Genomic DNA, 57,671 nt, shown 5'->3' with positions numbered 1-57,671 from the left:
CCGCACCGGTCGTCCTCCACAAGTTATCCACAGCCTGTGTACCGACCGATTGTGGCCGCCCGCCGGGCGCGGGTCGGACCTGCCCCCTGCCGTGGCCGGGCGCTGAAGCGGGTTCACCGTGCCGAACGATTCACTACCGTGTCCGGTCTTGCCTGGCGGCGACATCCCGGAACTGGAGACGCTGACCGCAATCGGGCACGGTAACAGCGATGTCGCCGCATCATCAACCGTCGACGCGCCTGGCACGTTGTCGGCATCAGCGAAATCGCCCGCTTTCGGGCGCTTGTCGTCGCAGGTGACGGCCCGAGTGCGCCGGTTTGACGGTGATTGCACCCCGACCTAGGGTGGAGGGGCTGCTCTCACGCCCTCTGCTAGGGTGATGGGTGCTTGCTGCCCACGGTCGCGCCCCGTCACACCGGGGTGACAAGCCACTCGGGCAGCGCCGATCGGGGCCACCGCAGCGGCGGCCTGGACCACCACGACCCGGACGATCCATGTGTCCGGGCGTCCGACAACGGAGAGCCTGACGTGAGCAAGCGCACCTACCAGCCGAACAACCGCCGGCGCGCGAAGACCCACGGCTTCCGGCTGCGCATGCGCACCCGGGCCGGCCGCGCCATCCTTTCGACCCGTCGCGCCAAGGGCCGCACCCGCCTGTCGGCCTGAGGCCGACAGTCCGCTCCGGGACGGCAGTCGTGCTGGCGGCCGCGCAACGACTGCGGCGCAGCATCGACTTCGCCGCAGCGGTTCGCGGTGGCCGACGAGCCGGGCGGGGCACGCTCGTCGTGCACCTGACCCTGCCGGTCACACCCGGGGCCGCAGACGTAGCGCCGGAGCCGGCGCGGGGCGGTGCGGAGCAAGACTCCGCACCCGTATCCCGCGCCGGCTTCGTGGTTTCCAAGGCCGTCGGTCCCGCGGTGGTCCGTAACCGGGTCCGTCGCCGGTTGCGGCATCTGACCCGGGAACGGCTCGCCACCCTGCCGGCCGGGAGCACCCTCGTCGTACGCGCGTTGCCGGCCGCCGCCGACGTGACGTACCAACGGCTCGGCGCGGACCTGGACGCGGCGCTCGCCGCCGCCCGGGCCGGCCGGGGACGGCGGCCACGGTGACCTCGAAGCCCACGTCGCCGCGCCCGGCTACCACCGGTGCCCGAGTGCTGACCCTGCCCGTCATCGCGTACCGTCGGTGGATAAGTCCGGCGTTGCCGGCCCGCTGTCGGTTCTACCCGTCGTGCAGTGCGTACGCCCTGGAGGCGATTGCCCGGCACGGCGCGCTGCGGGGAGCCGGTCTGACGGTCCGGCGACTGTCGCGCTGCCACCCATTCCATCCTGGTGGATACGACCCGGTACCGGAGCCGGGCAGCCGCCGACCTGCCGACGTGACTGGAGCCGAGAATTGAGTCTCGACTGGATCTACTACGCGATCTCGTGGATCCTGCTGGCCTGGCATTCGGCCTGGGAGGCCATCGGGATTCCCGACGCCACGGTCCTCGGCACGAACTGGGCCTGGATTCTCGCCATCGTCTTCCTGGTGGTCACCGTCCGGGTGATCCTGTTCCCGGTCTTCGTCAAGCAGATCAAGTCGCAGCGGGCCATGCAGGCGCTCCAGCCGCAGGTGAAGGCGCTGCAGGAGAAGCACAAGGGTGACCGGGAGACGCTCCAGAAAGAGATGATGGAGCTCTATCGGAAGGAAAAGGCCAACCCGTTGATGGGCTGCCTTCCGATGTTCCTCCAGATCCCGGTCTTCCTCGGCCTGTTCCACGTCCTGCGCCGCCTCAACCCGGACCCGGCGAAGAACAACAAGGACATCTACGGCTGGACGGTCGACCAGTTCAACAGCGCCTCGGACGCGACGCTCTTCACCGCGCCGATCGCCAGCAAGTTCGGCTCCACCGCCGCCGAGCTGGCGCAGCTCGGCGCCAACGGCACCGTCGTGAAGATCATGGCCGGTGTCCTGGTGCTGGTGATGATGGGCACCACCTACCTCACCAGCCGCCAGATGATCCTCAAGACCGGCTGGGCAGAGGACCCGCAGCAGCGGATGATCCAGCGCCTGATGCTCTACGGCATCCCGCTGTCGCTGCTCATCTCCGGCGCCATCTTCCCGATCGGTGTGATCATCTACTGGGTCACCAACAACCTCTTCACCCTCGGTCAGCAGCAGTGGGTGCTGCGGAAGTTCCCGCCGCCGGTGACCGCCACCAGCAAGCCGGCCACCAGCGCCGCCGCGCGCAACGGCGCGCAGCCGGCCAAGAACCGTGGCCTGTTCGGTCGCAGCAAGCCGGCCGAGGCGCCGCCCGCACCGGCCGCGCCGAAGGTCGCCGGCCCGAAGCCGGGCGCCAAGCCGGCCAACCCGAAGAAGGGTCGCCCCGCCAAACGGCAGGGCTGAATCGTCCGGGCCGCCGTCGGGAGACCGACGGCGGCCCGTCGCGCGACGTGCTGCCGCCGAGAGGCCGGCGCCGGAGTGCGGAAGCGCCGCGTGCGACGTGGCGAACGGGCGACACCGCCCCTACAGACGTGCCCGTGGGCACCGGCGACGTCCCGCCGGCCGCGGGGAACCAGCGGACCCGAGGTCCGGCCGAGTGAGTACGGAGATGACACCGTGACCGACACCAGCATCCCCCGCGCCGACCAGCCCCTGGACGACGAGGAGCCGACGGCGGCGGCTCCGGTCGACGGCGAGCCGGAGGAGACCGAGGCCGAGAAGGCGCCGAGCAAGACCGCCGGTGAGGGCGACCTCTTCCGACAGAGCGAGATCGCAGCCGACTACGTCGAGGGGCTGCTCGACATCCTCGACTACGACGGCGACATCGACGAGCTGGTGTCGGGCGGTCGTCCGGTGGTGGAGGTCGTCGGCGGTCGGCTGCAGAACCTGGTCGGCCAGCGCGGCGCCACCCTGGAGGCGCTCCAGGAACTGGCCCGGCTCGCCGTCTTCCGGCAGACCGGATCGCCGAGCCGACTGCTGCTCGACGTCGGCGGTTACCGGGCCAACCGGCGCAAGGAGCTCGCCGCGGTGGCCCGTAACGCGGTCGAGAAGGTCAAGGAGCACGGCGAGGCGGTACGCCTGGAGCCGATGTCGGCCTTCGAGCGCAAGTGCGTCCACGACGTGGTGAACGCGATCGACGGTGTGGAGAGCGAGTCCGAGGGCGTCGAGCCCAGCCGTCGCATCGTCGTCCGGCCCGCGGGCTGACGGGTGACCGCAGACGACGCCAGGGGTGTTGCCCCGTCCGGCCCGGGTGGTACGCCGCCCGGGCCGGCGGCTGTTCCGCCCGGGCCGGACCCGTCCACGGCGACGGCCGCAGCCGACGGTCCCGCCCCCTCGATGGCGGTGCTGCCGCCCGAACTGGCCGAGGCGGCCCGGCACCTGTTCGGTGACCGGCTCGACCTCGCCGCCGCCTACGCCGAACTGCTGGCCACCGACGGCGTGGTACGCGGTCTGATCGGCCCTCGCGAGACGCCCAGGATCTGGGACCGTCATCTGCTGAACTGCGCTGTGGTCGGCGAGCTGATCCCGCAGGGTGCGACGGTGGTCGACGTCGGATCCGGGGCCGGGTTGCCCGGTCTGGTGCTCGCCATCGCCCGTCCCGACCTCACGGTGACGCTCGTCGAGCCGCTGGCCCGACGGACCGTCTTCCTCGACGAGGCGGTGGAGTCGCTGGGTCTGACCGCCTCGGTGCGCGTGTTCCGGGGTCGGGCCGAGGAGGCAGTCGCCGAACCGGAGCTGCCGCCCAGTGATGTGGTCACCGCCCGCGCGGTCGCACCACTGGACCGGCTCGCCGGCTGGTGCCTGCCGTTGGCCGCGCCCGGCGGACGTCTGATCGCGCTCAAGGGCGCCTCGGCCGCCGACGAGATCGCCGAGCACGCCGAGGCGGTACACCGGCTCGGCGGCGGGCAGCCGGTGCTGCGCCGCTGCGGCGAGGACGTCATCGCACCACCGACCACTGTGGTCGAAGTCGTGCGCGAACGGGTGATCGCTCCCCAGCGCGCCTCGAAGAAGTCCCGACGTCGTCGCTGACCGCTCGTAAGGAAGGGTCCCTTGCTAACGCCTCGTGCATAGGAAGGGACCCTTCTTCACACGTTGCGGGCGACGACGCGCGTGACACGCCCGGCTTGCCGGTGCCGTTCGGCACCGTCTGGAGGCGTCGATGATCCGCACCGGCGCGGCTGTGGCCGGCGGGTTGCGAACCCGACGTGGACCCGCCACGCCTATGCGCCGTAGGCTGACCGCGCGTCGATAGTGTGGAGCGGGCGGCGATGGGTCTCCCCGAAGGCCGGCCGCTCCCGCCGGGCGGTACCTCTGCGAGGACAGCGCGAGAGGCCCGGGTGACGGGTGCAGACCGACCATCCGAAGCGGGCAGGGATGACAGGTGCATGACGACGGCAGGTACGACGATCCGCGCGTGACCGGGTCAGCGGGCGACCCTGTTTCACGTGAAACCGACTACCCACGCTGGCGCTCGCAGGACCCGGCGGAGTCCATGCGGGACAGGCCGACCTCTGGCGTACCGTGGTCCCCGAGTCCGGAATTCTCGTCCGGTCGGGACGCGTCGGACGGGGCCGGTCGACCCGTGAACGCCACCCCCGACGCCCGTGTGATCCCCATCCGCCGCAACACCTCAGCTGCCGCGCGATTCGAGGCGGCGACATACCAAGCGGTCCCTGGAGTGGTACCTGACCCCCGCCCGGCCCCCGACACGCCTACCCCTTCGGGTGGGCCCTACGAGCCGGCCGACACCGAGGCCGCGTACGTTTCACGTGAAACCCCGACGCGCGAAGAGGATGATCCACCGTTGGCAATGGAGGCGATGCGCGCCGTGCAGATCCTGAACCCCAGTGGCGAGGTGACCATGCCTCGGCCGGACCGGACCCGGGTCATGTGCGTCGCGAACCAGAAGGGCGGCGTAGGAAAGACCACGACGACGGTGAACCTCGCAGTGGCCTTGGCGCTGCACGGCAACCGGGTACTCGTGGTCGATCTCGATCCGCAGGGCAATGCCTCCACGGGGCTGAACGTGCCGCACCACACCGGTGTGCCGGACGTCTACGACTGCCTGATCAACTCCGTCCCGCTGGAGGAGGTGGCCCAGGCGGTCGAGGGCATCCCCAACCTCTGGTGCGTACCGGCGACCATCGACTTGGCCGGTGCGGAGATCGAGCTGGTCTCGGTGGTGGCTCGTGAGTCGCGGCTTGCCCGCGCCATCACCGCCTACCCCGGGCACTTCGACTACGTCTTCATCGACTGCCCGCCCTCGCTCGGCCTGCTGACCGTGAACGCGTTGGTCGCGGCCCAGGAGGTGCTCATCCCGATCCAGTGCGAGTACTACGCGCTCGAAGGGCTGAACCAGCTCATCAACAACATCAACCTGGTACGCCAGCATCTCAACCCGCAGCTCGAGGTCTCCACGATCCTGCTCACCATGTACGACCGGCGGACCCGCCTGGCGGACGCGGTCGAGCAGGACGTGCGGAACCACTTCGGCGACAAGGTGCTCCAGGCGGTGATCCCACGAAACGTACGTGTCTCCGAGGCACCCAGCTACGGCCAGTCGGTGATGACCTACGATCCCGGATCGCGGGGGGCGACGAGTTACTTCGAGGCCGCCCAGGAGATCGCCGAGCGTGGCGTCAAGGAGCCGGTGAGCCGGAATGCGTAGTGCGGAAGAGGCGCTGGGAGGCGTGGCATGAAGAACCGTCCTCGGGGCGGTCTGGGGCGGGGCCTAGGGGCACTCATCCCGACCGGGCCGGCACAGGAGCCGGATGGTGCCGCTGCCGGCGCCGTGACGAACGGGGCCGTCGGTGCGCCCGAGGTGGCCGCGCCGCCCGCACCGGAAGCGCAGCTCCCCGCGGTCAGCCTTGAGCCGGTCCTCAGCCCGGTGCCCGGTGCCCGGTTCGCCGAGATCTCGGTCGACTCGATCGTGCCCAACCCGAAGCAACCTCGGCAGGTCTTCGACGAGGAGGCGCTGGAGGAGCTGAAGACCTCGATCCAGGAGGTGGGCTTCCTTCAGCCGATCGTGGTCCGGCAGCTCGACGACGAGAAGTTCGAACTCGTCATGGGCGAGCGGCGGTGGCGGGCCGCCCAGGCAGTCGGCCGGGAGAGTATCCCGGCGATCGTTCGCGACACCCGCGACGACGCGATGCTGCGGGACGCCCTGCTGGAGAACATCCACCGGGCCAACCTCAACCCGCTTGAAGAGGCCGCCGCCTACCAGCAGCTCCTGGAGGAGTTCGGGGCCACCCACGAGGAGCTTGCCCGCCGTATCGGGCGCAGCCGCCCGCAGATCTCGAACACCATCCGCCTGCTCAATCTCCCGGCCCAGGTACAGCGGCGAGTGGCTGCCGGAGTGCTCTCTGCCGGTCACGCTCGGGCGCTGCTCAGCCTGGAGGACGCGGAGACCCAGGAACAGCTCGCGCTCCGGATCGTGGCCGAGGGACTGTCGGTCCGCGCCACCGAAGAGATCGTGGCGCTGTCGCTCAGCGACGGCCCGAGTACGAAGGAGTCGGCCAAGCGTCGACCGAAGCCGGTCGCCCCGGCCCTGAACGACCTCGCCGATCGACTCTCCGATCGGTTCGACACCCGAGTGAAGGTCGACATCGGTCGGAGCAAAGGCAAGATCACGATCGAGTTCGCGACGGTCGACGATCTGGAGCGGATTGTCGGCATCATCGGAGTCGAGTCCGAGGAAGCACAGGACTGAGCCACCCTCGTCCCACCGACGGCCGCGTCCCGAATGGGCGCGGCCGTTCTCGTCGCGCCCCCAGGACCCCAGCCCGTCTGGGCAACAGTTCCTACGGCCTTCTGGCGACGGTGAGACCGCCTCTCTGGTCCCTGGCGAAGCTTCGACGGATCGGACGGCTACGAGCCCGCTCAGCGGCCGGCAGAAGGGAAGCCGAGGGACTGGCGGGAGGTGGGTCCGTCGCAGGGCGGCCGAAAGGCGCGAAGTCGAGGGCTGGCGAGGGCCCGAGACGAAGACGCCCCGGCGTGAGGGACGACGGCCAAGGAGACAGGTCATGACCGGTAGGAGGGGACGGTTCAGAGGAAGGGGCAGGGCAAAAGGGTCGAGGAGGGCGGCAGCCAGCACGGAAAGAGCAAGAGCGCAGAGACTGAGAAGGAAAGGTACGGGCGACGGAGGTCTGCGCCTCGTCCTGGTTCTCGCGCCGCCGTGGGCGTTGCGGCTGTGGGCGGGAGATCCCCGCCCCTGCGCGGGCCGATCCTTTGGAAGCGGTGGCCGCGCGGCGTGGTCGAGTATCTGCCCGGCCGACTCCACCAGACCGGTCACGTGTGCACGGAAGCCACGAGCCCTGGCGGCGGAGAGACATCGAGCCCTGGACGATCGCCGCCGGATGAGGCCGACGTGCCGGTTGAACGTCGCCGTTCCTTCAACACGGGTGGCGATCGGGCCGGCGAGGTTGAGGCGAGGTCCCGCTTGAGCGGCTCGTTTCACGTGAAACGAGCCGCCGCTGCGATCCGCATCCATCGCATCCGTGCCCGATCCCGCTCGGGCACGGAGCGCACGCGAGGGCGCAGCAGACCTATCCGTCGCCCGGTACCACAGCGCCCCGAGAGGGCCGTCCGTCCGCCCGTCTGAACAGGCATCCAGTGAGCAGGCGCGGCACCGTCGAACCAGCGTTCTTCGGTAGGCGCAGAACGCGCGCGCTCCAATGCCTGCTCGCCGCTGAGTGCGCGAGGTCAGTGCGCGAAGCGGAGAGGTGCGGGAGATGCGGAGGTCGGTGGTGCGCGAAGTCGACCACAGAACGCGAGCCGGAGGGCGAGTCATCCGGTCGGCCGGACTTCGGCGAGGCATCCCGAGATCCGATGAGGGTCGGCGTCGCCCGCCCGGCAGCCGTCCCATCGCGGAGATCCGTAAGAGGCGGGCGTACGACGGACTCGACAGTCACGAGAACCGCTGACGCGACGCCCCGGCAGTGTCGCCCCTGGACGCCGGACTCGACCGCGCCAGCCCCAGGAAGGCACCGTTTCACGTGAAACGAGTGGCGGCGGTAGTGGTCGCGGGTGGTCCAGAAGTTATCCACACCGGTTGTCCACAGGCTCGCGCCGTTTCACGTGAAACGAAGGCCGAAAACCCTTGTCGAACTGGGGATCGCGACGACCGTACGTAGACGTGCAAGCCTGTGGATAACTCTGGGGAAAGCGGGAGAGTGCTGCTGTCCCGCGATCCGAGCCGCAGTGGAATCGAACATGCTTCGGGTAGGGACACTGGTGCCGTACTCGGTTAGGGTCAGCCTCGTGCACGACACCCCTCCCTCAGTCCCGGACTTCACCCAGTGGCCGTCTTTCCCCTTCGAAGGTGACCTGCAAGTCAAGCGACTCGACGAACCGGTCGCGGTGGAGCCGCCCCGCAAGGGCGAGGCGCACCGCGAATGCACTGCATGTCAGGCTCCCGACGAGGCGTACATCTGGGTGGGTGAGCGGTGGCGCGTACGGGCCATGGACCGCCCCACCGGCCTGCCGATGGTCCTCATCCTGGAGTCCCGGTCGCACCTCGATCTCGGCGACCTGCCCAACCTGCTCGCGGCCGAGCTGGGGGTGATGACGGTACGGCTGGAGCGCGCCATCCGCTCGCTCGACGGGGTGGCCCGGGTACACGTCAACCGCTGGGGCGACGGGTCGGCGCACCTGCACCTCTGGTTCCTGGCCCGACCGTACGGGCGACTCCAACTGCGCGGGACGTTCCTCTCCCTCTGGGATTCGATCCTGCCGCCCATCTCCGAGGACAAGTGGCGGGAGAACCTGGCCCTGGTCGCCGCCTGGCTCGCGGAGTTCGGCGGTCGGCCGTTGGCCGAGCCACCTCGGATCCAGTGGCAGGCGCCGTCAAGCCTCGCTGCGCAGGCGGCACCCGCGCAGGAGAGTCAGCCGAGTGAGGGCGGGTCACTGCTGGACGCCATCGGCGAGGCGGCCGAACCGCCGGACGTACCCCTGGTCGACGACCTCGCCGCCCGGCCGAGCGCGCCCGGCACGATGCTCCCCGAGCGGGCCGCCGAGGAAGCGGGCGCCGAGGAAGCGGGCGACGAGGAAGCGGGCGACGAGGAAGCGGGCGACGAGGAAGCGGGCGACGAGGAAGCGGGCGACGAAGCTACGGACGGGCCGGTGTCGGACGTCGAGGAGGCGCACGCCGGGGACGAGGACGCCGCACCGACGGCTGAGGTCGACGGTCTGTCCGTGGACCGCCCCGGGGAGGCCGATGAGACGGCCGGGGCGACGGGCACTGCGGAACCGACCGCACCGGACTCCGGCGGGGGGAGCACGCGCGTCACCCCGCAACAGCGTTCAGCGGGCGCCCACGGGGCGAACGGCTGATCGACAGGCCCGGAGTGGGTGAGGATCCGAACGGAGTCGTCAGGAGGCTCTCAGCGGGCGGCGGCTCGGCCGACCAGGTCGGCGATCACCTGACCGAAGTCCAGCCCGGCGGCCTGCACCGCGAGTGGCAGCAGCGACGTCTCGGTCATGCCTGGGGAGACGTTGACCTCCAGTACGTGCGGCTGCCCGGCCGGGTCGACGATCAGGTCGACGCGGCTGAGGTCCCGTAGACCGAGTGCGGTGTGGGCGGCCAGCGCCACCTCCGCCACCGCGTCGGCCACCGCCGCGTCCAGCCGGGCCGGCGTATGCCAGGTGGTCCGGCCGGCGGTGTAGCGGGCGGCGTAGTCGTAGACCCCGTTGCGGGGCACGATCTCGACCGGCGGCAGGGCCCGGGGGCCGTCGCCCAGGTCGATGACGGAGACGGCCACGTCCATGCCGGGCACGTACCGCTCGACGAGCGCAGTCGAGTCGTACGCGAAACAACCGACCATGGCGGCCGGGAGGGACGCGGCGTCCCGGACCACGGCGGCACCCAGTCCGGAACCACCCTGCGCGGGCTTCACCATCAGCGGCAGCCCGAGCCGGGCGACGATGCGGTCCAGCACGGCCACCGCGCCCAACTCGCTGAACCGGTCGTGTGGCAGCGCCACCCAGTCGGGGGTGGCGATCCCGGCCTCGCGCAGCACCGTCTTCGCCGACGGCTTGTCCCAGGCGAGACGGGAGGCGCGGGAGTCACACCCGACGTACGGCACGCCGCAGAGGTCGAGGACGCCACGCAGCGAGCCGTCCTCGCCGGTGGCGCCGTGCAGGGCGATCACCACGGCGTCCGGCGGGTCGGAGTCCAGCGCGGGCAGCAGGGCCACGTCCGCGTCCCGCAGCTCGGCCTCCATCCCGACGGAGCGCAGCGCGTCGAGCACCCGGCGGCCGGAACGCAAAGACACGTCCCGTTCGTACGACAGGCCACCGGCGAGCACGAGGACGCGGAGGTCGGTGGTGGCGGGACCGGACACGGCGGATTCTCTGGCAGCGGTGGCACCCATGCCGGGCATCATGCCAAGTCGGGACCCGGGGTGTCGGAGCCGGCCCGACCTCGCCGCGCGTCCGGCGCGCCGACCGCCCCGAAAACCCGCCGCATGGCGATGTCCTGCTCCATCACGCTGGCCAGCCGACGGACCCCCTCGCGGATCCGCTCCGGCGACGGGAACGAGAAGTTGAGCCGCATGTGGCCGTTGCCGGTGCCGTCGGCGTAGAAGCCGGTGCCGGGCACATAGGCCACCCGGGCGGCGATCGCCCGGGGCATCATCGCCTTCGAGTCCAGGCCCTCGGGCAGCGTCGCCCAGACGAAGAGACCGCCACCGGGGACGGTCCAGCTCGTCCCGGCCGGCATCAGGTCCGCCAGGGAGGCCAGCATCGCGTCCCGCCGCTCCCGGTAGACCTCCCGGTAGACCTTCAACTGCTCCCGCCACGGCATGGTGCTCAGGTAGGTGCTCACGGCGGCCTGGGCGTACGCGCTGGGGCAGAGGATCTGCGCCTCGCTGGCGATGACCAGCTTGTCGCGCACGGCGTGCGGGGCGAGGATCCAACCGACCCGCAGCCCCGGGGCGAACGTCTTGGAGAAGGTGCTGAGGTAGAAGACCCCGTCCCGGCGGCGAGCGCGCAGCGGTGCCGGCGCCTCGCTCTCGAAACCCAGTTGGCCGTACGGGTCGTCCTCGATCACGAGCAGGCCCGCACGCTCGCAGATGTCCAGGACCCGTTCCCGGCGTTCCTCGCTCAGCGTCACGCCGGCCGGGTTCTGGTAGGTGGGGATGGTGTAGAGGAACTTCACCCGCCGCCCGGCCCGGGCCTGCTCGGCGATGGCGATCTCCAACGCCTCGGGGATCAGGCCGTCGTCGTCCATGGGCACGTGCACGACCTGTGCCTGGGCGGCCTGGAACACTCCGAGTGCGCCGACGTAGGTCGGCCCCTCGGCGAGCACCACGTCACCCGGATCGAGGAAGAGCCGGGCCACCAGGTCGAGCGCCTGCTGGCCGCCGACCGTCACCACCACGTCCTCGGGCGAGGCGCCGCAGGCGGCGTCGATCCCGGAGAGGGCCATCACCTCGCAGATCCGCTCGCGCAGCTCCAGCGTGCCCTGGCCGATGCCGTACTGCAGGCTGGTGGTGCCGTGCTCGGCGGCGAGCCGGCCGAGCATCTCACCGACGGCGTCCAGCGGGAGCGCGGCGATGTACGGGGCACCGCCGGCGAGCGAGACCACCTCCGGGCGGCTGGCGACCGCGAACAGTGCGCGGATCTCCGAGGCGGTCATGCCCCGCACCCGGCGGGCGTACCGGTCGGTGTAGTCGTCGAGTGTCGTGCCGGTCATGACATCACCTCGATGCTGCTCGGACAGCTCCCGTCCGGGGATACCCAGGACACCGGCGACCATGGCGACACGGCGCGCCGAGTGTCGATGGTAGCCGCCGAACACCGCCACGAGCGCCCTCGATTACCGCGCGTCCACATGCCGGACCGGTGTCGACCGTGCCTGGGGTGGGCATTCGCGCGTCCCCTCCCGCGTCGCCGATCGGCGGCGTACGATCGCTCGTCGGGGGCAGGGATGCGGCGGAGCCGTCCGGGCCGGTCCCGAGTCTGAGCCTAGTGTGGGGAAGCGCCAATGTCGCGACGTCTGGTCAGTCTGACCCTGGACACGCTGGAGGACCTGCCCCGTCCGTGCCGGCAGTGCGTCTACTGGGAGCTTGATCCGGTTTCCGCCGATCGCGCCTGCGCCGCTGGTGACCCCGGACTGGAGAAGGAGGCGTGGGTCTCCCAGACCCTGCTGGAGTGGGGTTCCTGCGGCAAGCTGATCTACGTCGACGGCATGCCCGCCGGTTTCGTCATGTACGCCCCGCCCGCCTACGTGCCGCGCTCGATGGCCTTTCCGACGTCGCCGGTGTCGGCCGACGCGGCGCTGCTGACCACCGCCAACGTGGTGCCGGCCTTCGCCGGTGGCGGGTTGGGCCGGATGCTGGTGCAGGGGGTCGCCCGCGACCTGACCAAGCGGGGCATCAAGGCGATCGAGGCGTTCGGTGACGCCAAGTTCGGTGACGCCGCCGATCCCGCCGGGGCGTGCGTCGCACCCGCCGACTTCTTTCTCTCGGTGGGCTTCAAGACCGTCCGGCCGCACCCCCGCTACCCGCGTCTGCGGCTGGAGCTTCGGACGGCGTTGAGCTGGAAGTCGGACGTCGAGTACGCGCTGGAGAAGCTGCTCGGCTCGATGAGCCCGGAGTCGCTGCTGCGTCCGGTCCGGCCCGCCCCGGCCACCCGCTCCACCACGGCGGGCTGACGACCTGCACCGGGCGGTCAGTCGACCACGGTGCCCGCGGCGACCGCCGCCCGCAGTTCGCTCACGTCGATCGAGCCGGTCGGCACGTCCCGCTCGATCGGCAGGTACATCCGTTGCACCGCCGCCACGATCGCCTCGACCAGCCGGTCGCGGAACCGGGGGTCGATCAGCCGTGCCCGGTCGGCCGGTGAGGTGAGGTAGCAGACCTCGACGCGTACCGCCGGCATCCGGGTGATCCGCAGCAGGTCCCACGCCTTGGCGTGGGTACGGCAGTCCCGCAGCCCGGTACGCGCGACGATCTCCCGCTGGACCAGCCCGGCCAGCCGCTCGCCGGTCGCCGACGTCACTCCGTTGTCGGTGCCGTAGTGGTACGTGGCGACGCCTTCGGCCTCCGGGTTGGCGTGCCCGTCGACGTGCAGCGAGATGAACACGTCCGCGCCGAGCGAGTTGGCCAGTTGCGCCCGGTCGATGTCGGGCAGACAGGTCTCCGAGGCCGGTCCCCGGGTGAGCTGCACCCGTACGCCCGACGCGGCGAGTCGCCCTTCGAGCCGACTGGCCAGGTCGTGCACCAGGTCCGCCTCGGTCCAGCGCAGCGGGCCGTCGGGCACCACCACGCCCGGGTCGGTGCCGCCGTGTCCCGGGTCGATGACCACGGTGCGACCGACCAGGGTCGGCCCGGACTGCCGGATAGCGTCGGACTCGCGGAGCCACTGCGGGCGACCGCCGACCACCTTACGGCCGAGCCGGCGTAGCGCGTCCATGGTCTGCGGGCCGCAGGTGCCGTCCGGTGCCAGCCCCACCTCGCGCTGGAACTGGGCCACCGCCCGTGAGGTGCGGATGCCGTAGATGGCGTCGGCGCGGCCGGTGTCGTACCCCATCTCCAGCAGGCGTTCCTGCAACGACCGGACGTCTTCGCCGGTGAGCGGCACCGGGACGGCGTGGTAGAGGGTGCGGGCGCCGAGCCGCCAGCGGGCCGCGTCGAGCGCCCGCCAGGTCTCGGCACCGACCCGGCCGTCGACGCTGAGCCCCCGGGACTGCTGGAACGCCCGTACGGCCCGCTCGGTGGCGGGGTCGAACTCGTCGCTGAACGGACCGGTCGCCTTGGAGAGCAGGTCGAGGCTGGTCAGCACCGCTCGGATCTCGATCACTGCGGGTCCCCGGTCACCGGGACGGATCGGACGCACGTTCGGCCCCCTCTGCACGATCGGTGGCTTACCGGGCCCTGCGTCGGCACGCGTGGCAGTGCGACGGGACCCAGGTGCTCACCGGCGTCCGGCGGCCCCGTAGTTCGAGGTTAGGCGCTGGGCGTTCGGCGCGGGTGCGGGCGGGGAAAAACGCGTCGACCCCGCCCCCGGTGGTCCCGGGACGGGGTCGACGGTCACAGCGCTGAGGTCAGAGCGCCGATTCGATCAGCTTGACCAGCTCGCCCTTGGGCTTGGCGCCGGCGATCGACTGCACCGGCTCGCCGTTCTTGAAGACGGTGAGCGTCGGCACCGACATCACCCGGTAGGCGCGGGCGGTCTCCGGGTTCTCGTCGATGTTGAGCTTGACGATGCTGACCTGGTCGCCCATCTCGCCGGCGATCTCCTCCAGCAGTGGCGACACCTTGCGGCACGGCGCGCACCACTCGGCCCAGAAATCCACCAGGACCGGCTTGTCGGACTTGAGTACGTCTGCGGCGAAACTAGCGTCGGTAACCGACTTGGTTGCTCCCACTGTGTGACCCCTCCTCCGGGATGTCTCTCGTTCAGCCCTTGGGCAGCGTGGCGATGAAGCGTTCCGCGTCGAGTGCGGCGGCGCAACCGGTGCCGGCCGCGGTGATGGCCTGCCGGTACGTGTGGTCGACCAGGTCACCGGCGGCGAAGACGCCCGGGATGCTGGTCCGGGTGCTGGGGGCCTGGACCTTGACGTAACCCTCGTCGTCCATGTCCACCTGGCCCCGGAACAGTTCGCTGCGCGGGTCGTGCCCGATCGCCACGAAGACGCCGGTCACGTCGAGAACCTTGGCCTCGCCGGTGTGCACGTTGCGTACCCGTACCCCGGTGACCTTGCCGTCCGCGCCGAGGACCTCCTCGACCACGGTGTTCCACTCGACTTTGATCTTGTCGTTGCCCAGCGCCCGCTCCGCCATGATCTTGCTGGCCCGGAACGAGTCGCGCCGGTGGATGATGGTCACCGACTCGGCGAAGCGGGTCAGGAAGCTGGCCTCCTCCATCGCCGAGTCACCACCGCCGACCACCACGATGTGCTGGTTGCGGAAGAAGAAGCCGTCGCAGGTGGCACAGGACGAGACGCCGTGGCCCAGGTACTCCTGCTCACCCGGTACGCCGAGCGGTCGCCAGGCGGAACCGGTGGCGAGGATGACGGCCGAGGCGCGGTAGGCGCTCTCACCGACCCAGACGGTGCTCACCGCGCCCGGGTGGCCGGTGTCGGCCAACTCGACCCGGGTGACGTCGTCGGTCAGGAACTCGGCCCCGAACCGCTCGGCCTGCTTGCGCATGTTGTCCATCAGCTCGGGACCGAGGATGCCGTCCGCGAAGCCGGGGAAGTTCTCCACCTCGGTGGTGGTCATCAACGCGCCGCCGGACTGTACGCCCTCGATGACCAGCGGGTTGAGGTTCGCCCGCGCCGCGTAGACCGCAGCGGTGTATCCCGCCGGCCCGGAGCCGATGATGATCAGGTTGCGGACCTCGTCCACTGCCATCTCCCAATCGTGTTGAGCGTCGCCACCGGCGTCGTCCGCCGATGCCGAACCGAGTGCCGACGCGGCGGCATTCTGACCTGCAGAACGTCATCGTACGAAGCGGAGATTCCCGAGCCGGTCATCCGGTGGGTCACGTCACTTGGTCGGCCAAACGTCCGGTGGCCGCGATTCACCCTACCCGCGATCGATAGCGGGTGTCCGAGGCGGATCCGGGGATTCCGCACTCGGGCCCGCTGACCCACGCCCACTGCTCGCCGGAGGCGTCGGTGAAACGCACCACCAGTGCCGGGAGCCCGCCGAAGCGGGCGTAGTCGACGACGTCGAAGACCAGCGGCTGGTCGCCGTGCTCGACACCGATCTCGGCCAGGCAGGCGCTCAACGCCGCCTGGTCGCCGAGCCGGCTGAGTTCACCGGGCACGGCGAGCCGGTTGTCACCCTCCGTGCTGTCCGTGGGACCTCCACCGAACCCGGGGCCCTTCATCACCGTCGGCCCGGCGAGGCTCTCCGGCGTGTAGTCGGACCCGGTGCGCAACGGCGGACTGGCGATCCGGAACGGGGTGGGGGCCGACGCGGCGGCGCGGTCCGGCGACGCGGCCTCGGGCGCCTGCCCGGCCGGGTCCTCCGGATAGGCATGGGGCATGACCGGACTGGTGCCCCGATCGCTCAGGGCCGTCCCCGCCGTCGAGTCTCCGGCCTGCTGCGGCCGGGACAGTTGCAGGGCGCCGAGGCCGACCACCGCCGCGGCGGCCAACGCGACCGGTCCGGCCAGCCGGGCCCAGCGGCGCCGACGCCGACCCGGGTGGCTCGGGGTGGCGCGCTCCTGGCCCGGCCGTGGGCTGCCGCCGGGCCGCCGGGTGCCGCCGAGCGGCTGGGCCGGCACCGGCGAGGGCTTCGTCGCGGCATGGTCGCCATCCGTGGTCGCCGCGTCGTCGGTGTCGAGGTCCTCCTCGGGTACGCCGACCGAGGGCACGGCCGTCGGGAGGTCGGCGTCGCGCAACGCGGCGAGGATCCGGTCGCTGACCGCTGGCGGCATCTCGACCGGCGGCGTGCCCCAGTCGACCAACTCGTCCTGTACCTCGTCCATCGACGGGGCGAGTCGGGCGTGCGCCTGCGCCCACTCCGGGTCCTGCTCCACGAGGCGGGCGACCTCGGCCTGCTGCGGGGTGCCGTCCAGCGCGCCACCGAGGTAATCGGCGAGCAGGTCGAGGTCGACCCCGCTGAACTCCCCGGTACTCACGATTCCTCCTGGATGGCATCCGGGCGATGACTTCCCGACCTCGATCGGACGCCGTGTGGGGCTCCGGGGTTCCCCCGGGTGATCCGCGGCACCTCAGCGGCACCGGCGGGTGCCGGTTCGCTGCCGGTGCGCAGGTGTCCGAGCAGGAGCGCCAACCGGGCGCGACCTCGGGCGCACCGACTCTTCACGGTGCCCTCGGCGACGCCGAGGATCCGCGCGACCTCGGCGACCGGGTAGCCCTGCACGTCCACCAGGACCAGGGCGGCCCGCTGTTCGGTCGGCAGAGTGGCCAGCGCCTCCCGGACCACCATCGCGGTGTCGTGATCGCGTACGGGCGCGGTCGGTTCGGTGCCACCGGTGCCGCCACCGGCCTCGGCGTCGTGTGTACCGTCCGGCAGCGGCACCGTGGGATGGGCCTGCCGACGGCGGATGCGGTCGAGGCAGGCGTTCACCACGATCCGGTGCAACCAGGTGGTGACGGCGGCGTCGCCCCGGAACCGCGCGGCGGCACGGTGGGCCGACAGCATCGCGTCCTGGAGCGCGTCGGCGGCCTCCTCGCGGTCACCGAGGGTACGCAGGGCGACCGCCCAGAGCCGGTCCCGGTGCCGCAGGAACAGCGTGGCGAACGCGTCCCGGTCACCGTCGACGTGCGCGCGGAGCAGGTCGATGTCGCTGACCGCCCCGTCCGGCGGTACGCCGGCAGCGTCCCGGCCGCGTACCTCCATCACCGGGTCCGCTGGGTGTGCCGCTCCGGTGGAGACCAGATCATGACCCCTGGACCGTGATCTCCTGGACGCCGAGCTTGAAGCCACCGTTGTTCGACGGCAACTCGGTGATCCAGAACATGAGGTAGCGGTACTTCTGGTCGGCGTCGAAGCCGTTGAAGGTCATCGTGGTGCCGTCGTGCTCCTCGAAGGGCTGCCCGATCGCGCCGTTCTTGAACGCGTCCACGATCTGGCGGTCACCGGCGCTGTTCGAGGGGGCTTCTACGGTGCCGGTGAGCAGCGACGCGGAGGCCCCGGTGCTGGAGAGGTGGACCTGCACCGACTTGACCGTCCGCTCGGCGCCGAGGTCGACCCAGACCCCCATGCCTTCCTTGAGGTTGCCGAAGTTGCTCCGGTTGTACGTCTCCGTGGACCAGCCCTCGTCCCGGTCACCGTCGAAGACCTTCTCGGCGTCGCGGACCTCACTGCGGTCGCCGCTGTCCGGATCGATGATCCGGGCGGCGCTGATCTGGAGGTTCCGTACGGCGGGGGGCGGGGGCGGATCCTCGCTCACCGGGGCGCTGGACGTGGGCGCGGCGACCGGGTCGGTCTGCGGGCTGTCGTCGTCGCCACCGAGGGCGCTGATTCCGACGAGCAGGCCGACCAGGGCCACCACCAGAACACCGGCGATACCCAGGGCCACCTTCCGCCCGCCTGCGGCTGCCAGCGGCGAGGGCTCGTCACCGGACTCGGCGGCGAAGCGCAGCGGACCGCTGTTGTCGAGGTAGTCGTCGTCGGCGGGTACGTCGAGTCGGGCCAACTCGGCGGCGAGCACGTCGGACGAGGGCGGGGCGATCCCGCCGTCGAGCAGGTCCGTGGTGAGGTCGTCGAGGTAGGCCGGCACTCCGGCCCGGACCTGACGGGGAGCCGCCACCACGCCGTTGGCGTCGCGTACCGCGTCCGGGATGGCCGCCCGACCGTGCCCGGCGGTGGCGCCCCGCAGCGGCGCCTCGGTGTGCGGCCAGTAGCCGGTCAGCGCGTAGTAGAGGACACCGCCGACCGCTCGGACGTCGCTCTCCTGGCTGTCGTCGCCGTCGGTCCGCGCGTCGGCCAGCACCACCCGGCCGTCGTCGCTGATCATCACCGTGCCGGGGTGCACGTTGCCGTGCACCATGCCGGTGGCGTGCACGGAGGCCAGCGCGCTGGCGACCGCACTGCCGACGGCGGTGGCCCGGGCACCGTCCAGCGGCCCGTCCGCGACCAGTTCCCGCAGGGAACGCCCGTCGACCCACTCGCGTACGACGTAGGCCCGGTCGGCCTCGTCGATGGCGTCGTAGACACCGACCAGATTGGGGTGAACGACCCGGCTCGCGGCGACCGCGGCCTGGAGCATCTCGGTGGCGGAGTCGCCGCCCGGGTAGCGCATCACGACCGCGACGGGTCGGCGGAGCACGACGTCGACCCCGCGCCAGACCAACCGGCCCGCGCTGTCGTTGTTGATGTGCTCGACCAGTTCGTACCGCTCGGCGAGGATCTCACCGACCGCCGGAGCACCGAAGGTCATGACCGGCGGAGTGGTCTCGTCCGCGTCCTGACCCTCGCCGACCTGGGTCACCCGTCCTCCCTCGGTGATCGTGTCGATCGATGGACCCGCGCTGCTGGGCATCTGACTTCCCGCTCCGCATTCGTGTGGCACCGGACGGACCGGTCCCGCGATGTGACGCGCGCCGTTCCTGCCGTACCCGTCGAGAGCGACCTTACCTGGGTTGGCCCGCTCCCCGACATGTCATCTTCCCGCCGTCGCCGGCCGGGGAGTTCGCAGTCAGGCGGACTCGTCCCGTTGCGACCGATGTCAGCCACGTTGCCGGTACATGTAGTTGCCAATCTAGAGGTCGTCCACAATCGGCTGCCGCAGGGGCGGTACCGAGAGCGACGGCGGGTACGACGTCAGCGGGTTCCCGTCGAACGGCTGACCATACTCGGCCTTCCGGTTGGTTATCCACAGGCCGATCCGGCAGTTGAGCGGCGACTCGCGGAGTTATCCACAGGTACATCCCCAGCCTGGTGATCCTCGGTCACGCTCAGTGCACCGGTGCCCGACGTCGGTGATCAACGCCCGAGACGGCTGCGGACCATGCCGATCACCTCGGTGATCTCGGAGATCCGCAGGACCGTGGCCAGCCCGAGATAGGTACCGCCGATCACCGCGCCACCCACCACGAGCTGCACGATCGCCTCCAGGCGAGTCGGCGTGTCGCCCCCGGGCAGCAGAGCGACCACCAGCAGACCGACCAGTGCCGAACCGAGCGCGGCGACGGCGACGCGGCCGAGGGTCCGCAGGATCGCACCCAGCCCGATCCGCCCCACTCGGGGCCGCAGCAGCCAGGCGGAGATGATGGCGGCGGCCAGGTAGGAGACCGTATTGCCGATCATCATCCCGGCGCCCGCGAAGCTCGCCGAGAAGGCCAGGAACAGCGCGATCTGCACGCCGATCCGTAGCGCGACCACCGGAATGTTGATCAGCGCCGGGGTGCGGGTGTCCGGCAGTGCGTAGAAGGCGAAGGTGAAGAGCTGGCTGATCGCGAACGGCACCAGCGCCAGCGCGGCGGCGAGCAGCACCAGCGACGTCGCACTGGCGTTGTCCTCGTCGAACGCGCCCCACCGGAACAGCGTGAACGCGATCGGGGTGGCGAGCACGGCGTAGCAGACCGCGATCGGCGCGAGCACGGCCGACACGGTGCGGGTGCCCCGGGACAGGTCGGCGGCGAGGTCGGCGTACCGGCCGTCGGCCGCGGCGGCGCTCATCCGGGGCATCAACGCCGTGATGATCGATACGGCGATGATGCCGTGCGCGGTCATCAACAGCAGAAACACGTTGTTGTAGATCAACGGACCGGCGGAGTTTTCCTTGCCGGCGCGGTTCAACAGGTTGAACAGCACGATCAGGCCGATCTGGCTGACCGCCACGTAGCAGATCATCCATGCGCCGAGTCGGCCCAGCTCGGCCAGCCCGAGCTTGCGGAAGTCGAACCGCAGCTTCCACCTGAAGCCGACCTTGCGCAGCGCCGGCATCAGGCCGGCGACCTGGACGGCGACGCCGAGCAGGGTGCCGCCACCGATCAGCAGGATCCGCCCGGTGGTCATGTCCTCCGGGCCGACGATCTCGGCACCGAAGATCCCGATATAGAGGCCGGCGGTGCCGATCACCACCAGGTTGTTGAGGATCGGCGCCCACATCGGCGCGGCGAAGTGGCCCCTGGTGTTGAGCACGGCACTGATCAGTGCGCTCAGGCCGGAGAAGAAGATCATCGGCAGCATGAGCCGGGCCAGCATGGTGACCAGACCCGAGTAGCCGGGTGCGGACTCGCTGGCACCGTAGAGCCAGGTCAGCGGTGCGGCGAGGGCGACCGCGAGCAGGGCGGCGGCGCCGAGTGCCAGCAGCGCCAGGGTCAACAACCGCTGGGTGTACGCCTGTCCGCCGTCGCTGTCCGCCTTGCGTCGGCGAACCAGCACCGGGATCAGCACGCTGGTCAGGATGCCGCCGAGTAGGAACTCGTAGACCATTCCGGGCAGGATCTGCGCGGTGGTGTAGGCGTCGCCCACCAACGCCCCGCCGAGCGCCGCGCCGATGACCAGGTTGCGCAGGAAGCCCGTACCTCGGCTGACCAGGCTGCCGATCGCCATGACCGCGCTGTTGGTCGCGGCGCTGGCCTCGCCGACCTGCTCCTGGGGTGGCGCGACCGACTCGACGGCCGGCTGGTTCAGCGGGTCGGCGGAGATGAACGTGGCACCGTCGTCCGGCCGGCCGCCGGGCGCGCCGCCCTGCGCGGCGTTCGCGCTGCGGTAGAGCCCGCCGCTCATGCTGTGCCTCCCAGGGGTACGCCGGAGCCGTACCGGCCCGCACGCCACAGACCTTAGTCAACCCCGGCCTGTTACCCGCGCCCGGCGGAGGAGATGCCGATCTGGACCGATAGGCTGCTGGTCCGATGTCCGAAGCCGCCGCATCCCACACCACCGACCGCCGCGAACTCACCGCCGCGCAGCGCAACGCCGTCGCCGAACTCCTCCGAGTCTCCCCGGTCGCCGACGAGTTGGGTCGCCGGTTCGCCGCCGCCGGCCACGAACTGCACCTCGTGGGCGGTTCGGTACGTGACGCACTGCTCGGCCGACTCGGCGACGACCTCGACTTCTGCACCGACGCCCACCCGGACCAGACACTCGCGGTCGTACGCGGCTGGGCCGAGGCGATCTGGGAGACCGGCCGGGAGTTCGGCACCATCGGCTGCCAGCGCGACGGCCTGCGGCTGGAGATCACCACCTTCCGTGCCGAGTCCTACGACCAGGTCACCCGTAATCCGACGGTCCAGTACGGCAGCAGCCTGATCGAGGATCTGCGGCGGCGTGACTTCACCGTCAACGCGATGGCGGTGAGCCTGCCCGAGCACCGGTTCACCGACCCGTACGGCGGGCTGGCCGACCTGGCGGCGAAGGTGGTGCGTACCCCCGGCACGCCCGCCGAGTCCTTCGGCGACGATCCGCTGCGGATGCTGCGGGCCGCCCGTTTCGCCGCGCAGCTCCGTTTCGCGGTCCACCCGGACGTGCACGCGGCGATGAGCCGGATGGCGGCCGACCTGGACCGGATCACCGCCGAGCGGATCCGTGACGAGTTCACCAAGCTGCTCACCGGAGCCGATCCGATCACCGGGCTGCGGCTACTGGTGGACACCGGGCTGGCCGAGCGCTTCCTGCCGGAGCTGACCGGCCTGAAGCTGGAGATCGATGAGCACGCCCAGCACAAGGACGTCTACGAGCACACCCTCACGGTGGTCCGCAACGCGATCTCGTACGAGCAGGACGGGCCGGACTTCGTCCTGCGGATGGCCGCGTTGATGCACGACGTCGGCAAACCGGCCACCAAGTCGGTCGGTACGGACGGGCGGGTCAGCTTCCACCACCACGAGGTGGTGGGTGCCCGGCTGACCAAGGCGCGGATGAAGGCGCTGCGCTACCCGAAGGACGTCACCGCCAAGGTCACCGAGCTGGTCGCGTTGCACCTGCGGTTCTACGGCTACGGTCGGGGCGAGTGGACCGACTCGGCGGTACGGCGGTACGTGACCGACGCCGGTGACCTGCTGCCCCGTCTGCACAAGCTGACCCGGTCCGACTGCACCACCCGTAACCGCCGCAAGGCCGCCCAGCTCGCCGCCGACTACGACGCGCTGGAGGAGCGGATCGCCCGGATCGCGGCCGAGGAGGACCTGGCCCGGGTCCGGCCCGATCTCGACGGCAACGCGATCATGGAGTTGCTCGGCGTACCGCCGGGGCCGATCGTGGGCCGTGCCTGGAAGCACCTCAAGGACCTACGCCTGGAGCGCGGGCCCCTGGATCGCGACACCGCCGAGGCCGAGCTGCTGCGCTGGGCGCGCGAGGAGGGCATCGTCGGCTGACCGCCGACCGCCGTCGTCATGCCATCGCGGACACCGCGCCGACCCGACGTCCATCGTGGCTCGTTCCGTCGGGGCAGGACGCTACGACGAAACGCCGACGTTTCGACCGAAAGGTTGAGACGGGTCGTTGCGGCGGTCGTACATGATGTTGCTACGTCTCTTCAGCTCGCAGATTCACTGCCGAAGCGAGACGATCCACTGTCCGTCCGACCGGCCCACCGGCGCGGTCGACACAACGGGGAGATCATTTAGTGAAACGCCGTGGCGTACTGCGCCGCTCGGCGGCGGCCGGGCTCGCCCTCGCGACCGCCTCCTCCATCATCACCGTCGCCAGCGGCCAAGCCGCGCTGGCGACCACCCCTGACGAGCCCGCGCGGGCCGAGGTGCGCGGCACCGAGCGCTCCGACGTCGTGCCGGGTCGCTACATCGTCGTGCTGAAGGACCAACGGGCCACCTACACCTCGGTCCGGACCATCGCCGCCACGCTCACCCGGGCCAACGGCGGCAACGTCCGGCAGGTCTTCGGTACGGCGCTGAGCGGCTTCTCGGCCTCGATGAGCAAGCAGCAGGCCGAGAAGGTGGCGGCGAATCCGGCCGTCGCCTACGTGGAACCGGTCCGTCGGGTGTCGGCCAGTGGCACCCAGAGCAACCCACCGTCCTGGGGACTCGACCGGCTCGACCAGGCGTCCGCGAAGCTGAACAAGAGCTTCAAGTACCCGAACACGGGCAGCAGTGTCACCGCGTACATCGTGGACACCGGCATCAACACCAAGCACCAGGACTTCGGCGGCCGGGCCGTCATGGGGTACGACTACTTCGCCGAGCCGCCCGTGGACCCCGAGCCGGGTGATCCTACGCCGGAGCCGCCGCAGGAGGACTGCGACGGCCACGGCACGCACGTGGCCGGCACCGTCGGCGGCGCCAAGTACGGCGTTGCCAAGCAGGTCAAGCTCGTCGGCGTACGGGTGCTCGACTGTGAGGGTTGGGGCACCACCGACAGCGTGATCGCCGGCATCAACTGGGTCACCGAGAACGCACAGCAACCGGCCGTGGCCAACGTGAGCCTCGGTGGTGGCGTGTCGTCGGCGATCGACGCGGCCGTGCGAAAGTCCATCGACTCGGGCGTCACCTTCGCGATCGCGGCCGGTAACGAGTCACAGAACGCCTGCGACGTTTCCCCGGCCCGGGTGCCGGACGCCATCACGGTGGGCGCCACCGACCAAATCGACATGCGGGCGTGGTTCTCGAACTACGGCAAGTGCCTCGACGTGTTCGCCCCCGGCGTCAGCATCGTCTCGGCCCGGCACGACAACAACACCGGCAGCGTCGGGATGAGCGGCACCTCGATGGCCGCTCCGCACGTGGCCGGCGCGGCGGCCCTCCTGTTGCACAGCAACCCGACGTGGAAGCCGAAGCAGGTCCGCGACCGGATCGTCACCACCGGCATCGCCGGTGCGGTGTACGACCCGAAGGGTTCGATGGACCGGCTGCTCACCGTCGGCTCGGTCACCCAGGCCCGCAGCGGGTACGGATTGAAGGCCAGCTCCAACGGCAAGTTCGTCACCGCGGCCAGCACCAAGAAGGCGCTGGTCAACAACGGGTCGAGCATGGGCACCGCACAGCGGTACGACGTGGTCAACGCGGGCAGCGGGCTGGTCGCGTTGCGCTCCAAGAGCACTGGCCGGTACGTGGTCGCGCCGAGCAAGGGCACCAAGCCGCTGATCGCCAGCCACAAGACGATCGTCACGGCGGGCAAGTTCACGATCGTGCACCACACCGACGGGACGGTCAGCCTCAAGGCCAAGGCCAACGGCAAGTACGTCACCGCGGCGAAGTCCGGCAAGTCGTCGCTGAAGGCGAGCAAGACCAGCGTCGGCTCCTCGGAGAAGTTCACCTTCGACGCGCCGGCCCCGGTGGTCACCATCAAGGCCAAGGCGAGCAACAGGTACGTGGTCGCGGGCAGCAAGCCGCTGATCGCCACCAGCAAGTCGGTCACCAAGTCGACCAAGTACCAGATGGTCAACCGGGGCAACGGGTTCTTCTACCTCAAGGCCCTGGCCAACAACCGGTACGTGATCGCGGCGAGCAAGGGCAGCAAGCCGCTGATCGCCAACAGCAAGTCGACCGGCACGTACCAGACGTTCGACTTCCTGGACTACAACCCGGACGGCTCGGTCTACCTCGGCGCTCGGGACGGCCAGGCGGTCACCGCAGGCAAGGCCGGCAACAAGCAGTTGATCTCCAGCAAGAACATCAACTGGAACAGGGAGGACCTGGGGCTCGGCAACGGCGAGAAGTTCTTCTTCGCCATAGCCTGACCTCTCGTACCACCCCCGGCGCCCGCCGGAGCACCCCGACCGGGGGGACGCTCCGGCGGGCGCCGGCCGTTCGGCGTGTGTCGACCGGGCCGGGGTTGCCCCTCGATGCAGGATCGAGGGGCATCGCATGCCGTGGAGCACCACTCGATCCCGGATCGAGCGCGATCATGGTTGCGGTGGGCGGCTGGGGGACAATGGCGGGATGCGTTGGACCGTGCTGGATTCGCCGATCGGAGAGTTCTCGGTGGCCACCGAGGGCGACAGCGTGTGCGGAACGCACTTCGCGGCGGTGGCGGGCGGGTCGCGGGAACCCGTCGACGAGGCGTCCGAGCGTGCGGTGGCGGAGCTGCGGGCGTACTTCGCCGGGGAGCTGACCGGGTTCGGTGTGCCGGTGACGGTGCCGCGCGGCTCGGAGTTCGAGCGGGCGGTGTGGCGGGAGATGACCCTCATTCCGTACGGCGAGACGCTGACCTACGGTGAGGTGGCCCGGCGGCTGGGGGATCCCGGTGCCGCCCGCGCGGTCGGGGTGGCCTGCAACCGCAACCCGATCCCGGTCATCGTGCCGTGTCACCGGATCGTCGGGGCCGGCGGCAAGCTGGTCGGCTTCGGCGGCGGCCTGGACCGCAAGATCAAACTGCTGGAGCTGGAGGCCCGCGTAGCCCTGCAACGCGCCTGGTCCTGACGACCGACGCAATCGTGGCGCTGTAGGAAGTCGACACGCCGGGCCGAGAGCACCCACGGTGCCACGTCCGAGTGTCGCCTGGGGACGACGTGAAGGGCCGGGTCCTCATGGACCCGGCCCTTCACGGTGCTGCTGGTGGTCAGCGCGTCAGCGCTCGACCTCACCGGTGATGAAACCCTCGACGGCGGCGTGCGCCTCGTGGTCGGCGTACTGCACCGGCGGGGACTTCATGAAGTACGACGACGCCGACAGGATCGGGCCGCCGATCTTGCGGTCCAGGGCGATCTTCGCGGCCCGGACGGCGTCGATGATGACGCCGGCCGAGTTCGGCGAGTCCCACACCTCGAGCTTGAGCTCCGCGTTGAGCGGGGTGTCGCCGAACGAGCGACCCTCCAGGCGGATGTACGCCCACTTGCGGTCGTCGAGCCACGGCACGTGGTCCGACGGGCCGATGTGCACGTCGCTCTTGGCCATCTCGTGCGGCACCTGGGAGGTCACCGACTGGGTCTTCGAGATCTTCTTCGAGACCAGGCGGTTGCGCTCCAGCATGTTCATGAAGTCCATGTTGCCGCCGAAGTTGAGCTGGTACGTGCGCAGCAGCTCGACGCCCCGGTCCTCGAAGAGCTTCGCGAGGGCCCGGTGCACGATGGTGGCACCGACCTGGCTCTTGATGTCGTCACCGACGATCGGCAGGCCGGCGTCGGTGAACTTCTGCGCCCACTCCGGGTCCGAGGCGATGAAGACCGGCAGGGCGTTGACGAACCCGCAGCCCGCGTCGATGGCGGCCTGGGCGTAGAACTTGTCGGCCTGCTCCGAGCCCACTGGCAGGTAGGAGACGACCACGTCGACCTGCGCGTCGCGCAGCGCCTTGGCCACGTCGACCGGCTCGACGTCCGACTCCTTGATGATCTCGCGGTAGTACTGCCCGAGGCCGTCGAAGGTCGGGCCGCGCTGCACGGTGACGCCGGTCGGCGGCACGTCGCAGAGCTTGATGGTGTTGTTCTCGCTGGCGACGATCGCCTCCGCGAGGTCCATGCCCACCTTCTTGGCGTCGACATCGAACGCCGCGACGAACTGCACGTCAGAGACGTGGTAGTCGCCGAAGGTGACGTGCATGAGACCCGGGACGCGGTCGTTCGGGTCGGCGTTCCGGTAGTACTCGACGCCCTGCACGAGGGACGAGGCGCAGTTACCCACACCGACGATGGCGACGCGGACGGAGCCCATCGCGTGTGCCTCCTTCTTCTTGGTCACGGCCGCTCTGTCCTGGTCTCTCCAGGCGGAGGCGGGCTGTTGTCTTCTCGTCGGCCACCGGCCGTCCCGTCGTGCGGGACCGTCGGGGCACGGCCGGAGCGCTCGTTGGCGATGAGCTCCTCCAGCCACCGGACCTCACGCTCACAGGCCTCCAGGCCGTGGCGTTGCAGCTCCAGGGTGTACGCGTCGAGGCGCTCGGCCGCCCGGCCCAGCATGTCGCGAAGGCCCTCGCGACGTTCCTCGATCGTGCGGCGCCGACCTTCCAGGATTCGGAGTCGGGTCGCCCGGTCGGTTCGGGAGAAGAACGCGAAGTGCACACCGAAACCGGTGTCGCCGTAGGTCTCCGGCCCGGTTTGCGCGATGAGCTGGGCGAAGCGTTCTTTTCCTTCCGCGGTGATGGTGTAGACCACCCGACCTCGTCGGCTGGTCAGCGCGGGAACCTCCTCGGCGGTGGCGGGTGTCTCGGCGGCTTCGGCGATCCAACCCGCCGCCTGCAACCGGCGCAGCGTCGGGTAGAGCGAGCCGTAGCTGATCGCAGCACGGATCGCCCCGAGCTTGGCGGCGAGCTCCTTGCGGAGCTCGTAGCCGTGCATCGGGGCCTCCTGCAACAGGCCGAGGATGGCGAGTTCGAGCACGGCCACCCTTCCTTTACCCTGTGCGTGGAGCGCTAACCGCCGCGATGTATCGGGCCGATACATCGCACCGTAGCGTCTCACACCTCGGTGGGCAAACTCCTCGCTCCGGGGTCCTCGCATCACGGATCGTCACGGTGGTCGCCCCGTCAGACGAGACCGCGTACCCTTTGCCGCATGCGTACGCAGCGCCAGGTCGTCGACTACTCGCTTCGAAAGCGAGCGCTGCTGCGTGAACTCCTCGCCGGTCGCGTCGGCACCTATGACCTGTGCGACGCGTCTCCCTACCTGAAGAACGCGGCCCGCTTCCACGGCGAGTCCACCGACCAGCGTTGTCCGATCTGCCGGAGCGAGAACCTTACGCACGTCCATTACATTTATGGCGACGAGCTCAAGCAGTCTGCCGGCCAGGCCCGTACGGTGGCGGAGCTGTCCGTGCTGGCGATGACGCTGCGTGAGTTCCAGGTCTTCGTGGTGGAGGTGTGTCTCGGCTGTGACTGGAACCATCTCGTCGAGCAGTACCTGCTCGGGCGGGACGGGCTGACCGGTGGCGAGTCGGAGCAGGAGGCGTCGGGTGGGGTGGCTGCCGCCAGTGGAGCAGGCGCCCGGCGAAGGCGAGAGGCGCAACGGTGAATCGAGCTCGATCGGCCGGCCCCGGCCGTACTGCACGCGACCGGGGCGACCGACGGCTTGTAGGTCTGAATAGTCCGATTGATTCGGATGTGGCACCACTGTGGCGGCACCCCCGTGCCCCGCGTTCGGGTGTCCCAACTCACGGCAAACCGGTGGCGGTGCGAGTGCGCCCCACCGCGACGGCAGGGTGTGAGGAATGAATTCGTACGGCGATCCCAGCTCCTCGCGCGGACGGGCCCGGATTCCGGGCCAGGACGACCCGGGGCAGGCGGACGACGCGTACCGCTACCCGGGTGGTGAACCGCACGGAGGCAACTGGTCGAGCGGCCCGGAGTCGTCCGGTCCCTCGGCCCGCGCCTCGGTCGGTGGTCGGGCCTCCGTCGGCGGGTCGGCGAGCGTGCCGCCGCGTGGCGGGCCCCCCGCCGGTGCGGCGCCGGTCGGCTCCGTCGGTCGCGCCGGACCCGGCCGGGCCTCGGTGCCGGTCTCGCCGGCCGCACCGGGCCGCGCCTCGGTTCCCGTCTCCCCCGCCCCCGGTCGGTCCGGCCGGGCGTCGGTGCCGGTGAGCCCGGCGCCGGGTGGGCCTGCCGGACGCGCCTCCGTCGGTGCCGCCTCCGTGGGGGCTGCGTCGGCCGGCCGGGCGAGCGTCGGTGCGGCGGCCGTCGGCGGTGGAGGTGGTCGGGCCGCGGTGGCCCGGGCCAGTGTCGGCGGTCCCGGTGGACCCGGCGGGCCTGGCGGCCCGGGTGGTCCGGCCGGTCCCGGTCGTGGTGGTCGCGACCCGAACGCGGTGTCCCGCGCCCGCAAGCGCAAGCGGATGAACATGCTGATCGCCAGCTTCGCGGTGTTCATCATGCTGGCTGGCATCGGCGTCGTCGGATTCACCTACTACTCGACGAACGTGGTGCTGCCCAAGGAGATCCCCCTGCCGCTCTCCACCGCGGTCTATGCCAAGGACGGCAAGAGCGTCGTGGCCAGGCTCGGCAACGAGAACCGGATCTTCGTCACCATCGACAAGATCCCCGAACACGTACAGCATGCCGTCGCCGCCGCCGAGGACCGCAACTTCTACCGGCACTCCGGCGTCGACTACAAGGGCATCGCCCGGGCCGCCTGGAACAACCTCTCCGGCGGAGACCGGCAAGGTGCCTCGACCATCACCCAGCAGTACGCCCGCAATGCCTACGAGAACCTCCAGGACGACAGCTACGGCCGGAAGGTGAAGGAGGCGATCCTCGCCTCCAAGCTGAACGACAACTTCGGCAAAGAGCAGATCATGGAGAACTACCTCAACGTGATCTACTTCGGTCGAGGTGCGTACGGCATCGAGGCGGCGGCACAGACCTACTTCAAGACCACCACGGAGAAGCTCACCCCGGCGCAGGCGGCGGTGCTCGCCGCGCTGATCAAACAGCCGGTCGCCAGCGCCACCCACCAGGGGTACGACCCGGAGGTCAACGAGGTCGACGCCAAGTCCCGGTGGGAGTACGTCATCAACGGCATGGTCGCGGAGGGTTGGCTGGGCGCGCCCGGTAAGCCCGAGCGGCCGACCGAGTACCCGAAGGTCCAGAAGATCAAGAAGGACAACGGGTTCGGCGTCGCCACCCCGGTCGGCAACGTGATCAACTACGTGCGCAAGGAGATGGAGGAGTGGGGTATCTGCTCCAACTCCGGCGCTCCGGACAAGCCGAACTGCGTCACGGAGCTGCGTGAGGGCGGCTACCGGATCACCACCACCATCGACCCGAAGATGCAGAAGGCCCTGGAAGAGGCGGCCCGGCCGGACCGCAAGGGCTCGGTGCTCTACGGGCAGCCGAAGAACCTGATGGCGGCGGCGGTCTCCATCGACCCGAAGACCGGGCGGGTGCTGGCCTACTACGGCGGCAACAGCGGTGCGGACTTCGACTACGCCGGGATGAACACCAACAGCAACGGTGACATCGTCGGCGGTCATCCGCCGGGCTCGTCGTTCAAGGTCTACACGCTGGCGGCGGCGATCGACGAGGGGATCTCGGTCAAGTCGCGCTGGGACGCGACCCCGTTCAAGCCCGAGGGCTACGCCAACGAGATCGTCAACGCCGGCCGCGACGTCCGGCGGAGCTGCAACAAGTCCTGCACGTTGCAGGAGTCGACCGTGCTGTCGTACAACGTGCCGTTCTTCCACATCGCCGAGCAGGTCGGTGAGGACAAGGTCATCGACATCGCCCGCCGGGCCGGCATCCGGACCATCTGGTCCGTCGACCCGCCGAAGCCGTACGACCTGACCAAGAACAAGCCGGAGGAGCTCGGCAAGAAGACGTTCGACCGGGTGATCGGCTTCGGGCAGTACCCGATCACCGTCTTCGACCACGCGAACGGCCTGGCCACGCTCGCCAACAGCGGCAAGTACAACAAGGCCCACTTCGTCCGGGTGGTGGAGAAGCAGAACAAGGCGACCGGCAAGTGGGACAAGGTCGCCGGTGAGAAGCTGACCAAGGGCGGCGGCACGCAGGTGATCAGGTCGGAGGTCGCCGACGAGGTGACCGCCGTGCTCAAGGAGATCCCGGGCCGCAGCAACGCCGGGCTGAGCAACGGCCGGCAGGCGGCCGGCAAGACCGGTACCTGGGAACACAACAACACCGACAAGAACGCACACGCCTGGATGGTCGGCTACGACAAGAACGTCGCCACCGCCGTCTGGGTCGGCAGCCGTGACCCGAAGAAGCCGACCATCGTCGACAAGAACGGCAACAACGTCGGCGGTAGTGGCTTCCCGGCTGCGGTGTGGAAGAAGTACATGGACGACGCCCTCAAGGGCTTCGACCCCAGCGACCTGCCGAACGTGACCGGCGTCGGCGACGACAAACTGGGCAACGGCGAGGAACCGCCACCGCCGCCACCGCCCACGCCGCCGGCCGGGCAGAACAACTGTGACCCGACCGACCTGCCCTGTCTGTTGGAGCGCGGCATCACCGGTGGTCCGGGCAACGGCGGACCCGGTGGCGGCGGACCCGGTGGCGGCAACAACGGTCCAGGTGGGGGCAACCAGTTCGATCCACCGAACAACGGTGGGGGACCGGGTGGTGGCGGCGGTGGTCTGCTGCCACCGAGAAGCACCCGGGACTGACAACCGGTCCACGTGGTGGGCGGTCCGAACCTCGTTCGGGCCGCCCACGCGGCGCTCATGGCCCCTGGTCGATCGGCGTCCGTCGACGGCTGATCCGTGGGCGGTGCCGTGGTTCGGCTTCTGTGCGGTCAACTGATACGGCAGGATGCACGGTCATGAGCACCCAGTCGACGCCCGGCATCGATGAACCCGGTGTCCCCGACCACCCGTCCCGCTCCGACGGTTTCGTGCGGGGTCTCTCCGGGCTGATCGGCGGCCCGCTCGGTGACCACGCCACCGCACGCGACCGCCAGAGCGGCTCGGAGCGCCGATTCTGGACGGCCGTACGCATCGTTCTGGCGCTCACCTGCCTGACCCTGGCCCTGCACTGGGTGCAGAAGTCGCCCTGCCAGGACGGCGCATGGGTGGACAACAAGCAGTACACCCGCTTCTGCTACACCGACGTGCTGGCGCTCTACTACGCGGAGCGGCTCCACGAGGGTGCCGTGCCCTACCGGGACCACCCGGTCGAGTACCCGGTGCTGACCGGGTACTTCATGGGGGCACTGGGACTGCCCGTGCACGCCGTGGGCGAGGGCAACCCGCAGATCAACCAGGGGCAGTGGTTCTACAACCTGAACGTGCTCGTGCTCGGGGCGCTGGCGGTGGCCACCGTGGCGGTGCTGCTGTCGCTACGCCGACGACGACCCTGGGACGCCGCACTCTTCGCGTTGGCCCCCGCACTGCTGATCACCGCCACCGTCAACTGGGACCTGCTCGCCATCGGACTGGGCGCGTTCGGGCTGCTGGCCTGGGCACGCAGCCGACCCGTCCTGGCCGGGATCCTGCTCGGGCTGGCCGGGGCGGCGAAGATGTGGCCACTGTTCATCCTCGGCCCGATCCTGGTGCTCGCGTTCCGCACCGCCCGGCTCCGCCCGGCGTTCACCGCGATCGGGGCGGCGGTGGTCACCGTGCTGGCGGTGAACCTGCCGGTGGCGATACCGGAAGCCACCAGGGACGGCTGGAAACGCTTCTTCGAACTCAACACCGAGCGCCCGATCGACTGGGGCACGCTGTGGTACATCGGTCGCTACCTGGACGGCAAGGTCGGTGACCCGGCGAGCATGGGTCCCTTCCAGTGGCTCGACGCCAACATCCCCGTGCTCAACAACCTGTCGTACGTGCTCTTCGGACTGGCCTGCCTCGGCATCGGCGCACTCGGGCTGCTGGCGCCGCGTCGACCCCGACTCGGCCAACTCGCCTTCCTGGTGGTCGCCGTCTTCCTGATCTTCAGCAAGGTCTGGTCGCAGCAATTCGTCCTCTGGCTGCTGCCGCTGGTGGTGCTGGCCCGGCCCAAGTGGGGTGCGTTTCTCGCCTGGCAGGCCGCCGAACTCTGCTACTTCGTCGCGTTCTACGGCCAACTGCTCGGGGCCTCCACCGGCCGACCGGTCTTCCCCGAGGGCGTCTTCGTGCTGGCCGCCGGCCTGCGACTGACCACGGTGGTGGTCCTGTGCGTGCTCGTGATCCGGGAGATCCTGCACCCCGAACGGGACGCGGTCCGCAGCACCTACCCGGACGACCCGGACGGCGGTGTGATCGACGGCGCTCCCGACGCGCCCTGGCTGGACCGATGGCGAAGCCGCCGCACCACCACCGATCCCGCCCCGGTCCCTGTCACCACCGGTTGACCGTCACCGGCCCACTCAGAGACGGAAGACGACGACCGAGCCGATTTCCTCACGGGTGATGCCGAGCCCGTCGACCGGCGCGTCGATGCTGATCTCCCAGGGCGTGCCGACGACCTGGTCCCGCAGGATCAGGACGTTCTGCACGCCCAGGGTGCGCAGGTAGTCGACGCTGGTCTGGTCGGGGAAGGCCATCGTGACCCGGCGGACGTCGTCCAACTGTCGTGGGACGAAGCCGCTGCCGCCGTTGACGACCTGCTGGAACCGCGAGGTCGACCAGAGCATCACCGGCTGGTCGTGGCCCTGACTGCTGGGCAGCACCAGCATCGGACCGTCGACTTCACGCATCGCGGCGGGCTGCGACGGCACCACCGGCTGCGGGGTGGTGTTCGTCCCCTCGGCGAGGACCAGGAACAGCGGGACCAGCGTGGCCAACCGCAGCCACGGGCTCGGCCAGGACGGGATCCGCTCGGCGGAGATCTCTCGTACCCGCTCGGCGAAGGCGCTGACCGCACCCGCCGCGAGCAGCCCCAACAGCAGGGTGGTCCAGAGCATCAGCCGTCCCGGCGTACGGATGCCGTTCCAGCCGGGCAGATGCTCGAAGAGCGGTACGTAGGTGTACGTGCCGCCGAAGAACTCGGTGCCCATGGCCAACACCATTGTGACCAGCACGCCGAGGAACAGCAGCAGACGCTGGCGGGCGGTCCAGATCGAGAAGAACAGACCACCGGCGGCCAGCGCGTACAGCACGAAGCCGGGTAGCAGCGTCATCTCCGGGTGCCAGGGCAGGATCGCCCGCGCACCCTCGTGCAACTCGCCCCAGACGCGGGACTCGCCGGGAGCGGTGACGAAACCGGTCAGCGGTGGTGAGAAGACGGCGATGTCGCCGATGGAGCGCTCCGCGTGCGGGTGGAGCTGGGTCACCGTGAAGTACGGGATGGCCAGCAGGATGCCGACCCCGGCGAAGATCAGGCCGCCGATCAGGTCGGCGGTCAGCAGCCGCTGACCGAACGGCCGCTTCACCCGCCAGAAGATGCGCTTGGCGTACCAGACGACGCCTGCCACCACGACAGTGCCGGCGAGGACGTACGCGAACGGTAGGCCGATGCCGAAACCGAGACTCAACTGCCAGGCGGCGACCAGCCAACCGGTGTACACCCAACCGGGGCTACGGCGTTCGGGCCGGTAGCCGTGCCGCAGCGACCAGCCGTGGCCCCGCGCGAGCATGGCCAGTGCGAGCGGGATGCCACCGTTGGAGATCACGTGCAGGTGACCGGCCTGCGCCAGCAACCACGGCGCGTAGGTGTAGCTGACCCCGGCCACCGCCGACCCGATCCGGCTCGCACCGAGCTGTCGCGCCAGCACGTACGCGCCGAACGTGGCGAGCGCGTGGGCCAGCACGAACATGATGTTGTAGCGCAGAAGGGCGTGCTCGGGGCCGGTCCCGATCATGCCTGCCGGGGCGTACCCGAGCAGCGTGTCGGAGAACGCGAAGCTCCACCGCTCCGGGAAGAACGTGTTGGCGTGCCAGAGCTGCGCCGGGTCGGTCTTTAGGATGTGTCCCGACCAGGCCATCTGCCATGCCTGCAGGCTCGGGTCCCAGTAGTCCTGCGGCAGGGTGTGCCGTGGATAGCGCAGCGTCGGCCAGGTCATCAACACGGCCAGTGCCAGCGATCCGAGGGCGGCCAGGGTCCACTCGTGGATGGCGAATCGGCCGAGACGGCGACCGATTCGTCCGTACCAGGTGGGTACCGGCACGGGTGCCGGCCCGAAGGCGGCCCACGGGTCCGCCTTCTCGTCGTCCGGGGCGCCCTTGTCGTCCTTCTCCTCGTCCGAGTCGCCGGTGTCCTTGTCGGTCGCGACCTTGTCGATCCCGTCCTTGCTCGTCGCGTCCTTGCTCGTCGCGTCCTTGCTCGTCGCGTCCTTGCTCGTCGCGTCCTTGCTCGTCGCGTCCATGCTCGCTTCGGACTTGTTGGCCGAGTCCTTGCCGTCGGCGGTGTCCTTGCTGCCGGTCGCGCCCGGATCCGCGCCGAGGGCAGCGTCCTTGTCGGACACGCTCTTGCCGTCGAGGGCCTTCTGGCCGCCGGGCGACACCTTCGCGTCCTCACCGGCGGTGGCATGGTCGGCCGTGCCTTCGTCGGCGGTCACGCCCTTGCTCTCGGCGGCGCTGTCGGAAGGACCAGCCCCGGCGGTCGTGCCTTCGTCGGCGGTCACGCCCGCCCGGGCGGGCGTGACCTCGTCCGCGTCGCTTGTCGCCTTGCTCGCACCGGCGGGGGTCTTCCCGGATTCGCCGCTGTCGGCCCCTGCGTTCGTGGCCGTCGTGTTCGGCGGCATCTCGGTGGATGCGCGGGAGGTCGGCGGCTCGGCCGCAGCGCCGTCCTGCGGGGCCGACTGTGAGCCGCCGGTGGCGGACTGATCCGTGGTCATTCCGCCGACGCCTCCGGGCCGAGTTGACCACGCAGGAAGGCGATGTCGCCGCTCTGGCCGTCGGCACCGCCGGGGGTCTCCACGATGACCGGGGCGTCGGCGGCCCGGACCACGGCCACCAGGAGGTCCGGTTCGATGGTGCCGCCGCGCAGGTTGTCGTGGCGGTCCCGGCCCGAGTCGAACGCGTCCTTGGAGTTGTTGGCGTGCACCAGGTCGACCCGTCCGGTGATCGCCTTCACGCGGTCGACCAGGCCGAGGAGTTCCTCGCCACCCGCGTGCGCATGACAGGTGTCGAGACAGAAGCCCACGTCGTACGCGCCGATGACGTCCCAGAGCCGGGCGAGCGCGTCGAGTCGACGGGCGCAGGCGTTCTCGCCGCCGGCCGTGTTCTCGATCAGCACCGGCAGCCCGAAACCACCGGAGTCGGCTGCGTAGGCCAGGGCCTTGCGCCAGTTCTCGATGCCGCTGGCCGGATCGTCACCCGCGTTGACGTGACCACCGTGCACCACCAGCCCCCTGGCCCCGATCGCCGTGGCGGCCCGGGCGTGGGCGAGCAGCAGCTTCCGGCTCGGGATACGGATGCGGTTGTTGCCGGTGGCGACGTTGACCACGTACGGCGCGTGCACGTAGACCTCCACCTCGGCGGCGCGCAGCCGTTCGGCGTCCGCACGGGGCTGTGGGGCCTTCCAACCCTGGGGGTCGGAGAGGAAGAACTGCACGGCGTCGGCCGTTCGGGCGGTCGCCTCCGCCAGCGGGTCGGTCGGATCGACGTGGGCTCCGATACGCATGCAGGGGAGCCTACGTCCCGGGACCGACGGTCGGGGTGACGCCCACCGGCCCGACGGCGTCACCGCACCCGCCGGAACTCGTTGATACCGATGGATCCGGCGCTTCGGACGTTCCTGATCCCGGTGTCGGCGGACCGGCCGCCTGTCGATGTCCGACCGCACCCGGTCGGGTGTATCGGCACGGCAGGACGTCGACGGCTGTCGACAGAGAAAAATGTCGGTAATTCTGGGATTTGCCCCATGAAGAGCTGACTTCCGGGATATCGTCAAGTAACAACGTGATAAAGCTCCGCGGGGCGTCTTCCGTCCAACCTCATCGGTGTGGTCGTTCCTCCCCAGGTCCCACCCAAGGAATGCGGACGGGGCGCCCCGCGGTCCCGTGACCGGGGGTCCGGGTCGACAGCGACGTCGACGCGGACCCCCGGTTCGCTGTGCCGGTCACCTCGGTGATGGTGATCGTCCGGGCCGGGTATCCTGGTCCGGTTGTCCGCTCCCGGTCGGGTTCCCCCGGTGCGGGGCGGGCCACGACGCACGACCTCCTGCCACGGAAGGACCGTGGCCGCTTAGCCCACAGGAGGTGAGCACGTCTTGCGTCATTACGAGATCATGGTGATCCTCGACCCCAGCCTCGAGGAGCGCACCGTCGCCCCGTCGCTCGACACGTACCTGAACGTGATCAGGACCGCGGGTGGCTCGGTGGAGAAGACCGACGTGTGGGGCCGCCGGCGCCTCGCGTACGAGATCAACAAGAAGGCCGAGGGCATCTACGCCGTCGTCGACCTTCAGGCGTCGCCCGAGGCGGTGGCCGAGCTGGACCGCCAGCTACGTCTCAACGAGTCCGTGCTGCGCACCAAGGTCATCCGGCCGGAGATGCGCTAAGCAATCCACCAAGCCCCACCCGGAACAGCCTCACCCGTGCTGTCGGAGGGTTCTGAGAACCTGTACGCCGGAACGGTTGAGTGCGCGAGGAGTTGGTCATGGCAGGAGACACCACCATCACGGTCATCGGCAACCTGACCGATGACCCCGAGTTGCGGTTCACCCCCTCGGGGGCAGCCGTCGCCAAGTTCCGGGTCGCCTCGACGCCCCGGTACATGGACCGGCAGTCCAACGAGTGGAAGGACGGCGAGCCCTTGTTCCTCGCGTGCACCGTCTGGCGTCAGGCCGCGGAGCACGTGGCGGAGTCGTTGCAGCGCGGTGCCCGCGTGATCGTGTCGGGCCGGCTACGCCAGCGGTCCTACGAGACCCGCGAGGGCGAGAAGCGCACCGTCATCGAGCTGGAGGTCGACGAGATCGGCCCGTCTCTGCGCTACGCCACGGCGAAGGTGCAGAAGATGTCCCGCTCCGGCGGTAGCGGCGGCGGCTTCGGCGGCAGTGGCAGCGGCGGTGGTGGTGGCCAGGGCGGCGGCGGAGGCAACTTCGACGACCCCTGGGCTTCGGCCGCACCAGCCCCCTCCCGTTCGGGTGGCGGCAACTTCGACGAGGAGCCTCCGTTCTAATGGCGCCGAGCGCCCGTGATCGTAAACCAGGAGCAAGAGCAATGGCGAAGGCTGCGGCACTGCGCAAGCCGAAGAAGAAGGTGAACCCGCTCGACAAGGACGGGATCACCTACATCGATTACAAGGACACCGCGCTGCTGCGCAAGTTCATCTCCGACCGCGGCAAGATCCGCGCTCGGCGGGTGACCGGCGTGACCTCGCAGCAGCAGCGGCAGATCGCCCGTGCGGTCAAGAACGCCCGTGAGATGGCGCTCCTGCCGTACACCGCCACGGCCCGCTGAGAGGAGGCGCCGACATGAAGATCATCCTGACTCAGGAGGTGTCCGGGCTCGGCACCCCCGGCGACATCGTCGAGGTCAAGAACGGCTACGGCCGTAACTACCTGCTCCCGCAGGGCTTCGCGATCGCCTGGACCAAGGGCGCGGAGAAGCAGGTCACGCTGATCAAGCGGGCCCGCTCGGCACGGGAGATCCGCGATCTGGGCCACGCCAACGAGGTGAAGGGCCAGCTCGAAGGTCTCAAGGTCAACCTGAAGGCCCGGGCCGGCGACGGTGGCCGACTCTTCGGCTCGGTCACCTCCGCCGAGATCGTCGACGCCGTCAAGGCGGCCGGCGGCCCGGCACTCGACCGGCGTCGGCTGGAGCTTCCCGGCCACATCAAGTCGATCGGGTCGCACCCGGTGCGGGTCAAGCTGCACCCCGAGGTGACCGCTACGTTCAACCTCAACGTCGTGCAGGGCTGAACCCCGCTGACGTAACCGACAGGGCCCGCACCGGCGACCGGTGCGGGCCCTGTCGCATGCGCGTACCCAGCCGACGGGCCAGCGCGCGTCGACCCGTCAGCCGATCGGTTGGCCCGTCACCGCACTGATCATCACGGTGGACAGACCCCCACCCACCACGGCAGCGGCCAGCGCCACCGTGGTCGACCGCCACGTCGTACCCACCCGGCGCAGCAACATCGCCACCGCCAGGCTGCTCATCAACGCCAACCCGAAGCGGGGCAACCCACCCACCATCGCGCCGAACGCCCGCGCCCGCGGCGAATCACAGCCGCCGCCACTGATGTCGGTCACACAACCCGTCGGCGGCGCCCCGTCGAGCGTCAACAGCCACACGAAGATCACCGCCGCCGGCAGCAGATAACAGGCCGCGGTGTACAGCAACGGCAACCACGGACCACCCGGATCCGGATCGAGCAGATCGTCCTCCAGCCGCCGGTTCCAGCTTCCGGAACCGACCGCCTCGATCCGCCGCCGTACCGCCGCCATCCCGACCGGTCGCGGCGGAGCCGCCGCGGGCGACGAGCGCCGCCGCGTCGCGGACCGCGGCCGAGGCGCGGTGTACCCGACCACCGGCGACCGAGGCGCCGCCTCGGGCGCGTCCACCCACCGCGGATCGTCACCGGCCAGACGCGTACCCGGCCAGAAGGGCTCCCGCGCCGGCTCCGGCTCAGCCCGCTCCGACCAGGACCACTGCCCGGCACCCGAGGTCGCCGGAGCAGCCCCGGACCGAGGCACATCCGTCCGATCCCACCGGTCCGGCTCGGAGTAACCGGCCCACCGCTCCGATGGCCGCTCCCCATCCCGTTCCCGTGGTTCCGGAGCCGGCCCGGGCTCCGGCTCCGAGAAGCGATCCCACTGGCCGGTGCTGTCCGGCTCGCGCCACGGATCCGAACCCGCCGCCTGAAGCCACTGACTCGTGCTGTCCGCGTCCCACGGATCCGCCGACGTGGGCTCCACCCGGCGAGCGTCGACCGCCGACCGGTCCCACGCATGCAGGCCGGACGCGTCCCACGGATCCACCGCCGGCTGCTGGTACTCCGGCTCGGCGACCCGCTCCGCACCCCGCTGCCACGGGTCGACCGCAGGCGTCGCAGGCTCCGCCGCACGCCGCCGACGCCGGGTGGGCGGCTCGACGGCCGGTTCGGACCCGCCAGACTCGCCGTCCTCCTCCGCAAGCCCCGACCAGGTCACCTGACGGCGCTGCGACTGGGCGCGACGCGGCCGACTCTGCGGCGTCACACCCGAGACCGGGTCGTCGTCCTCGGCGCGACGACTACCGACGTACCCCTCTTCCTGTGGCCGGTCGAACGTCCACTCGCGGGTGTGATCGGACTCCGGGAGGGCCGCGGCCCGCGACGTGGGCTCACGCCGGCCCGACTCACCGGCACGGCGACCCCGGCCACCCTCCGCCGAGCGCCGACCGCCCGCGTAGCGCGGCCGCTCGACCTCGTCGTCATCGTCCGGAGCGGCGTGCCGCCCGCCACCGTCGACACTGCGGACGCCGGACTCCAGAGCCCACCGCGGCAGGTACGGCTCGGCCGGCTCGTCCTGGCCACGCTCGGCGGCCCGACGCCGACTCGGGGTGCGGTACCGCTCGACCGCGGAGTCGTACCGCTCGTCCGGGTCCCGTTCCACGGGCTCGGCCCACGAAGCGGTCGGCCGCTCACGCGGGCCGTCCTCCCCGCGTACCCAGTCCCGGTAACTCACGGCCGGAGCGTGACCCTTCTCAACCGAAAGCGCAATCCGCTGTCCAGGTGTAGCCGTAGGGCACCGATCCTACGGGACGTTCAGGACAAAGCCCTACCCGGAAATTCCTGTCCACAGGCTGGGGACGATACCTGTCCAGCTCAACGCCGTGAGCCGCACTGTTCCCCAGGAGTTATCCACATGCTGTGCACACGCTGCGCACATGTCAGTCCACCGCCATCCACAGGTTGTCCCGAGGCTCGTCCACCGGCCTGGTTGAGTGGCTGACCTCGGTTTCCGTATCGTTAGCCCCCGACCCGCCGCCAGATGCCCCCGATCGACGGCCGGTCGACCGTCACACCCCGGGCGGTGAGCCCGGAAACGATCCGACGCAGTGGAGGGGGGCCCGGTGTCGGTCACGGATGACATGCGGACAGAGTCGTTTCCCAACGGCGGGCAGCAGTCCGGCCCGCCACCGCGCGACGGCCAGTTCGACAAGACGCCCCCCCAGGACGTCGCGGCCGAGCAGTGTGTCCTGGGCGGCATGCTGCTGTCCAAGGACGCCATCGCCGACGTCGTCGAGATCCTGAAGACCAACGACTTCTACCGGCCGGTGCACGCCACCATCTTCGACATCATCCTGGAGATCTACGGCCGGGGTGAACCCGCCGACGCGATCACCGTCGCGGCGGCGCTCGCCGACTCCGGCGACCTGGCCCGGATCGGCGGCGCACCGTACCTGCACACGCTGATCGCGAGCGTGCCGACCGCGGCGAACGCCGCGTACTACGCGCGCATCGTCAGCGAGCGGGCCGTACTCCGGCGGCTGGTCGAGGCCGGCACCAGGATCGTCCAACTCGGATACGGCACCGGAGGCGGCGGCACTCGCGACGTCGACGACGTCGTCGATCTGGCCCAGCAGGCCGTCTACGACGTGACCGAGCGCCGCGTCAGCGAGGACTTCGCCGTCCTGGCCGACATGCTGCAACCGACGCTGGACGAGATCGAGGCCGTCGGCGCGCAGGGCGGCGTGATGACCGGCGTACCCACCGGATTCACCGATCTGGACCGCCTGCTCAACGGCCTGCACGCCGGCCAATTGATCATTGTGGCAGGCCGCCCGGGTTTGGGTAAATCTACGGCAAGTATGGATTTTGCCCGAAATGCAGCGATTAGGGCCAATCATGCCTCAGCCATCTTCTCGCTGGAAATGAGCAAGGTCGAGATCGTCATGCGGTTGCTCTCGGCCGAAGCACGGGTGCCGTTGCACGTGCTGCGCAGTGGGCAACTCTCCGACGACGACTGGACGAAGCTCGCCCGGTGCATGGGTGAGATCAGTGAGGCGCCACTCTTCGTGGACGACACGCCGAGCATGAACCTGATGGAGATCCGGGCCAAGGCCCGTCGACTCAAGCAGCGGCACGACCTCAAGCTGATCGTGGTCGACTATCTCCAACTGATGACCTCACCGAAACGCACCGAGAGCCGTCAGCAGGAGGTCGCGGACCTGTCCCGAGGCCTGAAGCTGCTGGCCAAGGAGGTCGAGTGTCCGGTCATCGCGGTCAGTCAGCTAAACCGTGGCCCCGAACAACGCACCGACAAGCGCCCCCAGTTGTCCGACCTGCGGGAGAGCGGCTGCCTGACCGCCGAGACGAGGCTCATCCGGGCCGACGACAACTCAGAGGTCACACTCGGTCAGCTCCTGGCCGGCGATGCGAAGGACGTTCCGGTCTGGGCACTCGACGAGAGCCTGCGGTACACGCCACGGACGATGACGCACGTCTTCCCGAGCGGCCATCGCGAGGTGTTTCGGTTGACGCTGACGTCCGGCAAGCAGGTCGACGCCACGGCAAACCATCCCTTCCTTACATTCGCCGGTTGGGTTCCGCTCGGTGAGTTGACCCCGGGGATGCGTCTCGCGACGCCTCGGCACGTACCCCCGCCCTTGGCCGTCCGACCCATGGCCGAGGAAGAGGTGGTGCTTCTGGCGCACCTACTCGGCGACGGTTCATTCGTGCGACGTCAACCCATTCGCTACGCGAGCGTCGACGAGGCGAACCTACAGGCGGTGTCGGAGGCTGCGAAGTACTTCGGTGTCACGGCGGTACGCGACGACCATCCGACGGTGCGAGTCACGACTCTTCGACTTCCCGCTCCGTACCCGCTCGCCCATGGGCGACGTAATCCGATCGCCGAGTGGTTGGACGGGTTCGGACTCTTCGGATGCAGGTCGTACGAGACGTTCGTGCCGCAGCGCCTGTTCGGGTTGCCCAAGGAGCAGGTCACCCTCTTTCTTCGGCACATCTGGGCGACTGACGGGTCAGTGCACGTCAACAAGTCCGGTCAGGATGGGCGGATCTACTTCACGTCGACCAGTCGGCGGATGTTGGAGGACATCTCCCGTCTCCTGCTCAGATACGGCATCACTGCCCGGCTGAAGACGGTGCCGGTGACCCGGCATCGCCCGCAGTACACCCTCGACATTTCCGGGCGGGACGACCAACTGCGGTTCCTGCGCGAGATCGGTGTGCACGGGGCCAGGGCGGCGAAGTGCGACGCCCTGCTCGCCATCCTGGCGGAGACCACCGCCAACACCAACGTCGACACCGTGCCGCGCGAGGTCTGGGATCGGGTACGCGAGATTCTTGTCGAGAATGGCATGAGTCATCGTGACTTCGCCAAGGCCATCGGCACCCCGTTCGGCGGGAGTGCGTTGTGGAAGCGTGCACCGAGTCGTTCCCGACTGGCGAACATCGCTCGGGTCCTCGACGCCGCCGACCTGGACCTGCATGCCACGAACGACGTCTTCTGGGACGAGGTCGTGTCGATCGAGTCGATCGGTGAGCAGGATGTCTTCGACGCGACCGTGCTTGGTACGCACAACTTCATCGCCAACGGCATCGCCGCCCACAATTCGATCGAGCAAGATGCCGACGTTGTCATTCTTCTGCACCGGGACGACTACTACGACAAGGAATCGCCTCGTGCTGGAGAGGCGGATTTCATTGTTGCCAAGCATCGGAATGGGCCGACCGACACGGTGACCGTGGCTGCCCAACTGCACCTGTCGAGATTCGTCGACATGGCCATCGTCTGAGCCGTCCGAGAACCGGCTCAACCCGCCGGAGGCGACCGGGCCGGCCGACGTGGCGGCCCGGTCGCGGGGTGGCTCAGCCGAACATGTCGTCCAGGAAGCTCTTGCGCTTCTTACGCCGGTAGTGGCCGTGGTAGCCGTAGTGCTGCTGGGAGTGGCCGTAGGCGGGTGCCGGTGCCGGGTAGCCGTGCGGCGGGGGCGGCGGAACGGCACCGTAGCCGGGCTGGTGCGGGGCGGGTGCCGGGGGTGGCGGTGGGGGCTGGTAGCCGCCCTGGGGAGCGGCCGGGGGCTGCTGGGCGGCGCTCCAGTTGGCCTCCGCCTCGAACAGCTTCTCCAGCTCGCCACGGTCGAGGAAGATCCCGCGGCACTCGCCGCACTGGTCGATGACGACCCCACTGCGCTCGTACTGGCGCATTTCTCCGCGACACTTGGGACAGGTCAGGCTCATGTCCCGAAGGTACCTGGTCGGTTCACCCGGTTGAGGTCAGCGCCGCCGTGACCTCGCCGTCGGAGACCTCGTGGAAGTCGTCGTAGTAGGCGCCGACCGCGCCGAAGTCGACGGGTTGCAGCGCGCTGACCACCTCGTCGGCCTCGGCGGCCAACATCTCGTGGGCCTGGGGGGCGCTGACGGGTACGGCGACCACCACGCGGCGGGCGCCGAGGTGGCGGGCGACCTGGACGGCGGCGCGGGCGGTCGCGCCGGTGGCCAGACCGTCGTCGACGATCAGGGCGATGCGTCCGGTGAGGTCCAATGGTGGTCGGCCGGCCCGGTAGAGCTGTTCGCGCCGGTCCAGTTCGGCCTGTTCGCGTTCCTGCACTCCGGCGATGTCGTCGGGGTCGAGGCGGCTGGCGATCACCTCGTTGAGGACGCGTTCGCCGCCGGGGCCGAGTGCGCCGAAGGCGACCTCGGGGGCCCAGGGCATGCCGAGTTTGCGGACCACGAGTGCGTCGAGGGGTGCGCCGAGGCGTTCGGCGACGACCTGGGCCACCGGCACGCCACCGCGTACCAGGCCCAGCACGACGAGGTCCGGTTCGCCGATCAGGTCGGTGAGTCGGTCGGCGAGTACCTGGCCTGCCTCGGTGCGGTCGCGGTAGGTGGTCATGTCCTCAGGTCTACGCCCTGTCGGTCGCCCGTGCTCGGCGGTTGCCGGATCCCGGGAAGGTCGAGCGCGGGTGCCCAGAGCAGGAACGCGATCGGGTACAGCAGGTAACCGAATCGGGTGGCGGGCATCAGCAGGATGGCGACGAGCAGGCCGTACCCGCAGATCAGGGCGGCGGTGCGAGCGGTGCGGGGTGGGCGGCGGGCGAGCAGGACGGCGATGGCGGTCCCGGCGGCGACCAGGAGGGCGGCGGCGACCACTCGCCCGGCGGGCAGGGTGTTCGCGATCAGGTAGCCGGGGAACGGTGTGGCGGCGGGGCTGGAGACCAGGCCGTGGCCGAGGGGGAAGCGCAGCACGTTCTCCACCAGCGCGGTGCGGTCGACCAGGAGGGTGGGGAGCAGTGCGGCGGCGGGGAGGCCGAGGGCTCCGGCGGCCACGCGCAGGCCGGCGCGGCGGGTGAGACCCCAGATGATCAGCACTGCGGCGACCGGCCAGGCGAAGAGTTTCAGGGCACCGGCGAGTCCGACCGCGATGCCGGACCAGCCGGGTCGGTCGGTGGCGGCGAGGGCGAGTGCCAGCAGGCAGAGCGCGAGTACGGGCAGGTCGTCGCCGCCGGTGGCGAGCGTGAGCGCGCAGACGGGCAGGACGGTGGCGGCCTGTACGCCGCGCAGCAGGAGGGCCTGGTGCCGGGTGGTCCGGCTGCGGGCGGTGGGTGGTCGCAGGATGCGGATGGCCAGCAGTAGCGCCACGGCGGTGCCGACGGCGAACCAGACCCGGGCGTCGGTCCACCAGGTGTCGACGAGTGCCCGGGGGATGCCGAACAGGGCCATGCCCGGCTGGTAGGGGGTGTAGCCGAGAAGTCGTTCGTCGGAGGGTAGGGCGGCGATGGCGTCGGGTCCGAGATAGGGCGTCCCGGTGTCGACGAGGCGGGCGCCGGAGTCCTCGACGACCAGGACTTCTTCCTGGGCGCGGTCGGTGCGTCCGGCCGTGCGTTGGATGCTCTGCCAGATCAGGGGCAGCAGGGCGGTGCCGGCCCAGGCGAGTGCGGTGACGAGGGCTCGGCCGGGCAGGGTGACCAGTTTCGAGTGTGGTCGGTGGCGGCGCAGGAGGAGTTGTCCGGTGGCGGCGAGTGCGGCGGCGAGGTAGCCGAGTGCGGCGATGGTGCCCCAGGCCCGGTGGGGTACGAGGGTGCTGGTGGCGGCGGTGATCGCGGCGAAGGCGGCTGCGGTGGCGTACAGGCCGAGGTCGAGGGCGAGGCCGTCGGCGGCGGTGTCGAGGCGTTGCCACCTGCTGAGGCGGTGGGTGGTCGAGGTGGCGGCGCTCACGTCGGCCAGTGTGTCAGGCGGGCCGGTGGTGGCCCCGGCCCCCCTGTCGGCGTCCCTTGCCCTTGGGTAGCCGGACGACGGCGCCGGCGTCGTGGAGGGGGGCGGCGAGGCTTCCTGGTCGGCCGCCGGCTCCGCGTTGGAGGGCGGCGAGGAGGGTGCCGGCGGCGAGGGGACGGGCGAAGAGGTGGCCCTGTCCGGCGGTGCAGCCGAGTTCCCAGAGGGCGCGGCGTTGGGCCTCGCGTTCGACTCCCTCGGCGACGACGGCCAGGTTGAGGCTGCGGCCGAGGTCGAGGGTGGAGCGGATGATGGCGGCGGCTTCGGTGGCGGATTCCATGGCGGTCACGAAGCTTCGGTCGATCTTGAGTTCGTGGACGGGGATGCGGGAGAGCAGCGAGAGTGAGGAGTAGCCGGTGCCGAAGTCGTCGAGGGCGAGGCGGATGCCGGCGTCGCGCAGTCGGGTGAGTCCCTGGTCGACGACGTCGAGTTGGCTGAGGGTGAGGGTTTCGGTCAGTTCCAGGACGAGCCGGTCGGGGGGTAGGTCGTGGGCGCGTAGGCGGGCGAGTACGGAGCCGGGGAAGCGGGCGTCGAGCAGGCTGCGGGGGGAGACGTTGACCGCCACCGGGACGTCGAACCCGGCGTCGCGCCAGGTGCCGGCGGCGACCAGGGCCTGGTCGAGGATGGCTTCGGCGAACGCGGGCAGCAGCCCGGAGCGTTCGACGGCTTCCAGGAAGCGCAGTGGGTCGATCATGCCGTGGGTGGGGTGGCGCCAGCGCGCGAGTGCCTCGGCGGCGATGACTTCCCCGGTGCCGAGGTCGACGATGGGCTGGAAGTTGACCGTGAACTCCTGGTCGGCGACGGCGCGGGGTAGTTCGCCGCCGAGGGTGAGTCGGCCGATGTCGGCGGTGTCGCGCGCGGGTGCGTAGGTGGCGATCCGGTTTCCGCTTCGTTTGGCCTGGTACATGGCGACGTCGGCGCGTCGGAGCAGTTCGACCATGCCGCCGGTGGCGGGGGCGACGGCGATGCCGCCGCTGGCTTCGACGCTGATCCGCATGCCGTCGATGTCGAAGGGTTCGTGCAGGGCGGCGAGGAGTGTGTCGGCGCGGTGTGCGGCGACTGCGGGGGCGGGCAGTGCGCGCAGGAGTACGGCGAACTCGTCGCCGCCGAGGCGGGCGACCAGGTCGTCGGCGCGGGCGGCGGCGCGGAGCCGTTCGGCGACCTGCATCAGCATCTGGTCACCGGCGGCGTGGCCGAGGGTGTCGTTGACCTCTTTGAAGTGGTTGAGGTCGATGAGGACGAGGGCGGTGATGCCGTCGGCGTGCCGGTGGTGCAACTGCTCGTTGCCTTCTTCGAGCAGGTGGCGTCGGTTGGCCAGTCCGGTCAGTGCGTCGTGTGCGGCGGCGTGGGCGTGGGCCTGGGCCACCCGGGCGAGTTCGGCGTACGCCTGGGCGTTGCGGACGGCGGTGCAGAGTGCGGAGGCGAAGGTGTGCAGGGTGTACCGCTCCCGTTCGGAGAGCCGTACCGGTCCGCGGAAGCGGAGGCGCAGCATGCCGACGTCGACGGTCTTGTCGTGTCCTTCGAGGCGTACGGGGACGGTGGCGCCGTGTACCTCGGTGGGCTCGCCGATGGGTCCGTCGTACGTGAGGGTCTCGGTGGAGCCGCGTACCACGCGGCCGTCCTCGCGTAGTTCGATCTCGACCTCGTCGGCGGAGAAGAGTTCGGCGGCGCGGGTGACCGCTGTGGTGAGCACGTCGTCGAGTTCGACGACGTTGAGCGCGTCGGTGGTCTGGGCGAGTCGTTGCCAGGCCTGTTGTTCGGTGCGGCTGCGGACGCGGTTGGAGTTGAGCAGGTGGAGGCTGAGGACGAGTGGTGGTACGACCAGCAGCAGCCACGTGTCGATCTTGACGATCAGAATGGTGCCGACGATGACGATGGGGCGGGTCAGTGCTGCGGTGAGGCGGACGTCCCAGTTGTCGAGGAAGAGTCTGCGCAGCGAGGTGCCGGTGGCCATGGCGATGACCGGCAGGGTGACGAGTTCGTCGAGAAGCACCGCGGCGAGGTAGGCGGCGGCCAGGGGGGCGATGGTCGCGGCGATGTCGGAGTCGGTCGGTGGCCAGGTGAACAGTTGCAGGACCAGGCCGGCGGCGGTGGCGACGAGCATGTTCTTGGCGATGCCGAAGACGCGCTTGATCGGTGGGAGCCGGGCCAGTGTGGTGGCGATGGCGACGCCGAAGCCGGTGGCGAGGACGACCACGGAGGTCGGTGCCACGACGAGGCCGATGATGATCGCGGTCTCGGTCCATGCGATGTAGTGGTTGGAGGCGCGAATGCGGACGCGGACCTTCGCGGTGAAGCCGACCGCCACGAGGGAGATCAGGGCGGTCCAGGTGAGGGTGGCGTTGACTGCTCCGTAGCTGGGCAGGTGGGCGACGGAGACCGCGGCGGCCAGTCCGGCCACAACGACGACGAGACCGATTAGCGGCAGTAGCCGCCGATCGGTCCCGGTCTGTCGTTCCTGCAGAGCCAACCATCGTCCCCGTTCGTCACCGAGGGGCTGCGCTCCGCAAGCGTACGTCGGTTGGTCCTGATCCAGAAGATGGGATCAGCCCCATTCGTTCGAGTTCATCTCGACCCCCAGTTTGGTGCTTCCTTCGCGTTGGTAGCCAAACCCTAGGGGCGCTTGCGGGCATATAGCGACTAAAGGTGTCTTATTGCGCAGAATAGGCCAATATGGTGATATTAAGTCACGTTCAGTCCCACCCGCTTAACGGAGGGTCCAATAAGGTGGGCCGATCGCGTTGTCCACCTCGGTGCCCGCCGCCGCAGGATTTCTGCGGAACAAGTGTGACCAGAAGCTTTGCTCGTTTCATCCGCCGTTTCGGTCGAGCTTGCCGCATCACGCGGGGACTGGCAGCACGGGATCCTGGTTAAGCTGCGTACAGTGATCCTTTGAATGCGGGCAGAGGGGTCGGTGCAGATTCAGGTCCTCGGCGGTCTCGTGGTACGCCTCGACTCGGGGGTGTTGCCCCTGGGGACGCCGAAACAGCAGACGGTTCTCGCCATGCTGGCCTGCAATCCCGGGCGGCTGGTGTCGGTGGGTCAGCTCGTCGACGAGCTGTGGCCGGACCACCCACCGCACTCGGCCGTGCCCAATGTCCGTACTTATGCGGCTAATCTGCGACGCAGCTTTGAGTTGCTGGTGCCGGAGCGTGAGGTGCTGGTCCGCACCCGTGACGGCTACCGCCTCGACGTCGACCCCTCCGATGTGGACGTCTTCGTCTTCCAGTCCGAGGTCGCCGAGGCCCGTCGGCTCGTCGTCGCGAACGAACCGGCTGCGGCGGACCTGTTGGTGCGGGCGCTGGCGCGCTGGCAGGGACCGATGCTCACCGGGCTTCCGCTGGGGCCGGGGCTGCTGGCACAGGTGGCCTCGGCGACCGAGGACCGGATGTTGACGGCGGAACTCCTGGCCGAGCTGCGGATCCGTCTGGGTCGGTACGACGAGGCGTTGCCGGTGCTCCGGGAACTGTTGATGGGGCAACCGCTGCGCGAGCGGGCCCACCTGCTGCTCATGCGGGCTCTGTACCTGCGCAACGACCACGCCGGTGCCATCGCCGCCTACGCCGAGGCGAGACGGGTCCTGCGCGAGCAGTTGGACATCGAGCCCGGGACGGAGCTGCGGCAACTCCACCAGCACATCGCCGCGCGGGAGCGGCAACGTCGGCATCCGGCGGGGTCGCGCCCGGCTTCCTCGACCCGGGACCAGGAGGGCCGAGGCGGCGCTACGCAACCGTTCCTGCCCCGCGAGGTGCCGGACTTCGTCGGTCGGACCCCGGCGGTCGAACACCTGGTGGCGGCGACACTGCGCGCCGGCACCTCGCTCTCCGCGGTGCACCTCGTCGACGGCATGCCGGGTAGCGGCAAGACGTCGTTAGCCCTGCACGTCGCCGGTCGACTCGCCGCCCGCTTCCCGGACGCGCAACTCTTCATCGACCTCGCGGGTCACGACCCCGCCGCGAAGGTGGACCCGACCGCTGCGCTGGCGACGCTGCTGCGTCAACTCGGTGTGCCGGGTGGACGGATCCCGCCGGAACTCGGTGACCGGCTGGTCCTGTGGCGTCGTGAGCTGACCGGACGCCGGGTGATCGTGGTGCTGGACAACGCGGCGGACGCCGAGCAGGTCCGCCCGCTGCTGCCCACGGTGCCGGGAAGCGCCGTGATCGTGACGTCGCGGCGGCGGATCACCGGCCTGGACGTCGGGCCACCGGTGTCCCTGCCGGTGATGGACGTCGCGGAGGGGGTGGCGCTGCTCGCCTCCACGGCCGGATCGGCACGGGTGGCGGCGGAACCCGAGGCGGCCGTGGCGGTGGTGGAGCAGTGCGGGCACCTGCCGCTGGCGATCCGGCTCGCCGGTTCGCGGCTGGCGCATCGACCGACCTGGAGGGTTGCGGACCTGGCGGCGCTGTTGGCCGGCAACGCCCGCCGGTTGGACCACCTCGCGTCCGGGGACCGGAGCGTGGCCGGCGCGTTCGCGGCCTCGTACGAACCGTTGGACGACGACGCAAAGCGACTGTTCCGGCTGCTCGGCGTCGCTCCGGGCGCGGTGTTCGGTGCGGCGATCGCCAGTGCGGTGTCCGGGCTGTCCCTGGACCACACCGCCGAGGCGCTGGACGTACTCGTCGACCGTCATCTGATCGAAGAGGTCGAGGCCGGGCGGTACCGGATGCACGACCTCATCCGCCAGTACGCCCACGAGCTGTCGATGCGACACGATTCGCCGGACACCCGGAATGGGGCTCTCGTCGATCTGCTGGACCTCGTTCTGCACCTCGCATTCGGTGTCGCCGACGACCTGGAGTCCGGTTTCGTACGAGGGCAGGTGAGCCTCGGTCGACCTCGCCGCCCCGACTTATTGGCCGACGTCGGAACACCGACCGAGGAATGGATGGAGACAGAGCGGGCGAACCTCGTGTCGCTCGTCGTACGGGCCCGGGAATGGCGACACCACGATCAGGCGTGGCGATTGACCCGACTGTTGTGGCGGTTCCTTTACGTCCGGGGCTATTTCGACGACATCATTTCGACTCATCTGAACGGGCTCGCGGCGGCGGAGCACGTCGAGAACGACGCGGCGATCGCCGCGATGCACAACTACCTCGCCTCCGCCTACGTCCGTACCGGCGACTACGGGGACGCGTTGCAGCACGTCGGCGCGGCGGTCCGCATCTCCGAGCGGCGAGGCGACCTGAAGAACATCGGCCGCTACCGGACCAACCTGGCCGCCATCCACTGGATCCGTGGTGATCTCGAAGAGGCGGTGCGGTGCGGTCTGGACGGACTGCGCAGCCAGAACGGGTACGACCCCGGCGAGGTGCCGACTTTCCTGCCGAGCGTGGGGCTCGCGCTCGGCCTGCTCGGCCGGTACGACGAGGCACTGCGCCTGCATCGCCTGCACCTCTATCTCGGTCGCCAGGTCAACAACCAGTTCCACATCCTCAACGCGTTGGGACACATCGGTGGGGTGAAATGTCGGATGGGGCGGTACACCTCCGCCCTGCGGGCACTGCGGGCCGCGTTGGTGATGCGGGAGCGCACCGGTCACCGCTACGCGGAGCCGGAGGTGCGCAACGACATCGGCAACGCGCTGCGCGGACTGGGCCGGATCGACGAGGCCGTGCGGCAGCACGAACTGGCCCGGGAGTTGGCGGTGGAGTCGGGTGAGCCGCACGTCGAGGCCGCCGCCCTCAACGATCTCGCGTTCACGCTCGCCGACTCCGCCGACGCCGACCGGCTGACCGCCCTGCACCGGTCGGCCCTGCAGTTGGCCACCCGGATCGCCCACCCGTACGAGCAGGGTCGAGCCCTGGCGGGCCTCGCCGAGCACCTGTCCGGCACGGACCCGGCGGAGGCGCGCCGGCACTGGGAACGTGCCCTGGCGATCTTCCGGCGGATGGGGGTACCCGAGCGGTTCGACGTCGAACGCCGTCTGGCGGGCGCGTCCGTCGCGGTGACAGTCACCCGACTGGCCGCCGCGTCGTCCGGTGCCGACCACCGCTGAGCAGCGACAGAACGAGAGAAACCTTCTTATCGATTTCTTATCGACCGGCTCGGTAGCGTCTCCACGTCGCCGACGGGGGGAGATCCGCCACGGACGGATCTCGTCGCGACACCTGCCGCCGGTTCGTCCCAGCTACCGGGGCAAGGGTGCGGAAGGGGCGGCGCGCGAGCGCCACTCCTTCCGCGAAGTACCGCACACCGGGCACGCCGGTGCGGAGGGATAGGCTCGCCGGCGTGACCGAACCCGCCCAGCTCACCCACGTCGACGCGACCGGTGCGGCGCGCATGGTCGACGTCTCCGCCAAACAGGTATCCGGTCGGGTGGCCGTCGCGGCCGGTCGGCTGCGCACCACGTCCGAGGTGATCGAGCTGCTCCGCCGGGACGGGTTGCCCAAGGGCGACGCGCTGGCCGTCGGCCGCCTGGCCGGGATCATGGGCGCCAAGCGCACCCCCGACCTGATCCCGCTCTGCCATCCGATCGCGTTGCACGGCGTCACGGTCGACCTGGAGCCCACCACGGACAGCGTCGAGATCACCGCCACCGCCCGCACGGCCGACCGGACCGGCGTCGAGATGGAGGCACTGACCGCCGTGGCCGTCGCCGGGCTGGCCCTGGTGGACATGGTCAAGGCGGTCGACCCGGCGGCGAGCGTCGAGGCGGTCCGGGTGGTGCGCAAGGAGGGCGGCAAGACCGGCCTCTGGGAGCGTCCGGCGGACCGGCCGTGATCCGCGCCCGGGTGGTGGTGGCGTCCAACCGTGCCGCCGCCGGCGTGTACGCCGACACCAGCGGCCCGCTGCTCGCCGACGGGCTGCGCGAGCTGGGCTGCGAGGTGGACGACCCGGTCGTGGTGCCGGACGGCGAGCCGGTGGGACACGCGATCCGCGCGGCGGTGGCCGCCGGGGTGGACGTGCTGGTCACCAGCGGCGGCACCGGAGTCACGCCGACCGACCGGACTCCCGACGTGACCCGGGCGCTGCTCGACTACGAGATCCCCGGCATCGCCGAGGCGCTGCGCGCCCACAGCCGTGACCGGGTGCCCACCGCCGTGCTGTCCCGGGGCGTGGCCGGGGTGGCCGGGCGCACCCTGGTGGTGAACCTTCCAGGGTCCACCGGTGGCGCCCGGGACGGTCTCGCCGTGCTGGGGCCGATCCTCGCGCACACCGTCGACCAGTTGCGCGGTGGCGACCACTAGGCGAACCGATAGGCTCGGCCGGGTGAGAACGGAAACCGCATCCGCCACCGAGGGCGCCGTCGCGCCGCCGCCGGCCGGCTGGGAGGAGGCGCGCTCCCGGGTGTACGCGGTGGGCCTGGCCGCCGTACTCCCCGCGATCGAGCGCCCGCTCGCCGACGTCGACGGGTACACCCTCGCCGAACCGCTCACCACCCGGACGGACCTGCCGGCGTTCCCCACGTCGAGTGTGGACGGCTGGGCGGTCCGGGGTGCCGGTCCGTGGCGGGTGGTCGGGCGGGTGCTGGCCGGTGGTACGCCGGCCCCGTTGACCGAGGACGGGACCACCGTCGAGATCGCCACCGGTGCGATGGTGCCGTCGGGCACCACCGCCGTGCTGCGGGTGGAGGAGTCGACGCGTACCGCCGACGGGTCGGTCGACGGCGTGCCGCGCGGTACGCCGGAGTGGCGGCGTCCCGGTGAGGAGGCGGCGGCCGGCGAGGAACTGCTTCCGGCCGGTACCCCGGTCGACCCGGCGGTGATCGGACTGGCCGCCTCCTGCGGTCACGACACGCTGCGGGTACGCCGGCAGCCCCGGGCCGCGCTGCTGGTCTTCGGGGACGAACTGCTCACCGCCGGTCCACCCGCCGCCGGGCGGGTCCGGGACGCGTTGGGCCCGACCGTGCCGAGCTGGTTGCGCCGGTACGGCTGTCAGATCCGTCCGGCCGATGTGGTCGGACCGGTGGCCGACACGCTGCCCGACCACGTCGCCGCACTGCGCACCGCGCTGGCCCACGCCGACCTGGTCTGCACCACCGGCGGGACCATGCACGGGCCGGTCGACCACCTGCACCCGGCACTGGCCGAACTCGGCGCGGACTACGTGGTCAACACCGTCGCAGTACGCCCCGGTTTCCCGATGCTGCTGGCCCGGGTGGCCGGCGGCGACGGTCGGGTCCGGTTCGTCGCCGGGCTGCCCGGCAACCCGCAGTCCGCCGTCGTCGCGCTGGTCTCGCTCGTCGCGCCACTGCTGGCGGGTCTCACCGGCCGGGTGGCGCCGGTGCTGCCGCACGTCACGCTGGCCGAGCCGGTGCCGGGACGCGGCGACCACACCCACCTCGCCCTGGTCCGTCTCGACCAGGCCGCCGGGACTGCCCACCCGGTCCGGCACGTCGGGTCCGCGATGCTGCGTGGGCTCTCCGGCTCGGACGGGTTCGCCGTCATCCGGCCGGGCAGTACCGGCGCGGTCGGCGATCGGGTGCCGCTGGTGCCGCTGCCGCTGCTGCCCGGGGAGCGGGCATGGTGATCGTGATCGGGGACGTGACCGAACAACCGCTGGACCTGGCGGCCCACGAGGCCGCCGTCGCCGACCGGCGGGCCGGCGCGGTGGTCTCCTTCGCCGGCGTGGTCCGCGACCACGACCACGGCCGCGCGGTGGTGAGCCTGGAGTACGAGGGTCACCCGAGTGCCGCCACCATCCTGCGGGAGGTGGCGGCCGAGATCGCGGCCGATCCCGACGTCTACGCGGTGGCCGTGTCACACCGGATCGGTCCGCTCGCCATCGGCGACGCGGCACTGGTCGCGGCCGTCAGCACCGCACACCGGGCGGCCGCGTTCGCCGCCTGCGCCAAACTGGTGGACGAGGTGAAGGCCCGGCTGCCGATCTGGAAGCGGCAGGTCTTTGCCGACGGCACCGAGGAGTGGGTCAACTGCCCGTGATCGCAGGTGCCGGGTCACGTCGACCCGGCACCGCCGACGCACCGGTGTCAGCGCCGGTGTTGCAGCAGCGCGGCGGTGCGGGCCATCCGGTCGGTGTAGAAGGCGGGTTCCGCACCCGGCCGCCAGGGCAGCGCGGCGACCAGCACGATCAGGGCCAGCGCCAGCGAGTTCTCCATCAGCGCCCCGAACAGCCCGTTCTCGTAGTGCGAGACCTCGGGGAGCTGGTGTTCGTACGGCCAGATCGGCGAGATCAGGAAGAGCAGGTAGAGCCCGATCGCGGCGATGCCGTGGCGGAGCCCGGTCAACGTCGGGTACCAGATCGGCGGGCGCAGCGTGGAGACCCCAGGTGGGCCGCCGTACGCGCCGGAGGGGGATCGCAGAGCCGGACCTCGACTGGCGTCGTGACGGCGGACCGCCGCGTCGGCCAGCACGATGATCGCCGGGATCACCCAGACGAGGTGGTGCGTCCAGGAGATCGGGCTGATCACGTTGGCGGTCAGGCCGACCAGCGTGAAGGCGGTCAGCTCGTCACCGTCGGCGTGTGACTGCGAGGCCCGGGACAGACCCAGCGCCAGCACCAGCACCGCGAAGGCGAGCCAGAGCAGCGTCGGGGTCTCGATCGAGTCGTACAGCCGCGCCAGCAGACCGGCCAGGGACTGGTTGGGCGTCATGTCGGCGGCACCGACCCGCTCGGTCTGCCACAGCACGTTGCCGAAGTAGGCCCGGGACTCGGCGCCCACGACGCCGAAGCTGCCGATGGTCACGGCGACGGTGGTGCCGATCGCGGTCGTGGCAGCCCGCCACTGGCGGGTGATCATCAGGTAGAAGATGAACAACGCCGGGGTGAGTTTCACGGCCGTGGCCAGGCCGATGCCCACACCGGCCCAGGCACCACCGTAAACGAACCGCAGCAGCGGGCCGTCGCTCTCCGCCTGGTGCGTGCCGCGCCGCGACCGCCAGCGCAGCGCCACCAGATCGGCCATGATCAGGGCGAACAGCAGGAGGTTGACCTGCCCGTAGCCGAGGGTCTCCCGGGTCGGCTCGATGGCGATGGCGAGCGGCGTGGCGATGGCCACCGTGTACCACAGTGGCCAGCCCAGCCGGTCCACGATCGGCCGCAGCAGGGCGGCCAGCACCACCGCCAGCACCGCGATGCTGACCAGTGCGTTCACCAGCCCCGCCACGGTCACCGGCAGGTGCGCCATGGGCAGCATCGCCAGCCCGGCGAAGGGTGGGTAGGTGAAACCCAGGGTGGTGTCGGGCGCGACGAACTCGTACAGCTCGTGACCGCTCGCCCACCAGACCACCGCGCCGTGGTAGATCTTCATGTCGAAGAAGTTGTACGGACGCCCGAAAGCGCCGATGGCAAGCCATGCGGCATAGGCGACGGCGGCGACGATGCCGGCCCGTACGACTGTCCTACGATCGATCCCACGCGTTACGCGGCGGACTGCGGCGAGGCGGTCCGGCCTTTTACCGACGCTCGTCGGCATGGCTCGGCCACCCCCGTACCAAGGTCGTCCTACCCGTCCAGGTCCGGTAGGGAGCCTAGAACGGCGCCTCACGTCAGTGCCTCCCGCGTTATGCGACCGTGTCCGATCCCACACAATCTTTTGACATTTCCACCGCGTTAACGCCTACCGGGCGGTTCAGGTGATTCGCGGCCTTAGCCAGTGTGGGGGTGGGATAAACGCAGGTCAGCGAGGGGTGACTGCGACTCAGCCGGGGATTCGGCGCGCGGTTGCCGCCGAGCGGACGGCGATCCGGGCCTCCCGGCGTGCGGTCCGGACGGCACGGCGTACCGACCGTCGGGAGTGGCCGATGCGGTGACCGGCCCGCCACCGCAGTCCCGGCTTCCCCTCGGTGTCCGCTGCGGCGAGCAACAACCCGCCGAGGAGGCCGAGGTTCTTCAGGAAGTGAATCTGGTTGTTGTTCCGCGCCGCCGGGTCGTCGTTACGCCAGAAGGGATGCCCGGCGAGGGTGACCGGGACCAGCGTGCCGGCCAGGACGAGAGCCGCCGGCCGGGTGAACCTCCCGGTGGCCAGCATCAGCCCGGCACCGAACTGGACGGCGGCGTTGGCACGGATCAGGCTCACCGTGTCGGTGGGGATGCGGGCGTCGGCCCGTTGCAGCAGCGGCGCCACCCGGTCGGTGACCGGCTGCGCCGCAGGCACCAGGCGTTCGGGGTTGGTGAAGTTGCGGGCGCCACTGACCACGAAGATGCCGCTCAACATGGCGCGGGCGAGGGATCGTACGGGCGTCATGGAACAGTCATACCCCGTCCGTGACCTCGACATGCCCCGCAACGGCCCATCTCGATCGATCGGGTGGGTCGGATGGTCCGAGTGGTGAGGACGCCACGCCGATTCCAGCGACCGTCACTGATGCGTGCGTCGCGCGCGGTAACCTCCCGGCGTGACGACGCTGCGGCTCCGACCCGAGGACCCGGCAGACACCGGCGCGGTCCGCCGGGTACTGGCCGCCGCCTTCGCCCGCCCCGACGTGACCACCCCGCCGGAGGTACGCCTCGTCGACGAACTGCGGGCCGGCGAGGCGTGGCTGCCGATGCTGGCGATGGTCGCCGAGTACGGCGGCGAGATCGTCGGCTACGCCCTGCTGACCCGGGTCCGGGTGTGCGCGGACGGGGTCAACGTCCCGGCGCTGGTGCTCGGACCGGTGGCGGTGGCACCGCACCGGCAACGGATCGGGCTCGGCGGCGCGGTGGTGCAGGCAGCCCTGGAGGCGGCCACCGAACTCGGCGAGCGGCTGGTCGTGGTGCTCGGCGACCCCGCGTACTACCGGCGCTTCGGTTTTAGCCGAGCCGACCGGATGGGCCTGACCAGCCCGTGGTCCGGGCTGGGCGAACCATGGCAGGCCCTGGTCCTCCCCCCGACGACCTCAGGCGAGCCGCCCGCCCCACGGGGCGAGGTGGTCTTCCCGCCCCCGTGGTCCAAGGTCTGACCCGCCCCACCTCGCCTGCGTCCGCGATCATGGAGTTGTGGTCGTGCTCGATGCAG

The 57,671-nt window shown here is 70.3% G+C and carries 47 protein-coding genes; 27 read left to right on the top strand and 20 right to left on the bottom strand.

The genetic code is table 11. The features are described from left to right. Positions 1–528 precede the first annotated feature (528 nt). From rpmH to ACQVFL_RS30270, 9 genes are all read left to right on the top strand, one after another. Positions 529–666: a 50S ribosomal protein L34 gene (gene rpmH, locus ACQVFL_RS30310; RefSeq protein WP_067300964.1), complete on the top strand. Its 138-nt coding sequence runs from the start codon at positions 529–531 to the stop codon at positions 664–666. A gap of 29 nt (positions 667–695) precedes the next feature. Then, positions 696–1,109: a ribonuclease P protein component gene (gene rnpA, locus ACQVFL_RS30305; RefSeq protein WP_396696304.1), complete on the top strand. Its 414-nt coding sequence runs from the start codon at positions 696–698 to the stop codon at positions 1,107–1,109. A gap of 44 nt (positions 1,110–1,153) precedes the next feature. Then, the gene (yidD, locus tag ACQVFL_RS30300; RefSeq protein ID WP_217706055.1) at positions 1,154–1,399 is read left to right on the top strand and encodes a membrane protein insertion efficiency factor YidD; all 246 of its coding nucleotides are present in this window, start codon (positions 1,154–1,156) and stop codon (positions 1,397–1,399) included. After that, positions 1,396–2,388: a membrane protein insertase YidC gene (gene yidC, locus ACQVFL_RS30295; protein ID WP_396696301.1), complete on the top strand. Its 993-nt coding sequence runs from the start codon at positions 1,396–1,398 to the stop codon at positions 2,386–2,388. The genes yidD and yidC overlap by 4 nt, the downstream gene beginning before the upstream one ends. A 213-nt stretch (positions 2,389–2,601) precedes the next feature. Beyond that, the gene (locus tag ACQVFL_RS30290; protein WP_396696299.1) at positions 2,602–3,189 is read left to right on the top strand and encodes a protein jag; all 588 of its coding nucleotides are present in this window, start codon (positions 2,602–2,604) and stop codon (positions 3,187–3,189) included. 132 nt (positions 3,190–3,321) lie between these two features. Continuing rightward, a complete protein-coding gene (gene rsmG, locus ACQVFL_RS30285; RefSeq protein WP_431728151.1) occupies positions 3,322–4,014 on the top strand; it encodes a 16S rRNA (guanine(527)-N(7))-methyltransferase RsmG in 693 nt (230 codons plus the stop codon). A gap of 352 nt (positions 4,015–4,366) precedes the next feature. Then, a complete protein-coding gene (locus ACQVFL_RS30280; RefSeq protein ID WP_396696295.1) occupies positions 4,367–5,653 on the top strand; it encodes a ParA family protein in 1,287 nt (428 codons plus the stop codon). 27 nt (positions 5,654–5,680) lie between these two features. Beyond that, positions 5,681–6,694, top strand: a complete 1,014-nt coding sequence (locus tag ACQVFL_RS30275) for a ParB/RepB/Spo0J family partition protein (RefSeq protein WP_431728150.1) — start codon at positions 5,681–5,683, stop codon at positions 6,692–6,694. A 1,775-nt stretch (positions 6,695–8,469) separates the two neighbouring features. Continuing rightward, complete coding sequence (locus tag ACQVFL_RS30270; RefSeq protein WP_431729914.1) at positions 8,470–9,315, top strand: hypothetical protein; 846 nt, start codon at positions 8,470–8,472, stop codon at positions 9,313–9,315. A 50-nt stretch (positions 9,316–9,365) separates the two neighbouring features. Here the strand turns inward: ACQVFL_RS30270 and ACQVFL_RS30265 are convergent, their stop codons facing one another. Further along, positions 9,366–10,355: a D-alanine--D-alanine ligase gene (locus ACQVFL_RS30265; protein ID WP_396696289.1), complete on the bottom strand. Its 990-nt coding sequence runs from the start codon at positions 10,353–10,355 to the stop codon at positions 9,366–9,368. A gap of 8 nt (positions 10,356–10,363) precedes the next feature. Next, complete coding sequence (locus ACQVFL_RS30260; RefSeq protein WP_396696287.1) at positions 10,364–11,677, bottom strand: PLP-dependent aminotransferase family protein; 1,314 nt, start codon at positions 11,675–11,677, stop codon at positions 10,364–10,366. A 291-nt stretch (positions 11,678–11,968) separates the two neighbouring features. On the opposite strand from ACQVFL_RS30260, the gene ACQVFL_RS30255 reads away from it, so the two are divergent. Beyond that, on the top strand, positions 11,969–12,637 hold the full coding sequence (locus ACQVFL_RS30255) for a GNAT family N-acetyltransferase (RefSeq protein ID WP_396696285.1): 669 nt from the start codon (positions 11,969–11,971) through the stop codon (positions 12,635–12,637). A gap of 17 nt (positions 12,638–12,654) precedes the next feature. On the opposite strand, the gene ACQVFL_RS30250 is transcribed toward ACQVFL_RS30255, so the two are convergent. From ACQVFL_RS30250 to murJ, 7 genes are all read right to left on the bottom strand, one after another. Then, positions 12,655–13,821 (bottom strand): N-acetylmuramoyl-L-alanine amidase, encoded by a 1,167-nt coding sequence (locus ACQVFL_RS30250; protein WP_396696283.1) that lies wholly within the window; start codon positions 13,819–13,821, stop codon positions 12,655–12,657. A 208-nt stretch (positions 13,822–14,029) separates the two neighbouring features. Then, positions 14,030–14,353 carry a thioredoxin gene (gene trxA / locus ACQVFL_RS30245; RefSeq protein ID WP_117228228.1) on the bottom strand — a complete coding sequence of 108 codons (324 nt, stop codon included), beginning with the start codon at positions 14,351–14,353 and terminating at the stop codon, positions 14,030–14,032. A gap of 31 nt (positions 14,354–14,384) precedes the next feature. Further along, on the bottom strand, positions 14,385–15,335 hold the full coding sequence (gene trxB / locus ACQVFL_RS30240; protein WP_396696644.1) for a thioredoxin-disulfide reductase: 951 nt from the start codon (positions 15,333–15,335) through the stop codon (positions 14,385–14,387). A 175-nt stretch (positions 15,336–15,510) separates the two neighbouring features. Then, positions 15,511–16,578 (bottom strand): hypothetical protein, encoded by a 1,068-nt coding sequence (locus ACQVFL_RS30235; RefSeq protein WP_396696279.1) that lies wholly within the window; start codon positions 16,576–16,578, stop codon positions 15,511–15,513. Next, positions 16,575–17,303, bottom strand: a complete 729-nt coding sequence (sigM, locus tag ACQVFL_RS30230; protein WP_396696277.1) for an RNA polymerase sigma factor SigM — start codon at positions 17,301–17,303, stop codon at positions 16,575–16,577. The genes ACQVFL_RS30235 and sigM overlap by 4 nt, the downstream gene beginning before the upstream one ends. A gap of 40 nt (positions 17,304–17,343) precedes the next feature. Further along, a complete protein-coding gene (locus tag ACQVFL_RS30225; protein WP_396696275.1) occupies positions 17,344–18,948 on the bottom strand; it encodes a protein kinase family protein in 1,605 nt (534 codons plus the stop codon). A 443-nt stretch (positions 18,949–19,391) separates the two neighbouring features. Beyond that, entirely contained in the window at positions 19,392–21,143 is a 1,752-nt protein-coding gene (gene murJ, locus ACQVFL_RS30220) for a murein biosynthesis integral membrane protein MurJ (protein WP_396696273.1), read from the bottom strand. 125 nt (positions 21,144–21,268) lie between these two features. Here murJ and ACQVFL_RS30215 point away from each other — a divergent pair, with 125 nt between their 5' ends. The 3 genes from ACQVFL_RS30215 (at position 21,269) to ACQVFL_RS30205 (ending at position 25,729) form a co-directional block, all read left to right on the top strand. Next, positions 21,269–22,729 carry a CCA tRNA nucleotidyltransferase gene (locus ACQVFL_RS30215; RefSeq protein WP_396696271.1) on the top strand — a complete coding sequence of 487 codons (1,461 nt, stop codon included), beginning with the start codon at positions 21,269–21,271 and terminating at the stop codon, positions 22,727–22,729. Between the two features lie 251 nt (positions 22,730–22,980). Beyond that, entirely contained in the window at positions 22,981–25,047 is a 2,067-nt protein-coding gene (locus tag ACQVFL_RS30210; protein WP_431728149.1) for a S8 family serine peptidase, read from the top strand. Positions 25,048–25,249: 202 nt separating this feature from the next. Then, positions 25,250–25,729, top strand: a complete 480-nt coding sequence (locus ACQVFL_RS30205) for a methylated-DNA--[protein]-cysteine S-methyltransferase (protein ID WP_396697503.1) — start codon at positions 25,250–25,252, stop codon at positions 25,727–25,729. Positions 25,730–25,876: 147 nt separating this feature from the next. Here the strand turns inward: ACQVFL_RS30205 and ACQVFL_RS30200 are convergent, their stop codons facing one another. Both ACQVFL_RS30200 and ACQVFL_RS30195 read right to left on the bottom strand, forming a co-directional pair. Beyond that, a complete protein-coding gene (locus tag ACQVFL_RS30200) occupies positions 25,877–26,956 on the bottom strand; it encodes an inositol-3-phosphate synthase (protein WP_350698100.1) in 1,080 nt (359 codons plus the stop codon). Between the two features lie 23 nt (positions 26,957–26,979). Further along, a complete protein-coding gene (locus ACQVFL_RS30195; RefSeq protein WP_396697501.1) occupies positions 26,980–27,618 on the bottom strand; it encodes a PadR family transcriptional regulator in 639 nt (212 codons plus the stop codon). A gap of 174 nt (positions 27,619–27,792) precedes the next feature. Between ACQVFL_RS30195 and ACQVFL_RS30190 the strand changes: the two genes are divergently transcribed. From ACQVFL_RS30190 to ACQVFL_RS30180, 3 genes are all read left to right on the top strand, one after another. After that, the gene (locus tag ACQVFL_RS30190; RefSeq protein WP_396697499.1) at positions 27,793–28,248 is read left to right on the top strand and encodes a DUF5318 domain-containing protein; all 456 of its coding nucleotides are present in this window, start codon (positions 27,793–27,795) and stop codon (positions 28,246–28,248) included. A 196-nt stretch (positions 28,249–28,444) separates the two neighbouring features. Further along, positions 28,445–31,348, top strand: coding sequence for a transglycosylase domain-containing protein (locus ACQVFL_RS30185; RefSeq protein WP_396697497.1), 2,904 nt, complete (start codon positions 28,445–28,447; stop codon positions 31,346–31,348). Positions 31,349–31,503: 155 nt separating this feature from the next. Then, positions 31,504–33,015, top strand: coding sequence for a glycosyltransferase family 87 protein (locus ACQVFL_RS30180; protein WP_396697495.1), 1,512 nt, complete (start codon positions 31,504–31,506; stop codon positions 33,013–33,015). Positions 33,016–33,030: 15 nt separating this feature from the next. Here ACQVFL_RS30180 and ACQVFL_RS30175 read toward each other — a convergent pair whose 3' ends face one another. Continuing rightward, positions 33,031–35,439: a hypothetical protein gene (locus ACQVFL_RS30175; RefSeq protein WP_431728148.1), complete on the bottom strand. Its 2,409-nt coding sequence runs from the start codon at positions 35,437–35,439 to the stop codon at positions 33,031–33,033. Beyond that, positions 35,436–36,227, bottom strand: a complete 792-nt coding sequence (locus tag ACQVFL_RS30170; RefSeq protein ID WP_431728147.1) for a deoxyribonuclease IV — start codon at positions 36,225–36,227, stop codon at positions 35,436–35,438. Before ACQVFL_RS30170 ends, ACQVFL_RS30175 begins: the two co-directional genes overlap by 4 nt. A 588-nt stretch (positions 36,228–36,815) precedes the next feature. On the opposite strand from ACQVFL_RS30170, the gene rpsF reads away from it, so the two are divergent. The 4 genes from rpsF to rplI all read left to right on the top strand — a co-directional run bounded on the left by rpsF (position 36,816) and on the right by rplI (position 38,468). Beyond that, on the top strand, positions 36,816–37,106 hold the full coding sequence (rpsF, locus tag ACQVFL_RS30165; protein ID WP_117228245.1) for a 30S ribosomal protein S6: 291 nt from the start codon (positions 36,816–36,818) through the stop codon (positions 37,104–37,106). Between the two features lie 80 nt (positions 37,107–37,186). Then, positions 37,187–37,726 (top strand): single-stranded DNA-binding protein, encoded by a 540-nt coding sequence (locus tag ACQVFL_RS30160; RefSeq protein WP_350698000.1) that lies wholly within the window; start codon positions 37,187–37,189, stop codon positions 37,724–37,726. 41 nt (positions 37,727–37,767) lie between these two features. After that, a complete protein-coding gene (gene rpsR, locus ACQVFL_RS30155) occupies positions 37,768–38,007 on the top strand; it encodes a 30S ribosomal protein S18 (RefSeq protein WP_007073789.1) in 240 nt (79 codons plus the stop codon). 14 nt (positions 38,008–38,021) lie between these two features. After that, the gene (rplI, locus tag ACQVFL_RS30150) at positions 38,022–38,468 is read left to right on the top strand and encodes a 50S ribosomal protein L9 (RefSeq protein ID WP_117228246.1); all 447 of its coding nucleotides are present in this window, start codon (positions 38,022–38,024) and stop codon (positions 38,466–38,468) included. Between the two features lie 96 nt (positions 38,469–38,564). On the opposite strand, the gene ACQVFL_RS30145 is transcribed toward rplI, so the two are convergent. Next, positions 38,565–40,217: a hypothetical protein gene (locus ACQVFL_RS30145; protein ID WP_431728146.1), complete on the bottom strand. Its 1,653-nt coding sequence runs from the start codon at positions 40,215–40,217 to the stop codon at positions 38,565–38,567. Between the two features lie 373 nt (positions 40,218–40,590). Here ACQVFL_RS30145 and ACQVFL_RS30140 point away from each other — a divergent pair, with 373 nt between their 5' ends. Beyond that, entirely contained in the window at positions 40,591–43,293 is a 2,703-nt protein-coding gene (locus ACQVFL_RS30140; protein WP_431728145.1) for a replicative DNA helicase, read from the top strand. 73 nt (positions 43,294–43,366) lie between these two features. On the opposite strand, the gene ACQVFL_RS30135 is transcribed toward ACQVFL_RS30140, so the two are convergent. From ACQVFL_RS30135 to ACQVFL_RS30120, 4 genes are read right to left on the bottom strand one after another with little or no spacing between them, the layout of a single operon-like run. Next, positions 43,367–43,738, bottom strand: coding sequence for a zf-TFIIB domain-containing protein (locus tag ACQVFL_RS30135; RefSeq protein WP_396697486.1), 372 nt, complete (start codon positions 43,736–43,738; stop codon positions 43,367–43,369). Positions 43,739–43,760: 22 nt separating this feature from the next. Beyond that, complete coding sequence (locus ACQVFL_RS30130) at positions 43,761–44,393, bottom strand: phosphoribosyltransferase (RefSeq protein WP_396697484.1); 633 nt, start codon at positions 44,391–44,393, stop codon at positions 43,761–43,763. Continuing rightward, positions 44,390–45,715, bottom strand: coding sequence for a glycosyltransferase family 87 protein (locus tag ACQVFL_RS30125; protein WP_396697482.1), 1,326 nt, complete (start codon positions 45,713–45,715; stop codon positions 44,390–44,392). The genes ACQVFL_RS30130 and ACQVFL_RS30125 overlap by 4 nt, the downstream gene beginning before the upstream one ends. Before the next feature lie 13 nt (positions 45,716–45,728). Next, positions 45,729–48,239 (bottom strand): putative bifunctional diguanylate cyclase/phosphodiesterase, encoded by a 2,511-nt coding sequence (locus ACQVFL_RS30120; RefSeq protein WP_431728144.1) that lies wholly within the window; start codon positions 48,237–48,239, stop codon positions 45,729–45,731. A gap of 426 nt (positions 48,240–48,665) precedes the next feature. Here ACQVFL_RS30120 and ACQVFL_RS30115 point away from each other — a divergent pair, with 426 nt between their 5' ends. The 5 genes from ACQVFL_RS30115 (at position 48,666) to ACQVFL_RS30095 (ending at position 54,654) form a co-directional block, all read left to right on the top strand. Further along, positions 48,666–51,767 carry an AfsR/SARP family transcriptional regulator gene (locus ACQVFL_RS30115; protein ID WP_431728143.1) on the top strand — a complete coding sequence of 1,034 codons (3,102 nt, stop codon included), beginning with the start codon at positions 48,666–48,668 and terminating at the stop codon, positions 51,765–51,767. A 233-nt stretch (positions 51,768–52,000) separates the two neighbouring features. Beyond that, positions 52,001–52,492 (top strand): cyclic pyranopterin monophosphate synthase MoaC, encoded by a 492-nt coding sequence (gene moaC, locus ACQVFL_RS30110; protein ID WP_396697476.1) that lies wholly within the window; start codon positions 52,001–52,003, stop codon positions 52,490–52,492. Beyond that, positions 52,489–52,959 carry a molybdenum cofactor biosynthesis protein B gene (locus ACQVFL_RS30105; protein ID WP_396697474.1) on the top strand — a complete coding sequence of 157 codons (471 nt, stop codon included), beginning with the start codon at positions 52,489–52,491 and terminating at the stop codon, positions 52,957–52,959. Before moaC ends, ACQVFL_RS30105 begins: the two co-directional genes overlap by 4 nt. 22 nt (positions 52,960–52,981) lie before the next feature. Next, a complete protein-coding gene (locus ACQVFL_RS30100; RefSeq protein WP_431728142.1) occupies positions 52,982–54,241 on the top strand; it encodes a molybdopterin molybdotransferase MoeA in 1,260 nt (419 codons plus the stop codon). Beyond that, entirely contained in the window at positions 54,235–54,654 is a 420-nt protein-coding gene (locus ACQVFL_RS30095) for a molybdenum cofactor biosynthesis protein MoaE (protein ID WP_131053441.1), read from the top strand. Before ACQVFL_RS30100 ends, ACQVFL_RS30095 begins: the two co-directional genes overlap by 7 nt. A gap of 47 nt (positions 54,655–54,701) precedes the next feature. On the opposite strand, the gene ACQVFL_RS30090 is transcribed toward ACQVFL_RS30095, so the two are convergent. Beyond that, the gene (locus ACQVFL_RS30090) at positions 54,702–56,147 is read right to left on the bottom strand and encodes a glycosyltransferase 87 family protein (RefSeq protein ID WP_431728141.1); all 1,446 of its coding nucleotides are present in this window, start codon (positions 56,145–56,147) and stop codon (positions 54,702–54,704) included. Between the two features lie 225 nt (positions 56,148–56,372). Beyond that, positions 56,373–56,918, bottom strand: a complete 546-nt coding sequence (locus tag ACQVFL_RS30085) for a DoxX family protein (protein WP_131053439.1) — start codon at positions 56,916–56,918, stop codon at positions 56,373–56,375. A gap of 151 nt (positions 56,919–57,069) precedes the next feature. On the opposite strand from ACQVFL_RS30085, the gene ACQVFL_RS30080 reads away from it, so the two are divergent. Next, complete coding sequence (locus tag ACQVFL_RS30080; protein WP_396697464.1) at positions 57,070–57,615, top strand: GNAT family N-acetyltransferase; 546 nt, start codon at positions 57,070–57,072, stop codon at positions 57,613–57,615. Positions 57,616–57,671: the final 56 nt, after the last annotated feature.

The sequence above is a fragment of the Verrucosispora sp. TAA-831 genome (assembly GCF_050780145.1).
GTDB lineage: Bacteria > Actinomycetota > Actinomycetes > Mycobacteriales > Micromonosporaceae > Micromonospora.
The sequence above is the reverse complement of the archived record's forward strand: the minus strand, read 5'-3'. Positions and strand labels throughout refer to the sequence as shown.

What these genes read in the sequence shown, in the direction of transcription:
- ACQVFL_RS30115 (WP_431728143.1), top strand. Translation starts at nt 48,666, where the DNA reads ATGCGGGCAGAGGGGTCGGTGCAGATTCAGGTCCTCGGCGGTCTCGTG.
- rsmG (WP_431728151.1), top strand. Translation starts at nt 3,322, where the DNA reads ATGGCGGTGCTGCCGCCCGAACTGGCCGAGGCGGCCCGGCACCTGTTC.
- ACQVFL_RS30255 (WP_396696285.1), top strand. Translation starts at nt 11,969, where the DNA reads ATGTCGCGACGTCTGGTCAGTCTGACCCTGGACACGCTGGAGGACCTG.
- ACQVFL_RS30170 (WP_431728147.1), bottom strand. Translation starts at nt 36,227, where the DNA reads ATGCGTATCGGAGCCCACGTCGATCCGACCGACCCGCTGGCGGAGGCG.
- ACQVFL_RS30225 (WP_396696275.1), bottom strand. Translation starts at nt 18,948, where the DNA reads ATGCCCAGCAGCGCGGGTCCATCGATCGACACGATCACCGAGGGAGGA.
- ACQVFL_RS30185 (WP_396697497.1), top strand. Translation starts at nt 28,445, where the DNA reads ATGAATTCGTACGGCGATCCCAGCTCCTCGCGCGGACGGGCCCGGATT.
- ACQVFL_RS30095 (WP_131053441.1), top strand. Translation starts at nt 54,235, where the DNA reads ATGGTGATCGTGATCGGGGACGTGACCGAACAACCGCTGGACCTGGCG.
- ACQVFL_RS30260 (WP_396696287.1), bottom strand. Translation starts at nt 11,677, where the DNA reads ATGACCGGCACGACACTCGACGACTACACCGACCGGTACGCCCGCCGG.
- rpsR (WP_007073789.1), top strand. Translation starts at nt 37,768, where the DNA reads ATGGCGAAGGCTGCGGCACTGCGCAAGCCGAAGAAGAAGGTGAACCCG.
- ACQVFL_RS30180 (WP_396697495.1), top strand. Translation starts at nt 31,504, where the DNA reads ATGAGCACCCAGTCGACGCCCGGCATCGATGAACCCGGTGTCCCCGAC.
- ACQVFL_RS30090 (WP_431728141.1), bottom strand. Translation starts at nt 56,147, where the DNA reads ATGCCGACGAGCGTCGGTAAAAGGCCGGACCGCCTCGCCGCAGTCCGC.
- ACQVFL_RS30215 (WP_396696271.1), top strand. Translation starts at nt 21,269, where the DNA reads ATGTCCGAAGCCGCCGCATCCCACACCACCGACCGCCGCGAACTCACC.
- ACQVFL_RS30190 (WP_396697499.1), top strand. Translation starts at nt 27,793, where the DNA reads ATGCGTACGCAGCGCCAGGTCGTCGACTACTCGCTTCGAAAGCGAGCG.
- ACQVFL_RS30135 (WP_396697486.1), bottom strand. Translation starts at nt 43,738, where the DNA reads ATGAGCCTGACCTGTCCCAAGTGTCGCGGAGAAATGCGCCAGTACGAG.
- ACQVFL_RS30085 (WP_131053439.1), bottom strand. Translation starts at nt 56,918, where the DNA reads ATGACGCCCGTACGATCCCTCGCCCGCGCCATGTTGAGCGGCATCTTC.
- ACQVFL_RS30270 (WP_431729914.1), top strand. Translation starts at nt 8,470, where the DNA reads ATGGTCCTCATCCTGGAGTCCCGGTCGCACCTCGATCTCGGCGACCTG.
- ACQVFL_RS30205 (WP_396697503.1), top strand. Translation starts at nt 25,250, where the DNA reads ATGCGTTGGACCGTGCTGGATTCGCCGATCGGAGAGTTCTCGGTGGCC.
- sigM (WP_396696277.1), bottom strand. Translation starts at nt 17,303, where the DNA reads ATGGAGGTACGCGGCCGGGACGCTGCCGGCGTACCGCCGGACGGGGCG.
- ACQVFL_RS30265 (WP_396696289.1), bottom strand. Translation starts at nt 10,355, where the DNA reads ATGGGTGCCACCGCTGCCAGAGAATCCGCCGTGTCCGGTCCCGCCACC.
- ACQVFL_RS30175 (WP_431728148.1), bottom strand. Translation starts at nt 35,439, where the DNA reads ATGACCACGGATCAGTCCGCCACCGGCGGCTCACAGTCGGCCCCGCAG.
- ACQVFL_RS30200 (WP_350698100.1), bottom strand. Translation starts at nt 26,956, where the DNA reads ATGGGCTCCGTCCGCGTCGCCATCGTCGGTGTGGGTAACTGCGCCTCG.
- rplI (WP_117228246.1), top strand. Translation starts at nt 38,022, where the DNA reads ATGAAGATCATCCTGACTCAGGAGGTGTCCGGGCTCGGCACCCCCGGC.
- ACQVFL_RS30275 (WP_431728150.1), top strand. Translation starts at nt 5,681, where the DNA reads ATGAAGAACCGTCCTCGGGGCGGTCTGGGGCGGGGCCTAGGGGCACTC.
- ACQVFL_RS30130 (WP_396697484.1), bottom strand. Translation starts at nt 44,393, where the DNA reads ATGACCACCTACCGCGACCGCACCGAGGCAGGCCAGGTACTCGCCGAC.
- murJ (WP_396696273.1), bottom strand. Translation starts at nt 21,143, where the DNA reads ATGAGCGGCGGGCTCTACCGCAGCGCGAACGCCGCGCAGGGCGGCGCG.